This window comes from Pseudomonas sp. ES4, from assembly GCF_050586665.1.
Taxonomy (GTDB): Bacteria; Pseudomonadota; Gammaproteobacteria; order Pseudomonadales; family Pseudomonadaceae; genus Aquipseudomonas; species Aquipseudomonas frederiksbergensis.
In genome coordinates, this window is the sequence record NZ_JBOBDO010000001.1 from 287,222 (window position 1) to 344,892 (window position 57,671).

At 60.0% G+C, this 57,671-nt stretch carries 51 protein-coding genes (2 of these 51 running past the window's edge); 27 read left to right on the top strand and 24 right to left on the bottom strand.

The features are described 5' to 3' along the window. From ACQ4OB_RS01255 to nagE, 5 genes are all read left to right on the top strand, one after another. On the top strand, positions 1-679 hold the 3' portion of the coding sequence (locus ACQ4OB_RS01255; protein ID WP_074879918.1) for a GntR family transcriptional regulator. Its footprint begins 53 nt before the window's first position; 679 of the gene's 732 nt are visible here — the last part of the coding sequence; the start codon falls outside the window, past its left edge; it ends in the stop codon at positions 677-679. A 34-nt stretch (positions 680-713) separates the two neighbouring features. Continuing rightward, a complete protein-coding gene (gene nagA / locus ACQ4OB_RS01260; protein ID WP_430954984.1) occupies positions 714-1,820 on the top strand; it encodes an N-acetylglucosamine-6-phosphate deacetylase in 1,107 nt (368 codons plus the stop codon). After that, complete coding sequence (locus tag ACQ4OB_RS01265; protein ID WP_102616554.1) at positions 1,801-2,823, top strand: SIS domain-containing protein; 1,023 nt, start codon at positions 1,801-1,803, stop codon at positions 2,821-2,823. Before nagA ends, ACQ4OB_RS01265 begins: the two co-directional genes overlap by 20 nt. Before the next feature lie 163 nt (positions 2,824-2,986). Beyond that, positions 2,987-5,503, top strand: coding sequence for a phosphoenolpyruvate--protein phosphotransferase (gene ptsP / locus ACQ4OB_RS01270; RefSeq protein WP_430954985.1), 2,517 nt, complete (start codon positions 2,987-2,989; stop codon positions 5,501-5,503). Positions 5,504-5,544: 41 nt separating this feature from the next. Next, the gene (gene nagE, locus ACQ4OB_RS01275; protein WP_074879929.1) at positions 5,545-7,260 is read left to right on the top strand and encodes an N-acetylglucosamine-specific PTS transporter subunit IIBC; all 1,716 of its coding nucleotides are present in this window, start codon (positions 5,545-5,547) and stop codon (positions 7,258-7,260) included. A 187-nt stretch (positions 7,261-7,447) separates the two neighbouring features. Here nagE and cutA read toward each other — a convergent pair whose 3' ends face one another. Both cutA and purL read right to left on the bottom strand, forming a co-directional pair. Continuing rightward, positions 7,448-7,759, bottom strand: coding sequence for a divalent cation tolerance protein CutA (gene cutA, locus ACQ4OB_RS01280; RefSeq protein ID WP_430954986.1), 312 nt, complete (start codon positions 7,757-7,759; stop codon positions 7,448-7,450). A 20-nt stretch (positions 7,760-7,779) separates the two neighbouring features. Then, positions 7,780-11,676, bottom strand: a complete 3,897-nt coding sequence (gene purL / locus ACQ4OB_RS01285) for a phosphoribosylformylglycinamidine synthase (RefSeq protein WP_074879935.1) — start codon at positions 11,674-11,676, stop codon at positions 7,780-7,782. 274 nt (positions 11,677-11,950) lie between these two features. Here purL and mltF point away from each other — a divergent pair, with 274 nt between their 5' ends. Further along, positions 11,951-13,411 (top strand): membrane-bound lytic murein transglycosylase MltF, encoded by a 1,461-nt coding sequence (gene mltF / locus ACQ4OB_RS01290; protein WP_074879938.1) that lies wholly within the window; start codon positions 11,951-11,953, stop codon positions 13,409-13,411. A gap of 67 nt (positions 13,412-13,478) precedes the next feature. Here the strand turns inward: mltF and pdxJ are convergent, their stop codons facing one another. From pdxJ to lptF, 8 genes are all read right to left on the bottom strand, one after another. Further along, on the bottom strand, positions 13,479-14,222 hold the full coding sequence (pdxJ, locus tag ACQ4OB_RS01295; RefSeq protein ID WP_074879942.1) for a pyridoxine 5'-phosphate synthase: 744 nt from the start codon (positions 14,220-14,222) through the stop codon (positions 13,479-13,481). A 49-nt stretch (positions 14,223-14,271) separates the two neighbouring features. Continuing rightward, positions 14,272-14,958 (bottom strand): DNA repair protein RecO, encoded by a 687-nt coding sequence (recO, locus tag ACQ4OB_RS01300; RefSeq protein WP_430954987.1) that lies wholly within the window; start codon positions 14,956-14,958, stop codon positions 14,272-14,274. Between the two features lie 172 nt (positions 14,959-15,130). Next, a complete protein-coding gene (gene era, locus ACQ4OB_RS01305; protein ID WP_008151577.1) occupies positions 15,131-16,033 on the bottom strand; it encodes a GTPase Era in 903 nt (300 codons plus the stop codon). Then, the gene (gene rnc / locus ACQ4OB_RS01310; RefSeq protein WP_033053426.1) at positions 16,026-16,715 is read right to left on the bottom strand and encodes a ribonuclease III; all 690 of its coding nucleotides are present in this window, start codon (positions 16,713-16,715) and stop codon (positions 16,026-16,028) included. Before rnc ends, era begins: the two co-directional genes overlap by 8 nt. Positions 16,716-16,899: 184 nt before the next feature. Beyond that, positions 16,900-17,754 carry a signal peptidase I gene (gene lepB / locus ACQ4OB_RS01315; RefSeq protein ID WP_074879949.1) on the bottom strand — a complete coding sequence of 285 codons (855 nt, stop codon included), beginning with the start codon at positions 17,752-17,754 and terminating at the stop codon, positions 16,900-16,902. Positions 17,755-17,759: 5 nt separating this feature from the next. Next, the gene (lepA, locus tag ACQ4OB_RS01320; protein ID WP_008151572.1) at positions 17,760-19,559 is read right to left on the bottom strand and encodes a translation elongation factor 4; all 1,800 of its coding nucleotides are present in this window, start codon (positions 19,557-19,559) and stop codon (positions 17,760-17,762) included. Between the two features lie 171 nt (positions 19,560-19,730). Beyond that, on the bottom strand, positions 19,731-20,792 hold the full coding sequence (lptG, locus tag ACQ4OB_RS01325) for an LPS export ABC transporter permease LptG (RefSeq protein ID WP_074879952.1): 1,062 nt from the start codon (positions 20,790-20,792) through the stop codon (positions 19,731-19,733). Then, the gene (gene lptF / locus ACQ4OB_RS01330; RefSeq protein ID WP_074879956.1) at positions 20,785-21,903 is read right to left on the bottom strand and encodes an LPS export ABC transporter permease LptF; all 1,119 of its coding nucleotides are present in this window, start codon (positions 21,901-21,903) and stop codon (positions 20,785-20,787) included. Before lptF ends, lptG begins: the two co-directional genes overlap by 8 nt. 306 nt (positions 21,904-22,209) lie before the next feature. Here lptF and ACQ4OB_RS01335 point away from each other — a divergent pair, with 306 nt between their 5' ends. The 4 genes from ACQ4OB_RS01335 to ACQ4OB_RS01350 all read left to right on the top strand — a co-directional run bounded on the left by ACQ4OB_RS01335 (position 22,210) and on the right by ACQ4OB_RS01350 (position 27,696). Beyond that, positions 22,210-23,700, top strand: a complete 1,491-nt coding sequence (locus ACQ4OB_RS01335) for a leucyl aminopeptidase (protein ID WP_074879959.1) — start codon at positions 22,210-22,212, stop codon at positions 23,698-23,700. Positions 23,701-23,760: 60 nt separating this feature from the next. Beyond that, entirely contained in the window at positions 23,761-24,189 is a 429-nt protein-coding gene (locus tag ACQ4OB_RS01340; RefSeq protein ID WP_074879961.1) for a DNA polymerase III subunit chi, read from the top strand. Positions 24,190-24,197: 8 nt separating this feature from the next. After that, positions 24,198-24,593 (top strand): DNA polymerase III subunit chi, encoded by a 396-nt coding sequence (locus tag ACQ4OB_RS01345; RefSeq protein WP_074879964.1) that lies wholly within the window; start codon positions 24,198-24,200, stop codon positions 24,591-24,593. A gap of 256 nt (positions 24,594-24,849) precedes the next feature. Beyond that, positions 24,850-27,696, top strand: coding sequence for a valine--tRNA ligase (locus ACQ4OB_RS01350; RefSeq protein ID WP_430954988.1), 2,847 nt, complete (start codon positions 24,850-24,852; stop codon positions 27,694-27,696). A 56-nt stretch (positions 27,697-27,752) separates the two neighbouring features. On the opposite strand, the gene ACQ4OB_RS01355 is transcribed toward ACQ4OB_RS01350, so the two are convergent. After that, positions 27,753-28,160 (bottom strand): hypothetical protein, encoded by a 408-nt coding sequence (locus ACQ4OB_RS01355; protein WP_146011580.1) that lies wholly within the window; start codon positions 28,158-28,160, stop codon positions 27,753-27,755. Between the two features lie 220 nt (positions 28,161-28,380). On the opposite strand from ACQ4OB_RS01355, the gene rlmF reads away from it, so the two are divergent. Then, complete coding sequence (rlmF, locus tag ACQ4OB_RS01360) at positions 28,381-29,403, top strand: 23S rRNA (adenine(1618)-N(6))-methyltransferase RlmF (RefSeq protein WP_074879971.1); 1,023 nt, start codon at positions 28,381-28,383, stop codon at positions 29,401-29,403. Positions 29,404-29,611: 208 nt separating this feature from the next. Here rlmF and ACQ4OB_RS01365 read toward each other — a convergent pair whose 3' ends face one another. Next, positions 29,612-29,893, bottom strand: a complete 282-nt coding sequence (locus ACQ4OB_RS01365; RefSeq protein WP_007905514.1) for an HU family DNA-binding protein — start codon at positions 29,891-29,893, stop codon at positions 29,612-29,614. Positions 29,894-30,288: 395 nt separating this feature from the next. Here ACQ4OB_RS01365 and yejK point away from each other — a divergent pair, with 395 nt between their 5' ends. Both yejK and ACQ4OB_RS01375 read left to right on the top strand, forming a co-directional pair. Continuing rightward, positions 30,289-31,293: a nucleoid-associated protein YejK gene (gene yejK / locus ACQ4OB_RS01370; RefSeq protein WP_008147593.1), complete on the top strand. Its 1,005-nt coding sequence runs from the start codon at positions 30,289-30,291 to the stop codon at positions 31,291-31,293. After that, entirely contained in the window at positions 31,293-31,643 is a 351-nt protein-coding gene (locus ACQ4OB_RS01375) for a glutaredoxin family protein (RefSeq protein ID WP_074879974.1), read from the top strand. Before yejK ends, ACQ4OB_RS01375 begins: the two co-directional genes overlap by 1 nt. Before the next feature lie 149 nt (positions 31,644-31,792). Here ACQ4OB_RS01375 and ACQ4OB_RS01380 read toward each other — a convergent pair whose 3' ends face one another. The 5 genes from ACQ4OB_RS01380 to ACQ4OB_RS01400 form a co-directional block, all read right to left on the bottom strand. Further along, positions 31,793-32,728 carry a glutathione S-transferase family protein gene (locus ACQ4OB_RS01380; RefSeq protein ID WP_102616469.1) on the bottom strand — a complete coding sequence of 312 codons (936 nt, stop codon included), beginning with the start codon at positions 32,726-32,728 and terminating at the stop codon, positions 31,793-31,795. A gap of 88 nt (positions 32,729-32,816) precedes the next feature. Continuing rightward, complete coding sequence (locus ACQ4OB_RS01385; protein WP_430954989.1) at positions 32,817-33,137, bottom strand: GIY-YIG nuclease family protein; 321 nt, start codon at positions 33,135-33,137, stop codon at positions 32,817-32,819. A 40-nt stretch (positions 33,138-33,177) separates the two neighbouring features. After that, positions 33,178-33,648, bottom strand: a complete 471-nt coding sequence (locus tag ACQ4OB_RS01390) for a nuclear transport factor 2 family protein (RefSeq protein ID WP_430954990.1) — start codon at positions 33,646-33,648, stop codon at positions 33,178-33,180. Between the two features lie 115 nt (positions 33,649-33,763). After that, positions 33,764-35,080 (bottom strand): CynX/NimT family MFS transporter, encoded by a 1,317-nt coding sequence (locus tag ACQ4OB_RS01395; protein ID WP_430954991.1) that lies wholly within the window; start codon positions 35,078-35,080, stop codon positions 33,764-33,766. Then, positions 35,070-35,729 (bottom strand): FadR/GntR family transcriptional regulator, encoded by a 660-nt coding sequence (locus tag ACQ4OB_RS01400; protein ID WP_430954992.1) that lies wholly within the window; start codon positions 35,727-35,729, stop codon positions 35,070-35,072. Before ACQ4OB_RS01400 ends, ACQ4OB_RS01395 begins: the two co-directional genes overlap by 11 nt. Before the next feature lie 167 nt (positions 35,730-35,896). Between ACQ4OB_RS01400 and ACQ4OB_RS01405 the strand changes: the two genes are divergently transcribed. Together ACQ4OB_RS01405 and ACQ4OB_RS01410 are read left to right on the top strand one after the other, a co-directional pair. Then, complete coding sequence (locus tag ACQ4OB_RS01405) at positions 35,897-36,208, top strand: type II toxin-antitoxin system MqsR family toxin (RefSeq protein WP_074879991.1); 312 nt, start codon at positions 35,897-35,899, stop codon at positions 36,206-36,208. Beyond that, positions 36,205-36,687 carry a type II toxin-antitoxin system MqsA family antitoxin gene (locus ACQ4OB_RS01410; RefSeq protein WP_430954993.1) on the top strand — a complete coding sequence of 161 codons (483 nt, stop codon included), beginning with the start codon at positions 36,205-36,207 and terminating at the stop codon, positions 36,685-36,687. The genes ACQ4OB_RS01405 and ACQ4OB_RS01410 overlap by 4 nt, the downstream gene beginning before the upstream one ends. A gap of 55 nt (positions 36,688-36,742) precedes the next feature. Here the strand turns inward: ACQ4OB_RS01410 and ACQ4OB_RS01415 are convergent, their stop codons facing one another. From ACQ4OB_RS01415 to ACQ4OB_RS01430, 4 genes are all read right to left on the bottom strand, one after another. Beyond that, entirely contained in the window at positions 36,743-37,507 is a 765-nt protein-coding gene (locus tag ACQ4OB_RS01415) for an amino acid ABC transporter ATP-binding protein (RefSeq protein WP_074879996.1), read from the bottom strand. Between the two features lie 10 nt (positions 37,508-37,517). After that, entirely contained in the window at positions 37,518-38,615 is a 1,098-nt protein-coding gene (locus tag ACQ4OB_RS01420) for an amino acid ABC transporter permease (protein ID WP_074879998.1), read from the bottom strand. Between the two features lie 10 nt (positions 38,616-38,625). Further along, on the bottom strand, positions 38,626-39,807 hold the full coding sequence (locus ACQ4OB_RS01425) for an amino acid ABC transporter permease (RefSeq protein WP_430954994.1): 1,182 nt from the start codon (positions 39,805-39,807) through the stop codon (positions 38,626-38,628). Between the two features lie 65 nt (positions 39,808-39,872). Beyond that, positions 39,873-40,901 carry an amino acid ABC transporter substrate-binding protein gene (locus ACQ4OB_RS01430; protein ID WP_074880005.1) on the bottom strand — a complete coding sequence of 343 codons (1,029 nt, stop codon included), beginning with the start codon at positions 40,899-40,901 and terminating at the stop codon, positions 39,873-39,875. Between the two features lie 467 nt (positions 40,902-41,368). Between ACQ4OB_RS01430 and ACQ4OB_RS01435 the strand changes: the two genes are divergently transcribed. From ACQ4OB_RS01435 to ACQ4OB_RS01455, 5 genes are all read left to right on the top strand, one after another. Next, the gene (locus ACQ4OB_RS01435) at positions 41,369-42,025 is read left to right on the top strand and encodes an alpha/beta hydrolase (protein WP_074880008.1); all 657 of its coding nucleotides are present in this window, start codon (positions 41,369-41,371) and stop codon (positions 42,023-42,025) included. Positions 42,026-42,123: 98 nt separating this feature from the next. Then, positions 42,124-43,611, top strand: coding sequence for an ATP-dependent RNA helicase RhlB (rhlB, locus tag ACQ4OB_RS01440; RefSeq protein WP_430954995.1), 1,488 nt, complete (start codon positions 42,124-42,126; stop codon positions 43,609-43,611). A 137-nt stretch (positions 43,612-43,748) separates the two neighbouring features. Further along, complete coding sequence (locus tag ACQ4OB_RS01445; protein WP_430954996.1) at positions 43,749-44,696, top strand: ornithine cyclodeaminase family protein; 948 nt, start codon at positions 43,749-43,751, stop codon at positions 44,694-44,696. Between the two features lie 48 nt (positions 44,697-44,744). After that, the gene (locus ACQ4OB_RS01450) at positions 44,745-45,872 is read left to right on the top strand and encodes an NAD(P)/FAD-dependent oxidoreductase (protein WP_430954997.1); all 1,128 of its coding nucleotides are present in this window, start codon (positions 44,745-44,747) and stop codon (positions 45,870-45,872) included. A 92-nt stretch (positions 45,873-45,964) separates the two neighbouring features. Continuing rightward, positions 45,965-46,621, top strand: a complete 657-nt coding sequence (locus ACQ4OB_RS01455; protein WP_076029848.1) for a helix-turn-helix transcriptional regulator — start codon at positions 45,965-45,967, stop codon at positions 46,619-46,621. 122 nt (positions 46,622-46,743) lie between these two features. On the opposite strand, the gene hmpA is transcribed toward ACQ4OB_RS01455, so the two are convergent. Continuing rightward, positions 46,744-47,925, bottom strand: coding sequence for an NO-inducible flavohemoprotein (hmpA, locus tag ACQ4OB_RS01460; protein WP_111451334.1), 1,182 nt, complete (start codon positions 47,923-47,925; stop codon positions 46,744-46,746). A gap of 156 nt (positions 47,926-48,081) precedes the next feature. On the opposite strand from hmpA, the gene norR reads away from it, so the two are divergent. The 5 genes from norR to ACQ4OB_RS01485 all read left to right on the top strand — a co-directional run bounded on the left by norR (position 48,082) and on the right by ACQ4OB_RS01485 (position 52,539). Continuing rightward, the gene (gene norR, locus ACQ4OB_RS01465) at positions 48,082-49,632 is read left to right on the top strand and encodes a nitric oxide reductase transcriptional regulator NorR (RefSeq protein ID WP_102616477.1); all 1,551 of its coding nucleotides are present in this window, start codon (positions 48,082-48,084) and stop codon (positions 49,630-49,632) included. 271 nt (positions 49,633-49,903) lie between these two features. After that, positions 49,904-50,806 carry a chemotaxis protein CheV gene (locus ACQ4OB_RS01470; protein WP_074880028.1) on the top strand — a complete coding sequence of 301 codons (903 nt, stop codon included), beginning with the start codon at positions 49,904-49,906 and terminating at the stop codon, positions 50,804-50,806. A 28-nt stretch (positions 50,807-50,834) separates the two neighbouring features. Then, entirely contained in the window at positions 50,835-51,293 is a 459-nt protein-coding gene (locus ACQ4OB_RS01475; protein WP_430954998.1) for a GNAT family N-acetyltransferase, read from the top strand. A gap of 85 nt (positions 51,294-51,378) precedes the next feature. Beyond that, a complete protein-coding gene (locus ACQ4OB_RS01480; protein ID WP_074880035.1) occupies positions 51,379-51,705 on the top strand; it encodes a hypothetical protein in 327 nt (108 codons plus the stop codon). Positions 51,706-51,789: 84 nt separating this feature from the next. Then, positions 51,790-52,539: a YkgJ family cysteine cluster protein gene (locus tag ACQ4OB_RS01485; protein WP_074880038.1), complete on the top strand. Its 750-nt coding sequence runs from the start codon at positions 51,790-51,792 to the stop codon at positions 52,537-52,539. A 59-nt stretch (positions 52,540-52,598) separates the two neighbouring features. Here the strand turns inward: ACQ4OB_RS01485 and ACQ4OB_RS01490 are convergent, their stop codons facing one another. Together ACQ4OB_RS01490 and ACQ4OB_RS01495 are read right to left on the bottom strand one after the other, a co-directional pair. Then, positions 52,599-53,738 (bottom strand): transporter substrate-binding domain-containing protein, encoded by a 1,140-nt coding sequence (locus ACQ4OB_RS01490; protein ID WP_102616480.1) that lies wholly within the window; start codon positions 53,736-53,738, stop codon positions 52,599-52,601. A gap of 143 nt (positions 53,739-53,881) precedes the next feature. After that, positions 53,882-54,139 (bottom strand): hypothetical protein, encoded by a 258-nt coding sequence (locus tag ACQ4OB_RS01495; protein ID WP_007943495.1) that lies wholly within the window; start codon positions 54,137-54,139, stop codon positions 53,882-53,884. A gap of 488 nt (positions 54,140-54,627) precedes the next feature. On the opposite strand from ACQ4OB_RS01495, the gene ACQ4OB_RS01500 reads away from it, so the two are divergent. Together ACQ4OB_RS01500 and ACQ4OB_RS01505 are read left to right on the top strand one after the other, a co-directional pair. Continuing rightward, positions 54,628-55,788 (top strand): efflux RND transporter periplasmic adaptor subunit, encoded by a 1,161-nt coding sequence (locus ACQ4OB_RS01500; protein WP_102616481.1) that lies wholly within the window; start codon positions 54,628-54,630, stop codon positions 55,786-55,788. Further along, on the top strand, positions 55,785-57,671 hold the 5' portion of the coding sequence (locus ACQ4OB_RS01505) for a multidrug efflux RND transporter permease subunit (RefSeq protein WP_430954999.1). It continues 1,218 nt past the right edge of the window; the window shows 1,887 of its 3,105 coding nt (coding positions 1-1,887); its start codon is at positions 55,785-55,787; its stop codon lies off the right edge, out of view. Before ACQ4OB_RS01500 ends, ACQ4OB_RS01505 begins: the two co-directional genes overlap by 4 nt.

Sequence of the window (57,671 nt, forward strand, 5' to 3'; positions counted from 1 at the left end):
CCTGCAACTGGCGCGCAATCTGGAAGCGGCGATCCACGCCGGCCAGTGGAAAGCCGAACAGGCCATGCCGTCGGAGCGCAACCTCAGCGAAATGCTGGGCATCTCCCGCGTCACCGCCCGCAAGGCACTGGAAGTTCTGTTCGAACAAGGCCTGATTCGCCGCAACCAGGGTTCCGGTACCTTTATCACCCCGCGCCTGGAACAACCGCTGTCGCGCCTCTCGGGTTTCAGCGAGATGCTGCGGCTGAAAGGCTTCGTCCCCGGCTCGCAATGGCTGGAACGGGAAATCACTCCGCCGACCCACGAAGAACTGATCCGCCTGGGCCTCTCGCCGAACGACAAGGTTGCGCGGCTCAAGCGTCTGCGCAAAGCCGACGACACGGTGATGGCGATCGAGATGAGCACCCTGCCCGCCTCGATCATTCCCAAGCCGCAAGCGGTGGGCGACTCCCTGTACGAATACCTCGACGGCATCGGCAAGCCGATCGTCCGTGCCCTGCAGCACATTCAGGCGATCAACGCCTCGGACGAATTCGCCACCCTCGTGGGCATCGCCCCCGGCACCGCCATGTTGCTGATGACCCGGGTCGGCTACCTGGAAGACAACACGCCGATCGAAGTCACCGACACCTATTGCCGCAACGACTACTACGACTTTGTCGCAGAGCTTCGCCGCTAAAAGATTGCCGCCAATCGAGCAACGAGAACCGATCATGTCCGAAGACAATATCCTCACTGCCCACGGCTGGGTTCGCGGCCAGCTGATTCACGAACACGGCAAGGTCGTCTCGATCGAAGGCCAACCGTGCGATCCGGCCGACAACGACCTGCCTTACCTGCTTCCGGGTTTCATCGACCTGCACGTTCATGGCGGCGGCGGCAAAGACATCATGGAAGGTGCGCCAGCCTTCGAGACCATCACCAAAACCCACGTGCGTTTCGGCACGACCTCGCTGCTGGCGACCACCATGACCGCGCCGCCCGCAGAAATCTCCAGCGTGCTCAAAGCCGTCGGCGAATATTGCGAACAGCGCCCGAAAGGCAGCGCCCGAGTCCTCGGCGTGCACCTCGAAGGCCCGTACATCAACCCCGGCAAACTTGGCGCGCAACCGAATTTCGCCCACACCGCGTTGATGGCCGAAGTCGAAGAATACCTGGCACTGGCGCCAATCCGAGTGATCACCATCGCCCCGGAAATCGCCGGCCACGACGCCTTGATCCGTGACCTCAGCGCTCGCGGCGTGCGCATGCAAATCGGCCATACCCTGGGCAGTTACGAGGAAGGCGTTGCCGCGCTTGAAGCCGGCGCCAGCAGTTTCACTCACCTCTACAACGCCATGAGCCCGCTGCATCACCGCGAGCCGGGCATCGTCGGCGCGGCACTGGCTCACGCCAAATACGCCGAACTGATTCCGGATTTGCTGCACGTACACCCCGGCGCCATCCGTGTGGCCTTGCGTTCGATCCCGTGCCTGTATTGCGTCACCGATTCGACCGCCGCAGCGGGTATGCCCGACGGTGAGTACAAGCTCGGCAGCCACACCGTGACCAAATGCCTGGGCGGCGTGCGCTTGCCCGACGGCACGCTGGCCGGCAGCACACTGACCATGGATCAGGCCCTGCGCAATCTGGTGAAGATCGGTTTGCCCATCGCCGAGGCCTCGCAACGTCTTTCGCAATTCCCCGCCGACTACCTCGGCCTCAACGAACGCGGGCGCCTGCAACCCGGCGCCTGGGCCGACTGCGTGCGGCTCGATCGCTCACTCACACTGACCGCCGTCATGGTCGAAGGAGAAGACATTGACTTCAAAAATGCTTGAAGAGGCGCTGTCCTCGTTCGAGGCCGTGCAAGCCCAATTGCAAGAGCTCGACCCGCAGATGATCGAGATCGCCGGGCGCCTGCGCCGTCAGCCGCCGCAAGTGGTGATGACCGTCGCTCGTGGCAGCTCCGATCATGCCGCCAGTTACTTCGCCTACCTGACCATGCAGCAATTGGGCTTCCCGGTGGCATCGTTGCCGATGTCGGTGGTGACCATGCTGCAAGCGCCATTGAAGGTCAGCGGCCAAGTGGCGTTCGCCTTTTCGCAGTCCGGGCAAAGTCCCGATCTGGTGAACAGCATGCGCCTGCTGCGCAAGCGCGGCGCCCTGAGCATCTCGATGGTCAATGCCGAGAGTTCGCCGCTGGAGGCCGCGTGTGAGTTCAGCCTGCCGCTGTGTGCCGGCACCGAAAGTAGCGTTGCGGCAACCAAGAGTTTTATCGCCACTCTCAGCGCCAGCGCCCGTCTGATCGGCCACTGGAAAGAGGACGTGGAATTGCTGGAGGCCGGCCTCGCCCTGCCGGAAGGTTTGCGCGAAGCGGCGAAACAGGACTGGAGCCTGGCCATCGATGCCTTGCGTGATTGCCAGCGCCTGATGGTGATTGGCCGTGGCGCCGGTTTCGCCATCGCCCAGGAAGCCGCGTTGAAATTCAAGGAAACCTCGGCGATCCAGGCCGAAGCCTTCAGCAGCGCCGAGGTCCGCCACGGCCCGATGGCGTTGATCGACGAACATTATCCACTGCTGATCTTCGCCCCGCGCGGCGCCGAGCAAGCCGGTTTGCTGAGCCTCGCCACCGACATGCGTCAGCGCGGTGCCCGCGTATTGCTGGCCGCACCCGATGACATTGCCGAACGCGACCTCACCCTGACCCGCGCCGAACACCCGGCCCTCGACCCGATTCTGGCCATCCAGAGTTTCTACGTCATGGCCGCCGGTCTGGCCGTCGCCCGAGGCATGGACCCGGACCAGCCACGGCACTTGAGCAAAGTGACCCGCACCCATTGAGCGGGAAACCCTGTAGCAGCTGTCGAGTGAAACGAGGCTGCGATCTTTTCAACGCAGGATCAAAAAAAACGCAGCCTCGTTTCACTCGACAGCTGCTACAGGGCGAGTTGATCCGAAAGGGCAAGTTGATCCGAACCGTAGTTTTTACTGATGAGACCGAGCCATGCACAACAATAATAAAGAGCTGACCCTCAGCGCCCCGCTCAGCGGCCCGGTGCTCACGCTCGCCAAAGTCCCGGACCCGGTGTTCGCCAGCGGCGCCATGGGCGATGGGATCGCCATCGATCCGCTGAACGACACCCTCCACGCCCCGTGCGCCGGTGTCGTGGTACACGTCGCGCGCACCGGCCACGCCGTTACCTTGCGTGCCGACAACGGCGCCGAATTGCTGCTACACCTGGGCCTCGACACGGTCGCGTTGCAGGGCGAAGGCTTCTCGATGCTGGTCAAGGAAGGTGCGCGGGTCAGCAACGGCCAGCCGCTGTTGCGCTACGACCTGGACAAGGTCGCGCAGCAGTGCAAAAGCCTGGTCAGCCTGATGATCCTGACCAACAGCCAGGACTTTCAGGCGCGACCGATCACGCTGAAGTCAGTGAAAGTGGGCGAGCCATTGCTGCACATCATTCGTCGACACGCGTCGGGCGCGCAGACCGAAGCGGAGCTCTGCGGGGAAGCGATTCATGGCCACATTCGCATCGCCCATCGCGGCGGTTTGCATGCCCGTCCGGCAGCGCTGATTCGCCAGACGGCGCAAGGTTTCAAGAGCCAATCGCAGCTGCACTTCGCTGGCAAATCGGCGACCTGCGACAGCTTGATCGGGATGATGGGTTTGGCCGTCGGCGAGCAGGACGAGGTTCAGGTCAGCTGCCAGGGCCCGGACGCCGAAGCCGCGTTGCAAGCATTGCTGATCGCCTTATCCACAGCGCTGGCCGAAGACAACCACGCCGCCGCGCCGACACCGATGGCCCGACGTACTCGAGCGGCCGAAGCGGGCGTGCTGCACGGTGTTTGCGCCGCTCCCGGCCTGGTGGGCGGGCCGTTGTTCCGCTTGAACGCCATCAGCCTGCCGGTGGATGCCGGCAACCATGATCCCGAGCAACAGCGGCTCGTTCTCGACTCCGCGCTGACCGTTGTGCGCAGTGAAATCGAGCACACGCTGACCCAAGCCAGGAAACATAAAAACACCGACGAAGAAGCGATCTTCGCCGCACACCTGGCCCTGCTCGAAGACCCGGCGCTGCTGAACGCAGCCAACACCTCCATCGACCAAGGCATGGCCGCAACCCACGCCTGGAGCCGATCGATCGACGTCCAGTGCGAAGTGCTCCAGCAACTTGGCAGCCCGTTGTTGGCCGAACGCGCCAATGATCTGCGCGACCTCAAACAACGCGTGCTGCGCGCCCTGCTCGGCGAAAGCTGGCACTACGACGTGCCGGCCGGCGCCATCGTCGCTGCGCATGAACTGACGCCGTCCGATCTGCTGCAACTGAGCCAGCAAGGTGTTGCCGGGTTGTGCATGGCCGAGGGCGGCGCGACTTCCCACGTGGCGATTCTCGCTCGCGGCAAAGGTTTACCGTGCCTGGTCGCGCTGGGTTCTACGCTGCTGGATCAGCAGCAAGGCCAGGCGGTTGTGCTGGATGCCAATAACGGTCGTCTCGAACTAATGCCGAATGCCGAACGTTTGGCCGAGGTGCATCAGGCGCAACTCGATCATCAACAGCGCCGCGCCGAACAACAGTCCAAGGCTCACAGCCCGGCGCTGACGCTCGACGGCTTGCAGATTGAAGTCGCCGCCAATGTGGCCTCCAGCGCTGAAGCGGGTGATGCCTTGGCCAATGGCGCCGACGGCGTCGGCTTGCTGCGTACCGAGTTTCTGTTTGTGGATCGCAACACCGCACCGGACGAAGAGGAACAGCGCGCCGCCTATCAAGCCGTGCTCGACGCCATGGGCGACAAGTCGGTGATCATCCGCACCATCGACGTCGGCGGCGACAAACAACTCGACTATTTGCCACTGCCGACGGAGGCCAACCCGGTGCTTGGCCTGCGCGGCATTCGCCTGGCTCAGGTCCGTCCGGAAATCCTCGATCAGCAATTGCGCGCCTTGCTGCACGTCAGCCCGCTGTCGCGCTGCCGGATCCTGCTGCCGATGGTGACCGAAGTCGATGAGTTGCTGCACATCCGCCAGCGTCTCGATGCGTTGTGCACTGAACTCGGTGTGCTTGAACGCCCGGAGCTGGGCGTGATGATCGAAGTCCCCGCCGCCGCGCTGCTGGCCGAGCAACTTGCAGAGCATGCGGACTTCCTGTCGATCGGCACCAACGACTTGTCGCAATACACGCTGGCCATGGACCGCGACCACGCCGGCCTCGCTTCGCGGGTCGACGCCATGCACCCGGCATTGCTGCGATTGATCGCCCAGACCTGTGCCGGTGCTGCGTTGCATAACCGTTGGGTCGGTGTCTGCGGCGCGCTCGCCTCCGATCCGCTGGCCACCCCGGTACTGATTGGCCTGGGCGTCAGCGAGTTGTCGGTCAGCCCGGTGCAGATCGGTGAAATCAAGGATCGCGTCCGCCACCTGGACGCGAGCGAATGCCGACGCATCAGCCAGGGTTTGCTCAAGTTGAGCAGCGCCACTGCGGTGCGTCACGCCTGTCACCAGCAATGGCCTCTGAGCTGAGCTCTCAACAACAAAACAACAAGAACCCAGGGAGATTCGCCATGTATCAATACTTCATCGAAGGCCTGCAACGCCTCGGCCGCGCGCTGATGCTGCCGATCGCGATCCTGCCGATCGCCGGCCTGTTGCTGCGCCTGGGCGACACCGACCTGCTGAACATCGCGATCATCCACGACGCCGGCCAGGTCATCTTCGCCAACCTGGCAATGATCTTCGCCATCGGCATCGCCGTCGGTTTCGCCAAGGACAACAACGGCACTGCAGGCCTGGCCGGCGTCATTGGTTATCTGGTGATGATCTCCACCCTCAAGGTGCTCGACGCGAGCATCAACATGGGCATGCTCGCCGGGATCGTCAGCGGCTTGATGGCGGGCGCGCTGTACAACCGTTTCAAGGACATCAAACTGCCGGAGTACCTGGCGTTCTTTGGCGGCCGGCGCTTCGTGCCGATTGTCACCGGGTTCGCCGCCGTCGGCCTGGGCGTCATTTTCGGCTTGATCTGGCCGCCCATCCAACACGGCATCAACAGCTTCGGCACCTTGATGATGGAGAGCGGCAGCTTCGGCGCGTTCGTCTTTGGCGTATTCAACCGCTTGCTGATCGTCACCGGGCTGCACCACATCCTCAACAACATGGCGTGGTTCGTCTTCGGCAACTTCACTGATCCGACCACGGGCGCCATCGTCACTGGTGACTTGTCGCGCTACTTCGCCGGTGACCCGAAGGGCGGCCAGTTCATGACCGGCATGTTCCCGGTGATGATCTTCGGTCTGCCGGCCGCGTGCCTTGCGATGTACCGCAATGCTCTGCCGGAGCGCCGCAAGGTCATGGGCGGGATCTTTCTGTCGATGGCGCTGACGTCGTTTTTGACCGGTGTGACTGAGCCGATCGAATTCGCCTTCATGTTCCTCGCGCCGCTGCTTTTTCTAGTGCATGCGTTGCTGACCGGGCTGTCGATGGCCATCACCAACCTGCTGAACATTCACCTCGGGTTTACGTTTTCCGGTGGTTTGATCGACATGATTCTCGGCTGGGGAAAATCTACCAACGGCTGGCGGATGGTACCGGTCGGCCTGGCGTATGCGGTGATCTACTACGGGGTGTTTGATTTCTGCATTCGTCGGTTCAACTTGAAGACGCCGGGGCGTGAAGATGTTCTCAATGGCGACAAAGTCGTCATCGCCGACAACGAACGGGCCGGCGCTTACATCAAGGCACTGGGCGGTGCGCAGAATTTGATCACCGTGGGTGCATGTACTACTCGGTTGCGGCTGGACATGGTGGATCGCAACAAGGCGAACGATGCGCAATTGAAAGCGCTGGGGGCGATGGCGGTGGTGCGTCCGGGCAAGGGTGGGAGTTTGCAGGTCGTGGTCGGGCCGATGGCAGACAGCATTGCCGATGAGATTCGCTTGGCGATGCCTGCGTTGGGGCGCGCGATCATTTCCTCCCCCGCTGCGGTGATCGATGCGCCGAAACCTGCTGCGGTGGCAAGTACAGAAGCACAGCAATGGCTGAATGCGTTGGGCGGCGGCGAGAACGTGTTGCAGATGGACTGCATCGCCATGACCCGGATTCGATTGCAACTGGCGGACGGCAAAGCATTGTCGGAATGTGGTCTGAAGGCGCTGGGTTGCCAGGGCGTCAGTCAGTTGGAGGGAGGGATTTGGCATCTGCTGATTGGCGACAAGGCATCGAGTTTGAATGATGCACTGGAGGTATTGGTGAATCGCAGTGAGGTGAGTGCCAAGGTTTAGATCCTGGCCCGATCGTTCCCACGCTCTGCGTGGGAATGCCGCCAGGGACGCTCCGCGTTCCGCTTCAGAATGTGACGCAGAGCGTCACGGGATGCATTCCCACGCAGAGCGTGGGAACGATCATTTTCAGGCAAAAAAAAACCCGCTGATCTTCATCAGCGGGTTTTTCATTTCAGCGGCAGGCAGATCAAAAATCCTCCAACCGCCACACCTCATAAGCTGGCGTCTCGTAGGGATGACTCTGCTTCAGAGCCTCCACCACCGCCCGGATCAACTCGTCGCTGACCACAAGTTCAACCTTCCATTCCTCAACCTGCTCGACCTGCCCCGCTTTCCCAATGAACGGCTGACTGCCATCCAGCGGGCGAAACTGACCGAGGCCGAGCACTTGCCAGGCGCAATGGTCGTACGCGCCGATCCGTCCGCCACCGGCGGCGAATACGGCACTTTTCACGTCTTCGACGTGACTGGTTGGAACAAAAAAACTGAGCTTGTACACAGCGCTTAGTTCACCCGCTCTTAGTTCACCCAGACGCGCGCATTACGGAACATACGCATCCAAGGTGCGTCTTCGTTCCAGTCTTCCGAACGCCACGAGTTCTGCACGGCGCGGAACACACGCTCCGGGTGCGGCATCATGATCGTCACGCGACCGTCGCGGCTGGTCAAACCGGTGATCCCGCGCGGCGAGCCGTTCGGGTTGGCCGGGTAGTTTTCGGTGACCTTGCCGTGGTTGTCGACGAAACGCATCGCCACGCAACCGGACAGATCGGCTTCCAGCAACGCTTCTTCGCTGGCGAACTCGGCATGACCTTCACCGTGAGCAATAGCGATCGGCATACGCGAACCGGCCATGCCTTGCAGGAAGATCGAGTTCGATTCCTGGACCTGAACCATCGCCACACGGGCTTCGAACTGCTCGGAACGGTTACGCACGAAGTGCGGCCAGAACTCGCTGCCCGGGATCAGTTCATGCAGGTTGGACATCATCTGGCAACCGTTGCACACGCCGAGGGTGAAGCTGTCGGTACGTTCGAAGAAACCCTGGAACGCATCGCGAGCGCGGCTGTTGAACAGTGCGGACTTGGCCCAGCCTTCGCCGGCGCCCAATACGTCGCCGTAGGAGAAACCGCCGCAAGCCACCAGACCTTTGAACTCGTTCAGGTCGACACGGCCGGCCAGAATGTCGCTCATGTGCACGTCGATCGCATTGAAACCGGCGCGGTCGAACGCGGCCGCCATTTCCACCTGACCATTGACGCCCTGCTCACGCAGCACGGCAACCTGTGGGCGGATGCCTTTCTTGATGTAAGGCGCGGCGACGTCCTGGTTGACGTCGTAGCTCAGCTTGACGCTCAGGCCCGGGTTGTCTTCTTCCAGCAGCACGTCGAACTCTTGTTCGGCGCAATCGGCGTTATCACGCAGGCGCTGGATCTGGTAGCTGGTCTCCGCCCACTGACGTTGTAGCAGACGACGCTGACCTTCGAACACGGTTTCGCCGTTGAAGGTGATGCTGATCTCGCCGTTGTTCATCGGCTGACCGATCACCGACACGCACTCGCCCAGACCGGCAGCGCTGAACTGCGCAAGGATGTCCGGAGTGGCGTCCTGGCGAACCTGGATCACGGCGCCCAGTTCTTCGTTGAACAGGATCGCGGCGATGTCGGCGGAAGTTTCGGCCAGACCGTCGAGGTTCAGGCTCAGGCCGCAATGACCGGCGAAGGCCATTTCCACGACGCTGGTCAGCAGACCACCGTCGGAACGGTCGTGGTAAGCCAGCAGATGACCGTCGGCGTTGAGGCCCTGGATCACGGCGAAGAAGGCTTTGAGGTCTTCGGCGTCGTCGACGTCCGGCGCTTGCGAACCGAGCTTGCCGTGAACCTGGGCCAGGATCGAGGCGCCCATGCGGTTCTGGCCACGGCCCAGATCGATCAGGATCAGGTCGGTGGTGCCCTTGTCCATGCGCAGTTCCGGCGTCAGGGTCTGACGGATGTCAGCCACAGGCGCAAAACCGGTCACGATCAGGGACATCGGCGAGGTCACGGTCTTGTCGACACCTTCGTCGTTCCAGCGCGTGGCCATGGACATGGAGTCCTTGCCCACCGGAATGGTAATGCCCAGGTCCGGGCACAGCTCCATGCCGACTGCTTTCACGGTGTCGTACAGACGCGCATCTTCGCCCGGGTGACCGGCAGCGGACATCCAGTTGGCCGACAGTTTGATGTCGGAGATCTTGTTGATGCGCGAAGCCGCGATGTTGGTCAGGGTTTCGCCGATGGCCATGCGGCCCGACGCCGGAGCGTCCAGCAGTGCCAGCGGAGTACGCTCGCCCATGGCCATGGCTTCACCGGTGTACACGTCGAAGCTGGTAGCGGTGACGGCAACGTCGGCCACCGGAACCTGCCACGGGCCGACCATCTGATCACGGGCCACGAGGCCGGTGATGGTGCGGTCGCCGATGGTGATCAGGAAACTTTTGCTGGCCACGGCCGGGTGATGCAGAACGCGTTCGACGCAGTCTGCGATCTCCAGCGTCGACGGATCGAAATCATCGCCCAGCTCGTTTTCGCGAACGGCCGAACGGTGCATGCGCGGGGCTTTGCCCAGCAGCACTTCCAGCGGCATGTCCACCGGGCTGTTGCCGAAGTGGCTGTCGGTGACCGTCAGTTGCGGCTCGGCAGTGGCTTCGCCGACGACGGCAAACGGGCAACGCTCGCGTTCGCAGATCGCCTGGAAGCGTTCGAAGTCAGCCGGGCCGACCGCCAGAACGTAGCGTTCCTGGGATTCGTTGCTCCAGATTTCGTGCGGGGCCATGCCCGGCTCGTCGTTTGGAATGTTGCGCAGTTCGAAGCGACCGCCACGGTTGCCATCGTTGACCAGTTCCGGGAAGGCGTTGGACAGACCGCCCGCGCCGACGTCGTGGATGAAGCTGATCGGGTTGTGTTCACCCAACTGCCAGCAACGGTCGATGACTTCCTGGCAGCGACGTTCCATTTCCGGGTTTTCGCGCTGTACGGAAGCGAAGTCCAGGTCTGCCGAGCTGGTGCCGGTGGCCATGGAGGAAGCCGCGCCGCCGCCCAGGCCGATCAGCATTGCCGGGCCGCCGAGGACGATCAGCTTGGAGCCAACGGTGATCTCGCCTTTCTGCACGTGTTCGGCACGGATGTTACCCATACCGCCGGCCAGCATGATCGGCTTGTGGTAACCGCGAACTTCGTCGCCACGCGGGGTGGTGATCGACTGTTCGAAGGTACGGAAGTAACCGGTCAGGGCCGGACGACCGAATTCGTTGTTGAACGCGGCACCACCCAGTGGGCCTTCGATCATGATGTCCAGCGCGGTCACGATGCGTTCAGGCTTGCCATACGGCACTTCCCACGGCTGTTCGAAGCCCGGGATTTGCAGGTTGGACACGGTGAAACCGGTCAGGCCAGCCTTTGGCTTGGCGCCGCGACCGGTAGCGCCTTCGTCGCGAATTTCGCCACCGGAACCGGTGGATGCGCCCGGGAACGGGGCAATCGCGGTCGGGTGGTTGTGAGTCTCGACTTTCATCAGGATGTGCACCGGTTCCTGCACCGCGCCGTACTGGCGGGTTTCAGGGTCCGGGAAGAAACGGCCGGCGACGTTGCCGACAATCACCGAAGCGTTGTCCTTATAAGCCGACAGAACGCCTTCGCTGTGCATCACGTAGGTGTTCTTGATCATGCCGAACAGGCTTTTTTCCTGGCTCTGGCCGTCGATGTCCCAACTGGCGTTGAAGATCTTGTGACGGCAGTGCTCGGAGTTCGCCTGGGCGAACATCATCAGTTCGATGTCGTGGGGGTTGCGCTTCAAGCCGACGAAAGCGTTGACCAGGTAGTCGATCTCGTCTTCGGCCAGGGCCAGGCCCAGCTCGGTGTTGGCTTTTTCCAGCGCGGCGCGGCCGCCACCCAGTACGTCGATGGCAGTCAGCGGTTTCGGTTCGGCGTGGCTGAACAGGCCGGCGGCTTGTTCAAGATTGCCGAGGACGATCTGGGTCATGCGGTCGTGCAGACCATCGGCAATAAGCTGCGCTTCAGCGTCGCTGAACTGGCCGGCGACGTAGAACGCGATGCCGCGCTCCAGGCGCTGGATTTTCGTCAGGCCGCAGTTGCGAGCGATGTCGCTGGCTTTACTGGACCATGGCGAGATGGTGCCGAAACGCGGCAACACCAGGAACAGACGACCGGTCGGCTCTTGTACCGGAACACTTGGGCCGTACTTCAGAAGGCGCGCGAGCACCTGCTGTTCGTCGCCGGTCAGGACGCCGGTGACTTCGGCGAAGTGAGCGAATTCAGCATACAAGCCACTGACAGCCGGAACTTTCTGGCTCAGTTGCTCAAGGAGTTTGCTGTGGCGAAAGGCAGAAAGGGCAGGAGCGCCGCGCAGGATCAACATCTTCGGGACAGCCTCGGGAAGGGGTGTGCTTTGAGGCCGTGCATTCTAGCCTAAACAGGCCGCGACATCACCCGAAACGGTACGGGCGGCTGCACCCGGGCGTCGGGCCGGGGGTTCGGACATAAAACAGGCACATGCCGAGCGTTATTTTTTCTGTCACAAAATGCTGTCCGGGCCCATTCCTGCGGGCTCATGAGCGGTTTTCAGTTGCCTAGCAGACAAGCCCATCGCTGTCGAGATATGGCGCTCGTGGTCCTTTGCGTATACTGCGCAGATGTTTTCCCCAACGGCTTTGCGTCCGCGGTTCGCCAAATGGCTGATCGCAACCGGACTCTTCCTGGTGCTCAGTGGCTGTGTTGATAAACCCAACACGCTGGAGCGCGTAAAGGAGGATGGCGTGCTGCGGGTGGTTACCCGAAACAGCCCCGCCACCTACTTTCAGGATCGCAACGGTGAAACCGGCTTCGAATACGAGCTGGTGAAGCGCTTCGCCGACGATCTGGGGGTGGAACTCAAAATCGAAACCGCCGACAACCTCGACGACCTGTTCAATCAGGTAGGCAAGCCCAACGGCCCGGTGATCGCTGCTGCCGGCCTGGTCAGCAGCGAAGCACGTAAAAAGCAGGTGCGGTTTTCCCACTCCTATCTCGAAGTTACCCCACAGGTCATCTATCGCAACGGCCAATCGCGGCCGACTGACGCGAAGGACCTGGTGGGCAAGAAGATCATGGTGCTCAAGGGCAGCACCCACGCCGAGCAATTGGCGGAGCTGAAAAAGAAATATCCCGGCATCGAATACGAAGAGTCCGACGCTGTTGAAGTCGTCGACTTACTGCGCATGGTCGATGAAGATCAGATTGACCTGACCCTGGTGGACTCAAACGAAGTCGCGATGAACCAGGTCTACTTCCCTAAGGTGCGGGTAGCCTTCGACCTCGGTGACGCCAGCAACCAGAGCTGGGCGGTGGCCGCTGGCGACGACAACAGCCTGCTCAACGAGATCAACGACTACCTCGACAAGGTGAAGAAAAACGGCACCCTGCAACGGCTGAAAGACCGCTATTACGGGCACGTCGATGTGCTGGGTTACATGGGCGCCACCACCTTCGCCCAACACTTGCAGCAACGCCTGCCCAAATACGAACAGCACTTCAAGACGTACGCCAAGAAAGAGAAAGTCGATTGGCGCTTGCTGGCCGCGGTCGGCTATCAGGAATCGCTGTGGCAAGCAGCCGTCACGTCGAAGACCGGCGTGCGCGGGCTGATGATGCTGACCCAGAACACTGCGCAGGCCATGGGCGTGTCCAATCGCCTGGACCCCAAACAAAGCATCATGGGTGGCGCCAAGTACCTGGCCTACATGAAGGAACAGCTGGACGAGTCGATCCAGGAGCCGGATCGTACCTGGTTTGCACTGGCGGCCTACAACGTTGGCAGCGGTCATCTGGATGACGCGCGCAAACTGGCGGCCAAGGAAGGTCTGAATCCGGACAAGTGGCTGGACGTGAAAAAGATCCTGCCGCGTTTGTCCGAGAAGAAGTGGTACAGCAAAACCCGTTACGGCTATGCCCGTGGCGGCGAACCCGTTCACTTCGTGGCGAACATCCGCCGCTACTACGACATCCTGACGTGGGTGACGCAGCCGCAGCTGGAAGGCAATCAGGTCGCCGAGGGCAACCTGCATGTGCCGGGGGTCGACAAGACCAAGCCGACTCAGGAAACCCCACAGCTTTAAAGCCTGACCCCAATCAAAATGTGGGAGTGAGCCTGCTCCCACAGTGTTTTGTGTTTGGCTTTTGGCTTTAGGCTTTTGCGGCGGCCAGGATCAGTGCTTTCATTTCAGACACCGCCGACTTGAACCCGACGAACAACGCATGAGCCACCAGCGCGTGGCCGATGTTCAGCTCGTTGATGCCCTTGATCGCCGCTACAGCTTCAACGTTGTGGTAGTGCAGACCGTGACCCGCGTTGACGATCAAACCTTGGGCCAGGCCAAACGCCACGCCATCCGCCACACGCTTGAGCTCTTCAGCCACCTCGGTCGGCGTCTCGGCATCGGCGTAACGACCGGTATGCAGCTCGATAGCCGGCGCACCCACACGACGGGACGCTGCGATCTGCTGCTCGTCAGCGTCGATGAACAGCGACACTTCACAGCCGATCTTTGACAGGCGATCCACCGCCGCCTTGATCCGCGCTTCCTGCCCCGCCACGTCCAGACCACCCTCGGTCGTCAGCTCCTGACGGGTTTCCGGCACCAGGCAAATGTGCGCCGGACGAATGCGCTCGGCGAACGCCATCATCTCTTCGGTGACGCCCATTTCGAAGTTCATGCGGGTTTGCAGCACATCCTTGAGCAGCAACACGTCGCGCTCTTGAATGTGTCGACGATCCTCGCGCAGGTGCACGGTGATGCCGTCAGCGCCCGCCTCTTCCGCGTCCAGCGCAGCCTTGACCGGGTCTGGATAGCGCGTGCCCCGGGCCTGACGCAGAGTGGCAACGTGGTCGATGTTCACGCCAAGAAGAATGCGATTGCTGGTGGTCACGGAAGCGCTCCTGAAGAAGGGAAAGTTCGGTGCACAGCATACGGGGTGATCAGGGCTTGCGAAACAACTCGCGACTCACCAAGGGACGACCGCCCAGATGAACGGCCAGTGCCTGGCGCATCAATCGCTTGGCTGCCGATAGCGCGCCAGGGGCTGACCAATCTGCATCGGCCATCGCCAGCAGTTCGGTACCATTGAACAGACCGGGTTGCAGCAGGTAGACCCGTTCAAGCCCCGCATCCACTTGCAGACGGTAGAGACCGTCCGGCGCGATGGGCTCGCCATGGATGTCGGTGGTCAAGGCGAAGCCGTAACCCAAGTCATCCAGCAGACGCCATTCGAAGGATCGCAACAGCGGTTCCAGCGGACGACCTTCGGCAAGCGCAAGCAGGGTCGCGGCGTAGTGATCGAAGACGGCGGGATGCGGGTCTTCGGACGGCAGCAGCCGAATCAACAGCTCATTGAGGTAGAGACCGCTGAACAGCGCTTCACCGTTGAGCCAAGTGGAGACGCCAGCGCTTTCCATGCGACCGACGTTCTTCAGTTCACCACGGCCACGGAACTCGACTTCCAGCGGCACGAACGGCCGCGCCAACGTCCCGGCCTTGCCTCGGGCACTGCGCAACACCGCCCGCAGCCGACCTTGCGGCGTGAGGAAATCCACCAACGCGCTGTTCTCGCGGTAAGCGCGGGAGTGGAGGACGTAGGCGGGTTGGCCGATGGGGGTTTGAGACATGGAAGTCAGGGTTCTCAATGAGTCAGCACAGATTTATAAACCACCCAAAACCAATGTGGGAGCGAGCCTGCTCGCGATGAGGACCTGACATTCAACATTGATGTTGACTGGCAGACCGCTATCGCGAGCAGGCTCGCTCCCACAGGGTACTTCGGTGTCTCAGGAACCGGTGTTACAGGTCGCCGTAACCCAGCGAACGCAAGGCGCGCTCATCGTCGGACCAGCCACCTTTCACCTTGACCCAGAGGTTGAGCATGATCTTGGAGTCGAACAGCAACTCCATGTCCTTGCGTGCCTCGGTGCCGATGCGCTTGATCCGCTCGCCCTTGTCGCCAATGATGATTTTCTTCTGGCCGTCGCGCTCGACGAGGATCAAGGCATGGATGTGCAGGGTTTTGCCCTGCTGCTTGAACTCTTCGATTTCGACGGTGATCTGGTACGGCAGTTCGGCGCCCATCTGGCGCATGATTTTCTCGCGTACCAGTTCAGCGGCGAGGAACCGGCTGCTGCGGTCGGTGATCTGGTCTTCCGGGAAGAAGTGATCGTTTTCCGGCAGGTAACCGGCAATCACGCGCTCCAGCGTTTCGAGGTTATGCCCGTGCTGGGCCGAGATCGGCATGATCTGCGCGTTCGGCAACTGTTCCTGCAACCAGGTCAGGTGCGGCATCAGCTCGGCTTTGTCTTCGATACGGTCAGTCTTGTTCAGCGCCACGATCAGCGGGCCGGTCACGTATTGAACGCGCTCGAGGACCATCTGGTCTTCGTCGGTCCACTTGGTGCGGTCAACCACGAAGATCACCACATCGACGTCTTTCAACGCCGCCGAAGCGGTCTTGTTCATGTAGCGGTTCAGGGCTTTCTCGCCACCTTTGTGCATGCCGGGGGTGTCGACGTAGATCGCCTGCACGGCGCCTTCGGTCTTGATGCCGAGCATGTTGTGGCGAGTGGTCTGAGGCTTGCGCGAGGTGATCGCCAGCTTCTGACCGAGGATGTGGTTCAGCAGCGTGGACTTGCCCACGTTGGGACGGCCAACGATGGCGACATAGCCACAGCGAGTTGCAGTTGAATCAGTCATGGCCATTCTCCACGCCCAGGGCAATCAGTGCTGCAGCGGCCGCTACCTGTTCGGCAATACGACGGCTCACACCCTGACCTCGGCTTTTTTCATTCAGTAAGGTGATTTCACATTCGACGAAGAACGTCCGGCAATGCGGCTCACCCTGGATATCCACCACTTCGTAACGCGGCAGTTCGCAACCACGGGACTGCAAGAATTCTTGCAGGCGGGTTTTTGGATCTTTGTTGGTGTCGACCAGCGTCAAGCCTTCGAACTCCCCGGCCAGCCAGGCAAGCACGCGTTCGCGTGCCATGTCCATGCCGGCATCCAGGTAGATCGCACCGATCAGCGCTTCAAGGGCATCGGCCAGAATCGACTCGCGACGAAAACCGCCGCTTTTCAATTCACCGGAACCCAGGCGCAGGTATTCGCCCAGATCGAAACCACGAGCCAGTACGGCCAGGGTCTCGCCTTTCACCAGGCGTGCGCGCAAGCGCGACAACTGACCTTCGCGGGCCAGCGGGAAGCGATCGAACAGCGCCTCGCCAGCGACAAAGTTAAGGATGGCATCACCGAGGAATTCCAGGCGTTCGTTGTTACGCCCGGCAAAGCTGCGGTGAGTCAGGGCCAGGACCATCAGTTCCTGATCCTTGAAGGTGTAACCGAGCTGACGCTCGAGACGGCTTAAGGAGACGCTCACGGTTTACCCACGCTGAGTTCGTGGCTGGATTCCACCGCCATCGCCGAGAGTCTGCGCAGGCTTGGGACAATTAACGCTGTGTTCAAAAATTACGTCCTGAATATCATTGTTTTCATGCTTCTGGCGCCGATTGTGCCGGTTCCAGAAATGCATTCGGCGCTGTGTTCAACAGCGCCGTGTGTGATTACTTGATCAGGCCAACCCGCGAGAAATTCGGCAGGTGACTGAGTTTAGGTTCTGGCCAGCTCATCCAGACTGCGAAGGCCTTGCCGACGATATTCTTGTCGGGAACCATGCCCAGCAGATCCTTGGGAATGCTCGGGTCATCCCAGTAGCGACTGTCGTTCGAGTTGTCGCGGTTGTCGCCCATCATGAAGTAGTGCCCGGCAGGCACGGTCCATGTACGGTCCGGCGATGCACGATAGCGGCTCATTTCCTTGCGGATCTGGTGCTCGGCGACGCCGAGTTTTTCCTTGTAGAGCTCAGCGCTGCCCAACGTGCCCGGCTCGGAGCCGACCAGTTGTTCGGCAACCGACTCACCGTTGACGAACAGACGCTTGTCGGCGGTGTAACGAATCTGGTCACCCGGCAGGCCCACCACACGTTTAATGTAGTTGACGTTCGGATCGCTCGGGTAGCGGAACACCATCACATCGCCACGCTGTGGATCACCGACTTCGATGACTTTCTTGTCGATCACCGGCAAGCGGATCCCGTAAGAAAACTTGTTCACCAGAATGAAGTCGCCGACGTCCAGGGTCGGTTTCATCGAGCCGGAAGGAATCTGGAACGGTTCCACCAGGAACGAACGCAGCACCAGCACGATGAACAACACCGGGAAGAACGACTTGCCGTATTCGACCAGCAGCGGCTCTTTGTTCAGTTTCTCGACCACCACCATGTCAGCCTGGCTGACGCTACCCTGGTAAGAGTTAATGGCAGCCCGGCGCCGTGGCGCCAGGAACAGCAGATCGAGCAACGCCAACAGGCCGCAGACGAACACGGCGATGACCAGCAACAGCGGGAAATTTAGTGACATAGGACCTAACTATCCAACCTGAGCACTGCAAGGAAGGCTTCTTGTGGAATTTCCACGTTACCGACTTGCTTCATGCGTTTCTTACCGGCCTTTTGCTTTTCCAGCAGTTTTTTCTTACGGCTAACGTCACCGCCGTAGCATTTGGCCAATACGTTCTTTCTGAGTGCCTTGACGGAGGTCCGCGCAATGATCTGCCCGCCAATGGCGGCCTGGATCGCGACGTCGAACATCTGGCGTGGAATCAGTTCTTTCATCTTCTCGGTCAGCTGGCGACCTTTGTAGTGCGCGTTATCCTTGTGCACGATCAGCGCCAGGGCGTCGACCTTGTCACCGTTGATCAGCACATCCAGTTTCACCAGATTAGCCGATTGATAACGATCGAAATGGTAATCCAGCGAAGCATAGCCACGGCTGGTGGATTTCAGACGGTCGAAGAAGTCCAGGACCACTTCGTTCATCGGCAAATCGTAGGTCACTTGAACCTGGGTACCGAGGAACAGCATGTCGTGCTGGACGCCACGCTTCTCGATGCACAGGGTAATGACGTTGCCCAGGTGCTCTTGCGGCACAAGAATATTGGCCCGCACGATCGGCTCGCGCATGTCTTCGATCGAGGACAGGTCAGGCAGCTTCGACGGGTTGTCGACGTAAATCGTTTCACCGGTTTTCAGCAGCAGCTCGAAAATTACCGTCGGCGCCGTGGTGATCAGGTCCAGGTCATACTCGCGCTCCAGGCGCTCCTGGATGATTTCCATGTGCAGCATGCCGAGGAACCCGCAACGGAAGCCGAAGCCCAGTGCGTCGGAGCTTTCCGGGGTGTATTGCAGGGACGAGTCGTTGAGCGTGAGCTTTTGCAGCGCTTCACGGAAGTCTTCGAAGTCGTCGGAGCTGACCGGAAACAGACCGGCGTACACCTGCGGCTGAATGCGTTTGAAGCCTGGCAGCACGTCGACGTCCGGCGTGGAGCTCAAGGTCAGGGTGTCACCGACCGGTGCCCCGTGAATGTCCTTGATGCCGGCGATGATGAAGCCTACTTCGCCGGCCTTCAGGTCAACGGTGGCGGTGTGTTTCGGGTTGAAGACACCGACGCTGTCCACGAGGTGGATCTTGCCGGTGGACTTGACCAGGATCTTGTCGCCCTTCTTCACACGACCGTGGCGCACGCGAACCAGGGAAACAACGCCCAGGTAGTTGTCGAACCAGGAGTCGATGATCAACGCTTGCAGCGGATCTTCGTAGTTGCCGGTCGGCGCAGGAATGGTCTTGACCAGACGCTCCAGTACTTCGTCGACGCCCAGACCGGTCTTGGCACTGCACTCGACTGCGTCGGTGGCATCGATGCCGATGATTTTTTCGATTTCTTCTTTCACGCGGTCCGGATCGGCCTGAGGCAGGTCGATCTTGTTCAGGACCGGCATCACTTCCAGGCCTTGCTCGATCGCGGTGTAGCAGTTGGCTACCGATTGCGCTTCAACGCCCTGACCGGCATCGACCACCAGCAACGCACCTTCACAGGCCGCCAGCGACCGGCTGACTTCATAGGTGAAGTCGACGTGGCCCGGGGTGTCAATGAAGTTCAACTGGTACTTGATGCCATCGCGAGCGGTGTAATACAGGGTGACGCTGTGGGCCTTGATGGTGATCCCGCGTTCACGTTCCAGGTCCATGGAGTCCAGAACCTGGGCTTCCATTTCGCGCTCGGCAAGGCCGCCACACATCTGGATGAAGCGATCGGCCAGCGTCGACTTGCCATGGTCAATGTGGGCGATGATGGAGAAATTGCGGATATGACTCAAATCACTCACGGATCAACACTCAAAAAGGCTGCAGGCATAGCCCGCCGAAAAATAGCCGGGAATTGTACCTGATCCACGGCGCAAGCGTCACGTTCGCAGGTCAGACGGCGGATACAAAAACGCCCCGGTCTTGTGACAGGGGCGTTTCGAGTGACCATCAAGGACAAGGGAAACCCTTGATCAACCGGCCCGGCGCAACAACCAGAGCCCGGCCAAGGCACAAACACCTGCCGGAACAAGCACCGCAAACAGTGGCGAGAAACCGAAGACCAGGCTCGAAGGACCGAGCAAATCCTGAACGATGCGGAAGGTGAAGCCCACCAGCACGCCAGTGAACACTCGCTGACCGAGGGTCACCGAGCGCAACGGACCGAAGATGAAGGAAATCGCCATCAGCACCAGCGCGGCGGTGACCAGCGGTTGCAACACCTTGACCCAAAATGCCAGCCAGTAACGACCATTGCTCAAGCCCTGGTCCGCCAGGTAGTGGATGTACCCCCACAGACCACTGATCGACAGCGTGTCAGGCGACATGACCACGGTGCTCAGCAGCTGCGGACTCAAGGCGACATTCCAGCGCTCGACCGGGGTAGTAACCACTTCAGTGCTCTTTTCATGGAACAGCGTGGTGGTGACGTCGCTCAACTGCCAATGATCCTGATCGAACTCCGCCCGCTTGGCGAAGCTGGAAGAGACCATATGCCGCTCATCGTCGAAACGATAACGGGTGACGCCGTACAGCAGGCCGTTGGGTTGCACAGAGTTGACGTGAATGAACTCATCTCCCTGGCGATGCCACAAACCGTGCTTGGCGCTCTGCGCATCGCCGCCGCCCTGAGCCAGGGAGCGATTGGCCTGAGCGGTGACTTCGGTGGCCGGCGCTACGTATTCGCCGATCAGTACACCCACCACCATCAGGACCAGCATGGGCTTCATGACCGCCCAGACGATGCGACCGATCGACACGCCCGCAGCGCGCATGATGGTCAGTTCGCTGTGACTGGCCAGGCTGCCGAGGCCGATCAGGCAACCGATCAGTGCAGCCATCGGCAACATGTCGTAAAGACGACGCGGCGCGGTCAGCAGGACATAGCTCAACACATCGACCAAGGTGTAGGTATCGCTGACATCCCCCATCTCATCGATAAACGCGAACAGTGTCGCCAGACCGAGAATGATCCCCAGCACCGCCAGAATTGCCACGAACACGCTGCTGCCAATGTAGCGATCGAGCTTATCCACGAGCCACCTCCAGCGCGCTGCGGCGACTCGCCCGCTTCAACTGCAGGGGTTCCCAATAGAGCAAGCCCAGGCCGATGGCCAGGAAGATTGCATGCACCCACCACAACCCCAGAGCTGGCGGGATCTTGCCCTTTTCAAGGGCGCCGCGAGCGGCAATCAGGATGGACAGGTAAGCCATATATAGAAGAATCGCCGGCAACAGCTTGAGGAAACGGCCCTGACGCGGATTGACCCGCGACAGCGGCACCGCCATGAGGGTCACGATGAAGACCAGCAATGGCAGGGATAGACGCCACTGAAGCTCGGTGCGGGAGCGAATGTCATCACTGCCGATCAGGGAACCGGTGGTCATTGCATCACGGTCGGTCACTTCGTCGCTGACGTCCGGTTTGGGCAGCAGTACGCCGTACTCCTCGTACTTGATCGCCCGGTAGTCGGCCTGCCCCGGATTGCCGTCATAGCGATAACCGTTGTCGAGAATCAGGTAACGGTTACCGTCGGGGCGAATTTCCTGACGGCCACTCTCGGCCACCAGCACGGAAATCCCGCGATCCTTCTTCTCCGAATTGACGTTTTTCTGCGAAATGAACACGCCGCCGAGGTTGATGCGATCATCCGACAGCGTTTCGGTGTAGGTCACCCGCGTCCCGTCACGCAGCGCCTGGAAGCGACCCGGCTCGAGAGTGTCGAACTCAGTCAGGGCATCCTGCTTGTTCAGCAGCAACTGGAATTGATTGGCACCTTGTGGCGCCAGGCTCAGGCTCAGCCATGCCACCACCAGTGCGACCAGGGTGGCTGGGAAAAGGGTCATGGCAAACAGACGCTGCTGGCTCATGCCGGTGGCAGACAGCACCGTCATTTCGCTTTCAAGGTACAGGCGACCGTAGGCCAGCAGGATTCCGAGAAACAGGCCCAAAGGCAAAATCAACTGCAGGAAACCCGGCAGGCGAAAGCCCATGATCAGAAATAGCGAGCCCGGATCCAGGAGGCCAGAGGCCGCCTGGGCGAGGTACTTGATGAAGCGACCGCTCATGATGATGACCAGCAGCACAGCGCTGACGGCGCTCAAGGTCAACAGGACTTCGCGGGACAGGTAACGGAAGACAATCAAACCAGACACTCCAGGGTTGTCAGGCTAAGGCGGCCAAACAAGCAAACGTATCAGACGGCCCGCAGGGCAGAGCCGCCGAAAAAGTTGGCGCATTATCCTGTGATTGGGTGCGCCTGTCACTGCGCATGCTCAAGCAGGCGGGTAAAGCGCTGAAGATCGTACGACCGAGGGTTGTCAGGCTCGGGGCACGAGGTTCAAACTGCGGCCTTTGTCGCGGGCCGTGACCTGCGTCTTTCTATTTATAAGCAAGCTCGAATGCATGCTGTCGAGCTCTTGCGTGTTGACCATTAATTCAGGGACCCGGACATGGAACTGGTTGTAAAAAGCGTTAGCCCAGAAACGTTGAAAACCGCCACTCTGGTAGTCGCCGTCGGCGAAGGCCGCAAGCTCGGCGCTGTTGCCAAACAACTCGACGAACTGAGCGGCGGCGCCATCAGTGCTGTGCTCAAGCGCGGCGACCTGGCGGGCAAAGTCGGTCAAAGCCTGTTGTTGCACAGCCTGCCGAACCTCAAGGCTGAACGCGTGCTGCTGGTAGGCGTGGGCAAAGACGAAGAGCTGGGCGACCGCCCGTTCCGCAAAATCATCGCCGGCATCCTCAACACCCTTAAAGGCCTGGGCGGCAGCGACGCCGTGCTGGCCCTGGACGAAGTCGTGGTCAAAGGCCGTGACAGCTACGGCAAGACCCGCCTGCTGGCCGAAACCCTGGTGGACGGCGAATACACGTTCGATCAGTTCAAGAGCCAGAAAGCCGAGCCTCGCAGCCTGAAAAAGATCACCCTGGTGACCATCAAGGCTGCACAAGCTGAAGTCGAGCGCGCCGTGGCCCACGCCACCGCCATCGCCAACGGCATGGCGTTCACCCGTAACCTGGGCAACCTGCCGCCAAACATCTGCCACCCGACGTTCCTCGGTGAGCAAGCGAAGAACCTGGGCAAAGAATTCAAGAGCCTGAAAGTCGAAGTCCTTGATGAGAAGAAGATCAAGGACCTGGGCATGGGTTCGTTCTACGCCGTCGGCCAGGGCAGCGCCCAGCCACCACGCCTGATCGTCATGCAATACAACGGCGGCAAGAAATCCGAGAAGCCGTATGCACTGGTCGGCAAAGGCATCACTTTTGACACTGGCGGCATCAGCCTGAAACCGGGCGCCGGCATGGATGAAATGAAGTACGACATGGGCGGCGCTGCCAGCGTATTCGGTACGCTGCGTGCGGTGCTCGAGCTGAAACTGCCGATCAACCTGGTGTGCATCCTGGCTTGCGCCGAGAACATGCCGAGCGGCAACGCTTCGCGTCCAGGCGACATCGTCACCACCATGAGCGGCCAGACCGTGGAAATCCTCAACACCGACGCCGAAGGCCGTCTGGTGCTGTGCGACGCCCTGACCTACTCCGAGCGCTTCAAGCCGCAAGCGGTGATCGACATCGCGACCCTGACCGGCGCTTGCGTCGTTGCGCTGGGTTCCCACACGTCGGGCCTGCTGGGCAACAACGACGAACTGATCGGCCAACTGCTGAGCGCTGGCCAATCGGCTGACGATCGCGCCTGGCAACTGCCGTTGTTCGATGAGTACCAGGAACAGCTGGACAGCCCGTTCGCCGACATCGCCAACATCGGCGGTCCGAAAGCCGGCACCATCACCGCGGCCTGCTTCCTGTCGCGCTTCACCAAGAACCTCAACTGGGCGCACCTGGACATCGCCGGCACGGCCTGGACCAGCGGCGGCAAGGACAAGGGCGCCACTGGCCGTCCGGTTCCATTGCTGACCCAATACCTGCTGGACCGCGCCAAAGCCTGAAACCGATGACTTCCGATGGCATCACTCTCGGGTGATGCCACTTGAAGCTCAGGAACCGCAATGACCAAAGTCGACTTCTATATCCTGCCTAGCGCCGATCCTTCGGCGCGGCTGGATTTTGCCTGCAAACTCACCGAAAAAGCCTGGCGCATGGGCCACCGCATCTACCTGCATTGCAGCGATGCCGCCCAGCGTGACGATCTTGATGCGCGTTTGTGGACCTTCAAGGGCGAAAGCTTCGTGCCCCACGGCCCCGCTGAAAATGAGCCGGACAGCTTGATTGTGCTGGGCTTTGGCGATGACTGCGGTCCGCATCAGGACCTGTTGGTCAATCTCGCCCTGAAAGTCCCGGCATTCGCCAACAAGTTCGCCCGAGTGGCGGAAGTGGTGGTGGAAGATCCGACGATTCGTACAGCTGCGCGGGAGAGTTTCCGTTTCTACCGCGAACAGGGCTATCCTTTGCAAGATCACCGTTTACAGCGACTCTGAGCATTCCGATGGACACTCCAAAACCGCTGCAAAAGTCCGCGCACCTGCTGGACGACCTTGAGTCGATCCGTCAATTGCTCGGCGACGACAACCTGCAACCGCCCTTGCTCACCGAAACGGTCGAGGACGGTGACCAGGAGCAGATTCCGATGCTGTTCGATACCGTTGGCGCCAACCCGCCCATACTCGAACCCGCGCCACCCGCCCCTGCAGCCCCTGCCGCCCAACCGGCACCCGCCGCCAGCAAGAGCGCCGACGAGCTGCTGCACCTGGAAGACGAACTGCGCGCCGCCGCGCAATTGATCATGCAAGACGTGATCGACGACTTCGCCCCGCACATCGAAACCGAAATCAAACGCCGCCTCAGCGCGCGGATGGAACGGTTGTTGAGCCAATACGAATAACCCCAAGCCCGGCGGGTTTCTGTGGCGAGGGAGCTTGCTCCCGCTCGGTTGCGCAGCAGCCGCAAAGCCGTGTACCTGGCATACCTAACTTGCTGATGTCGGGGCCGCTTCGCGCCCCAGCGGGAGCAAGCTCCCTCGCCACAGGTTCATTCCACAGTTTGATCTGCGCCCGGTCTACCCCGGCTCGCCCTCCGCCCCATGCCCCGCTATACTTGCCGGCTTTTCCTGAATAAATGCCAATAGGGTCCCGCCGCGCATGGATAAGACCTACCAGCCGCACGCCATTGAAACTTCCTGGTACAACACCTGGGAGTCAGAGAATTACTTCGCCCCGCAAGGCGCGGGCGAGTCCTACACCATCATGATCCCGCCGCCGAACGTCACCGGCAGCCTGCACATGGGTCACGGCTTCAACAACGCGATCATGGACGCCCTGATCCGTTTCCGCCGCATGCAGGGTCGTAACACCCTGTGGCAGCCGGGTACCGACCATGCCGGTATCGCCACGCAAATGCTGGTGGAGCGCCAACTCGAAGCCCAGGGCCAGAGTCGTCATGATCTGGGCCGTGAGAAATTCCTCGAGAAAGTCTGGGAGTGGAAGGATCAGTCCGGCGGCAACATCAGCCGTCAGATCCGCCGTCTCGGCTCTTCCGTGGACTGGGGCCGCGAGCGCTTCACCATGGACGACGGCCTCTCGGAAGCCGTGAAAGAAGCCTTTGTGCGCCTGCACGAAGACGGTCTGATCTACCGCGGCAAGCGCCTGGTCAACTGGGACACCAAGTTGCACACGGCGATTTCCGACCTCGAAGTGGAAAACCACGACGAGAAAGGTTTCCTGTGGAACCTGAAATACCCGCTCGCCGACGGCGTGAAGACCGCTGAAGGCAACGATTACCTGATCGTCGCGACCACTCGCCCGGAAACCATGCTCGGCGACGCCGCCGTCGCGGTTAACCCGAACGACGAACGCTACAAAGCCTTGATCGGCAAGTTTGTCGAGCTGCCGCTGGTCGGCCGCCGCATCCCGATCATCGCCGACGATTACTGCGACCCTGAGTTCGGCACCGGCTGCGTGAAAATCACCCCGGCGCACGATTTCAACGACTACGAAGTCGGCAAGCGCCACAACCTGCCGCTGCTGAACATCTTCGACAAGAACGCCGCTGTATTGCCGGCCTGTCAGGTGTTCAACCTCGACGGCACCCTGAACGAAAGCATCGACGGCAAGATCCCGGCCGAATACGCCGGCCTGGATCGCTTCGAAGCGCGCAAGCAGATCGTTGCAGCGTTTGATGCCGCCGGCCTCTTGGTCAGTGTCAACGATCACGCGTTGAAAGTACCGAAAGGCGACCGCTCCGGCACCATCATCGAGCCGTGGCTGACCGACCAGTGGTACGTCTCCACCAAGCCATTGGCCGAGCCGGCCATCGCTGCGGTTGAAGACGGCCGCATTCAGTTCGTGCCGAAACAATACGAAAACATGTACTTCTCGTGGATGCGCGACATCCAGGACTGGTGCATCAGCCGTCAGCTGTGGTGGGGCCACCGAATTCCGGCCTGGTACGACGAGTCGGGCAAGGTCTATGTCGGTCGCGACGAAGCCGAAGTGCGTGCCAAGCACAACCTCGGCCCGGACGTTGCACTGCAACAGGACAACGACGTACTCGACACCTGGTTCAGTTCGGGCCTGTGGACGTTCTCCACGCTCGGCTGGCCTGAGCAAACCGAATTCCTGAAGAAATTCCACTCCACCGACGTGCTGGTCACCGGTTTTGACATCATTTTCTTCTGGGTTGCCCGGATGATCATGCTCACCATGCACTTGGTGAAAAACGAAGACGGCACGCCGCAGGTTCCGTTCAAGACCGTTTATGTGCACGGTCTGGTGCGTGATGGCCAGGGACAGAAAATGTCCAAGTCCAAGGGCAACGTCCTGGACCCGCTGGACATCATCGACGGCATCGAGCTCGAAGACCTGGTGCAGAAACGCACCTCCGGCATGATGCAGCCAAAACTGGCGAAGAAGATCGAGAAGCAGACCCGCGACGAGTTCGCCGACGGCATCGCCAGCTATGGCACCGACGCCCTGCGCTTCACGTTCTGTTCGCTGGCATCGACCGGTCGCGACATCAAGTTCGACATGGGCCGCGTCGAGGGCTATCGCAACTTCTGCAACAAGATCTGGAACGCCGCGCGCTACGTGCTGGACAAGGGCGAAGACTGCGGGCAGAACGGCGAAGCTTATGAGCTGTCGCTGGCGGATCGCTGGATCATTTCGCAGCTGCAACGCACCGAAGCCGAAGTGACCCGCCAACTCGATCAGTTCCGCTTCGACCTGGCTGCACAAGCCTTGTACGAGTTCATCTGGAACCAGTATTGCGACTGGTACCTGGAACTCTCCAAGCCTGTGCTGTGGGACGAAAACGCACCGGTCGAACGCCAGCGTGGCACCCGCCGCACACTGGTTCGAGTGCTGGAAGTCGCGCTGCGTCTGGCGCACCCGTTCATGCCGTTCATCACCGAAGAAATCTGGCAGCGCATCGCGCCGCTGGCCGGTATCGAAGGCAAGACGATCATGCTGCAACCGTGGCCTGTGGCCAATGAAGCACGCATCGATCAGGGCGCCGAAAACGACATCGAATGGCTCAAGGAACTGATGCTCGGCACGCGCAACATCCGCGGCGAAATGAACATCGGTCCAGGCAAGCCGTTGAACCTGTTCCTGAAAAACGTCAGCGCCGAAGATCAGCGTCGCCTCACCGAGAACGAAGCCCTGCTGAAGAAGCTGGCTCGCCTCGAATCGATCACCGTGTTGGCAGCTGGCGAAGAAGCACCGCTGTCCGCCACCGCACTGGTCGGCGAGATGGAAGTGCTGGTGCCGATGGCCGGCCTGATCGACAAAGACGCCGAACTGGCACGACTGGACAAGGAAATCCTGCGATTGCAGGGCGAAGTTAAGCGCGTGGGCGGCAAGCTGTCCAACGCCGGTTTCGTCGACAAGGCCCCGGCCGAAGTCATCGAGAAGGAACGCGCCAAACTGGCTGAAGCCGAACAGGCTTTGGGCAAGCTGGCCGAGCAGCATGCGCGGATTGCCAGTTTGTAACGGCAAATCGCAATGAAAAAGGGAGGCCCGAAACGGCCTCCCTTTTTTGTGCCTTTTTACTCAGGGCAAGTGCCACCACCGGGTAACTCGACACTGATTTTCACCCATGACTTCGGCGAACTAACAGTATTCCCCCCACGGGTTACCGAATAACAAACACCCAACGACCCCGAACGAATAGGTTTGATCGCGGTGGCGTACGGCCCGATGATGAAATCAACAGGCTGCCCCACATCCGCAGGGCCTATCACTCGCTCAAATTGAGTCGCTGTTCCTGGAATAGGGGTTTTATCATCGAAACTGGTGTATCCCTGGGAAAACAACGTCAGCACATCGCCTGGCTCAACACCCTTTATCGACGGAACCTTAGCAATAATCCCTTGCACGGGGCTGGGCTTGCTTGAGCAGTTAATAAATCCGAAATTATTGGTGCTTGGAAATGTTGCGGCAAACAAATCATCCATTACGATCACTCCCGAAATAAGTGGCCTGCTTTAGGCAGCGCTCACCATTGAGTAAATCGAAAAAAATATCTCTCGCCCACTGTCATAAATAACAGTTCCTCAAGATCTTTTCGGCATAAAAAGTGCTCCCTGGTGCACCAACCGCACTACTTTGGCCGGGCGCAGTTTAGATGTGGGACAATACCCGCCACTTTCAGCCATACCCGAATCGACCACACCCATGAACGCCCCCCGCACACCCCGCCCTGCGCGCAAAAAGCCTGATTCCGCCACCCCGGCCAAAACCGTGGAACCGCGTGAAAAGGCCAGCCTGCATCCGCGCAATCGCCATCAGGGTCGTTACGACTTCCCGGCGCTGATCAAAACCACGCCGGAACTGGCGAAGTTCGTGATCATCAACCCGTACGGCAAGGAAAGCATCGACTTTGCCAGCCCGGACGCAGTGCGGGTGTTCAACCGGGCGTTGCTCAAGTCGTTCTACGGTGTCGCCCACTGGGACATCCCGGCCGACTACCTCTGCCCGCCGGTTCCGGGCCGTGCCGATTACGTGCACTTCCTGGCCGACCTGTTGGCCAGCGTCAACGACGGTGAGATCCCGCGCGGCGCGCCGGTCAAGGTGCTCGATATCGGCATGGGCGCCAACTGCGTCTATCCGTTGATCGGCTACAGCGACTATCGCTGGCACTTCCTCGGCTCGGAAATCGACCCGACAGCCGTGGCCGCCGCCAAAGCCATCGTCCAGTCCAACGGGCTGAACAAGGCCATCCAGTTGCGTCAGCAAAGCAACCCCAAGCACATTCTGCTGGGCCTGCTTGAACCCGGCGAACGTTTTGACCTGACCATGTGCAACCCGCCGTTCCATGCCTCGATGGACGAAGCGACCAAGGGCAGCGAGCGTAAATGGCGCGCCCTGGGCCGTGCCGATCCAAAACGCAAACTGCCGGTGCTGAACTTTGGCGGTCAGTCGGCGGAATTGTGGTGTGAAGGGGGCGAAGCACGTTTTGTGACGCAACTGATCGCCGAGAGCGCGCACTTCCAACACAAAGTGCTGTGGTTCAGCACTTTGGTCTCGAAAGCCTCCAACCTGCCGGCGATCCAGACGGCCCTGAAAAAGGCCGGTGTATTGGAAAGCCAGGTCGTGGAAATGTCTCAGGGCCAGAAGCAAAGCCGCTTCGTCGCCTGGACCTTCCAGACCAAATCCGAGCAACAAGTGTGGCGTGAACGCTGGGCTCGCAAGAGCTGAGTCACTGACCAACGCAGATCAACTGTGGGAGTGAGCCTGCTCGCGATGGCTGCGTGTCAGTTAACGATGATGTCGACTGATGCACCGCCATCGCGAGCAGGCTCGCTCCCACATGGGTTTAGCGGTGTTCGCGGGGCAATCGCCAAATCGCAGACACAAAAAAGCCGTGCCCGGATCACTCCGGTGCACGGCTTTTTTTTACTGCGTCTTACTTGTTAACAGCGTCGGTCAGGCCTTTGGCCACAACCAGCTTGATAACTTTCTTGGCAGCGATTTCGATGGCAGCGCCAGTCGAAGGGTTACGGCCGGTACGGGCAGGACGCTCAGTCACTTTCAGTTTGCCGATACCTGGCAGAGTGATTTCGCCGCCGTTTTCCAGCTGATCGGCAACGATTTGGCCCAGTTGGTCCAGAGCGTTACGCGCGGTGGTTTTTGGCGCGTCGATAGCTTCAGCGATGTCGGCGATCAGTTGGTCTTTAGTAAGAGCCATGTAGTGTTCCTTCCCTATCAAATTCATATGGATTGCAGAGTGCAGTGTCAGCCATCGAGCCCGATCTTCTGGATCTGGCACCCTCGGCCACAACCGCGACGAGTCGGGGTTATAGATACCGAAATCAGGGTTTGGTTCGACCTGACAAATGCTGAATGCACGCTTAACGCAGTGACTTCGCGTAAGACCGGGCAAAACTAGCACAGAGACGGGGAAATATCCGCCTCTAGCTACCCATTTGGTCAGCTTTATTGCTCTAAATCGGCAAAAAACTGCATAAGGGCCATCGGACACCTGCGAATTGCCCTTCGTGCCGCGCCAAAACCAGTGGTTGCGGTACACTTGGCACTTTTTGGGGGAGCACGCCCTCCTCTCTTCCATCAGCCGAGAAGCCCATGCCGATCCGCCATTGCATCGTCCACCTGATCGACAAAAAACCCGACGGCACGCCCGCAGTTCTCCACGCTCGCGATTCCGAACTGGCCGAGTCGAGCGCCATCGAGTACATGCTTGCCGACCTCAACGAGAGCTACAACGCCAAACAAGGCAAGGCCTGGGGTTTCTTCCACGCCGAGTCCGGGGCGCATCCGTTCAGCGGCTGGCTGAAGGAATACCTCGATGGCGGCAAGGATTTCACAGCGTTCAGCCGGGTGGCGGTGGAACATCTGCAAAAGCTGATGGAGGAATCGAACCTCTCAGTGGGCGGCCACGTGCTGTTTGCGCATTATCAGCAAGGCATGACCGACTACCTGGCGATCGCCCTGCTACACCACAGTGAAGGCGTTGCAGTGACCGATCAGCTGGACGTGACCCCGTCCCGGCACCTGGACCTGGGCCAACTGCACCTGGCGGCGCGGATCAACGTCTCCGAGTGGCAGAACAACAAGCAGTCCAAGCAGTACATTTCGTTCATCAAAGGCAAGAACGGCAAAAAGGTGTCGGAGTATTTCCGCGACTTCATTGGCTGTCAGGAAGGCGTCGACGGTCCCGGCGAAACCCGCACCCTGCTCAAGGCTTTCAGTGACTTCGTCGAAAGCGAAGACCTGCCAGAAGAATCCGCCCGCGAGAAGACCAAGACCCTGGTGGATTACGCCAGCAGCCAGGCAAAACTGGGTGAACCCATGGGCCTGGAAGAACTCTCGGAGCTGATCGACGAAGAGCGCCCGAAAGCCTTTTACGATCACATCCGCAACAAGGACTACGGTTTGTCGCCGGAGATCCCGGCCGATAAACGTACCCTCAACCAGTTCCGCCGCTTCACCGGTCGCGCCGAAGGCTTGTCCATCAGCTTCGAAGCGCACCTGCTGGGCTCGAAGATCGAATACGACGAAGAAGCCGGCACTCTGATCATCAAAGGTCTGCCGACCCAGCTCACCGATCAGCTCAAGCGACGTAACTGATGCTCGGCAGCGTACTGAAGAAATTCCTGCTGATCCTGCTGGTGGTCGTGGTCTACCAGAACTGGGGCAAGATCGAGCGGGTGTTGCATCCGGCGCAAGGGGTGTCCGAGCAGACTCAGGCCAAGGCCAACGTCGTGCTCTATGCCACCGAATGGTGCGGTTACTGCAAACTGACCCGGCGCTTTCTCGATCAGAAGGGAATCCCCTACAAGGAGTTCGATATCGAAAAGGATGCCGAGGCGCGCAAAGCCTACGAAGCGCTGGGTGGCGGCGGAATTCCGATCATCGCGGTGAACGGGACGTTGCTTCGCGGGTATGACCCGGACGCCATTCTCGCCGCCCTGAAGTAACCTATTGGCTCACTCAATCTCTGTGGCGAGGGAGCTTGCTCCCGCTTGAGTGCGCAGCGCTCACAAAACAGTTAGGCCTGCTACGCAGTCCAGCGGGAGCAAGCTCCCTCGCCACAGGTTAGAGCCAGCACAATCATCGTGATGCCAGGTTATTGCGCTTCGATACGAAACCCGAACCGCGGAAAGTGCACATGCACCACACCCGCCCGCTCGTCTTCGCGACGCAGAATCAATTCTTCGCTACCCGCAAACAGCAACTCTCCCGCCACCGGATCAACGCCGTAATCGGTCGCAGCGATCACCACTTGCTGGCCTACTTCGAACCCGTTCGGCTCATCGAACTGCTCATCCGGCAATGCAGCCGGCGTGGTGTTGCGCGCGACTTCAAGCGCCTCCTCGGAAGTCATCTCGCTGAACGCGCCATGACCGAAGCCCAACACGCGCCCCAGCCATGCCGAAACCGCTGGATAAGCATCGACCAACGGTGACGTGACGGGCGTGGCCTTAAGGAACCACAACGGATGGGCCAGGGCGAAGTCGGCAATCGACGGCTCGCCGAACAGGAAGTCGCCCTGTTCGCGCTGAAGCTGTTGCTCCAGACGCGCCATGATGGTCGGCCACTGATGCCGGGCCTGTTCAGCCGACAACCGTGTGGCGCTGCCACCGCTGAACAGGCATGCGCGATCGGCCAGGAAGGCCTTGATCGCTTCAGGTGACAATTTACCGAAGCGCACCGCCACCGACGCCGGCTGGAACACCAGGCTGACCGCATGCTGGAACACCACCGAATCGGCCCACGCGGCGAAGGTCGCGGTGATCATTTCCTGACCTTCCGGAAAGAACGCCGGCAAGGCTTTTTCCTGCTCCAGACAACGTGCCATTAGCGCCGTGTCGCAATAAACATCAGCGCCAATCTGCAACACCGGCGTCTTGCGGTAGCCGCCGGTCAGCGCCGTCAGATCGGGTTTCGGCATCACTGGCGAGATGTTCACCGAACGCCATGACAGTCCCTTGAAGCCCAGCAACAAGCGAGCCTTTTCGGCGAAAGGGGACGTCGGGTAATGATGCAGAATCAACTCGGACATGCTCGGTTCCGTCGCTCGGATAAGGAAACCGCAGCTTAGCGCGCAATCCGCACGCGGCCTACCCATCTGCCTGATGGGCGCTTATCAGTCAGATTGATAAGCCCGCAGCAGCACTCGCGACCAAACATTCCTTGGCGCTTTTCTTGAGTTTTTTGATCAGTCGTTCCTGACGCAGCGCTTCGCTTTTGTCGCGGCAGGCTTCGGTGTAAACCAATGCCACGGCAGGGCTGGAGAGAAAGAAGCGCGCGCCCTTGCCACTCTGGTGAGTGGCGAAGCGGCGCGCGGGATCGTCGCTGATCCCGCAGTAGAGCGAACCATTGGCCGCGCGAACGAGGTAGACGAACCAGGGCTTGCTGACAGGCAGCGAGGGTTCGGCGGCGGGGACGGAAGATTCGCTGAGGGTGTTCACGTGACGATCAAGGCTTGAAAGGAAACAAGCCGCGATCTTATCAGCGACTGGCCTGGAATGCCTTCAGCCCCTTCAAGGCTTGAGCGCGCACGGCGTTTCTCACCACTGGCGTCCAGCCCAACAATAGCCCTTTGAAACCCAGCGCCTGTCGGGACCAGGCCCACAGATCGAAGCTGTCGTGATGTTCGCAAATCTTGCCGTCGCGAAAAACGAAGCGTGCCTGAATGTCATTGACCACGGTGTTGCCGGTCTGGCTGAACAGGTACGTTGCCACCCAATGGGCGCCGCCCGTGCGCTCATCGCTGCGTACGTGATCGAACGTCAGGGAAAAGTCCTTGGCCCGAGTGGTGAGCATCCGCCACATGTCGCCTGCATCGCGGCCGTGCAATTCGCCGAACGCCGGATCACTGAACACCACGTCGTCGGTGTAACAGGCGCTCATGGCTTCGGCATCGAGTCGCTGGAAGGCTTGGTAGAACCGGGCGATCAAGGCGTTGTGGGTATCACTCATGGACAGGCTCTCTGGAATTGCAAAGTAGCTTCGAAAGATAGCCTGCAACGATAGTCAACAAATGCGCGGAACACTATCGGCATTCGCGGGCCGAATACCGACAGTGCGCAGAACGTCAGACTTTCTCGCTTTGAACCTGAACGTACAACGAACGCCCGGCACCGAGGCCGGCGATGATCGCGCCGAGGCCGATGACGCCGAAGATCCATCCCACAGCACTCCAGCCGCCGGTCCAGTCATGCACGATGCCGACCGCGAACGGGCCCATGGACGCCAGGGTGTAGCCGAAGCCCTGGGCCATGCTCGACAGGTTCGCCGCGACATGGGAGTCCCGCGAACGCAGCACGATCAGGGTCAACGCCAGACTGAACGCACCGCCCTGCCCCAGACCCAGCAGGATCGCCCAGCCCCACAAGCCTTCGATCGGTGCGTAAAGACAACCGAACAAGCCGCCAAGGGTCAGCAGCATGACGATGATGATCGCCAAACGCTGGTCCTTGCCACGCGTCGCCAGCCATGGCGCCGCCAGTGAACTCGCCAACTGAACGATGACCGAACCTGACAGCACCAGACCCGCCTGGGTCGGCGTCAGGCCGCGGCCGATCAGGATCGACGGCAACCAGCCGAACACGATGTAGGCCAAAGAGGATTGCAGGCCCATGTAGAACGTCACTTGCCAGGCCAGAGGATCACGCAACAGACCGCGAACCCGATACGCGACGTTGTGCGCGCCGTGTTTCTGCCCGACTTGTGGCAACCAGAAAATCGCCGCGACCAATGCCGGAACCACCCAGAAGCCGAGGCCCAAGGCCCAACTCTTGTCGAAATGCTCGCTCAACGGCACGGTCGCGCCCGCGGCCATCGCCGCCCCCAGGCACAAGGCCATGGTGTAGACGCCGGTCATGGTGCCCGCGTGTTTCGCGAAGTCACGTTTGACGATGCCGGGCAGCAATACGCCGATCACGCCGATGCTCGCGCCGGCCAGCACGCTGCCGACAAACAGGCCGATCTCGCCGAAAGAACTGCGCAGGATGATCCCGCCGGCCAGCATCAAGAGAATGCCCAGCACCACTCGCTCAGCGCCGAAACGTCGAGCCAGCACGGGCGCCAGCGGTGCAAACAAGCCGAGGCACAACACCGGCAACGTCGTCAGCAAACCGGCGTGGGCGGCCGACAAACCGAGGGTCTTCGACACCTCGCTGAGCATCGGCGCCATGCTCGACAGCGCCGGACGCAGGTTCAGCGCCACCAGAATCAGCCCCAGCAACAGCAGCCACGGCCGCCGCAGGATCGGCGGGTTTTGCTGGACCTGTTCATCATCCGCCTCGGCGTCGATCAGCAGCGCTTCAAGCTCCGCCGTCCGCTTGGCTTGGGGGAGGCTGCTTTGGTTGACCTGCTGGCTGGACATGGGGTTCTCGGTTTCAAGGTTCATTGATCAACTGCCTCGACAGGGCTTTGGCCCGTTCCGGGTCGCGTTGCTCGACGGCATCAAGCAGTTCGATATGGAGGTCGAACACTTCTTGGCGTCGGGGGAAAATGTTCAGGGTCTCGCGCAATTGCGCACCGATGACACTGGAAAAATAGCGATACAGCTCGCTGAGGGTCGGGTTGTGTGCGGCGTCAACCAAGCGGCGGTGGAACACCAGATCGCAAGCGATATACGTGTCGAGATCGCCGTGGTAATGGCTGCCACTGACGCCCAACGCCTCGCGCAATGCCACCAGATCTTCGTCGGTACGACGCAACGCGGCCAGGCCGATGGCCTCGACTTCCAGAATGTGCCGAGTCTCCCGGGCTTGCTCGTGGGAGCAACGGGACAACGCCTTCATGGTGTCGAGCGGATCGACCACTGCCCGCAGATAGCTGCCGTCGCCCTGACGGATTTCGATCAATCCGGAAAACGCCAGTACGCGCATGGCTTCCCGCACGGTGTTGCGGCTGATCCCCAGCTCGGCGGACAGCTCGGGTTCTGTGGGTAATCGCTGGCCGACCCTCCACACGCCTTCGGTGATGCGCAGACGTAACTGATCCAGAGCCTGATCGACCAGGGATCGCTTAATTAATGGAGAAATTTCTGACATAGGATTCGCCCTTTCATCCAATCATAGGATGAATTTTCTGACATGTTAGTCAGCTTTATGTAGGACGGCAACCGCCTACGTTCAAAGGGCAGGAGAAAGAGCGGGATTTTCGATTAGTCAAAATTACCCTTTAAGGGTAATTTTAGGGACAGGGTTAGCGGCTTCTTATGGAAAAGAACACACCCCATTACGACTTGGCGGTGATCAAAGCGGATGTCAGGCGACTTGGAGGCAAAGCATTCACCAGCAGTGCTAAAAACGGCGGCAGGGTTCTTGGCTTAAACCTCGTGGAGATGCAGGAGGTCATTTTCGAGCTCCAGGGAAAGATGCTGTACAAGTCGATGACCACCTATGACGATCATCGCGTCTGGCAAGACGTTTATCACATCAACTCATACGGTCTGGAGATTTATATCAAGGTGACGTATCGCCCCGGCGGTGGTCCACCCGTAATCTCCTTCAAGGAGAAATCCCAATGAAAACCCGGCAGTGTTTTAGCTGTGGAGCCCAGGAAGGAATGCGACATTTCGAGGGTCGCGGCGAAACCATGAGCGTCAAAGGTATGGAGCGCCGCGTAAATGATTTATCTGGCTGGGAATGCCAGATATGTGGCGAGGTCGAGTTAGACGACAGTTGTTCAGAGCGTCATTCAGATGCGGGCGACGAACTGGTTATCGCAGCAAGGCAGATGATCGGCGACGAGATGAAGCGAATCCGTCGCAAACTGCATCTGACGCAAAAAGAAACTGTGCAACTACTGTCCGGTGGCGGACACAACGCGTTTTCCCGTTACGAGCGCGGCGAAATACTTCCTCCGAAAACATTGGTGCTGCTGATGCGCCTGCTTGACCGCTATCCGCATTTGCTCGCCGATGTGAAATCACTGGGTGAAGGGGCGGATTTGAGGGGTTTCAAGCATACAGCGCACAAAGAGCACGAAACCCTCACTGTTTCCTGAGCGCAAAAAACAAACCCGGCGCGAGGCCGGGTTTGTTTCTACGAGTCAGCTGGCATCAATGCAAAATCTGGCTCAAGAACAGCTTGGTCCGATCATTCTGCGGGTTATCGAAGAAGTCGTTCGGCGCAGCCTGCTCGACGATTTCACCCTTGTCCATGAAGATCACGCGGTTGGCCACGGTGCGGGCGAAGCCCATTTCGTGGGTCACGCAGAGCATGGTCATGCCGTCTTCGGCCAGGCCGATCATGGTGTCCAGAACCTCTTTCACCATCTCTGGATCGAGTGCCGAAGTCGGTTCGTCGAACAGCATGATTTTCGGCTTCATGCACAAGGCACGGGCAATCGCCACACGCTGTTGCTGACCGCCGGACAGTTGCCCCGGGAATTTATGCGCCTGCTCCGGAATGCGTACGCGTTCCAGATAATGCATGGCGATTTCCTCGGCCTTGCGCTTGGGCATCTTGCGTACCCACATCGGCGCCAGCGTGCAGTTCTGCAGGATGGTCAGGTGCGGGAACAGGTTGAAGTGCTGGAACACCATGCCGACTTCACGGCGCACCGATTCGATCTGCTTGAGGTCGTTGGTCAGCTCCACGCCGTCGACCACGATGCGGCCCTGCTGGTGTTCTTCCAGACGGTTGAGGCAACGAATGGTGGTGGACTTGCCGGAACCCGACGGGCCACACAGGACGATACGCTCGCCCTGTTTAACGTTCAGGTTGATGTCTTTCAACACGTGGAACTGGCCGTACCATTTGTTCACGCCCTGCATCTGAATAATGCCTTCAGGGCTCACAGGCTTTTTGATTGCTTCGCTCATTTCAGAACTCCTAACGCTTGTGGCCAGTGTCGAGCTTGCGTTCCAGATGCATGGAATAGCGCGACATACCAAAACAGAAAATCCAGAACACCAGGGCCGCGAACACATAGCCTTCGGTGGCCATGCCCAACCATTTCGGGTCGGCGGCGGCTTGTTTGACGCTGTTGAGCAAGTCGAACAGGCCGATGATGATCACCAGGCTCGTGTCCTTGAACAGCGCAATGAAGGTGTTGACGATGCCGGGGATCACCAGCTTCAGGGCTTGCGGCAGAATCACCAGGCCCATGCTGCGCCAGTAGCCGAGGCCCATCGCTGCAGCCGCTTCGTACTGACCTTTGGGAATCGCTTGCAGACCGCCACGCACCACTTCGGCAACGTAGGCCGACTGGAACAGGATCACACCGATCAGTGCCCGCAACAGTTTGTCGAAGTTCATGCCTTCAGGCAGGAACAACGGCAACATCACCGAGGACATGAACAGCACCGTGATCAACGGCACGCCGCGCCAGAATTCGATGAAGGTCACGCAGACCACACGAATCGCTGGCATGTTCGAACGACGGCCCAGCGCCAGGACGATACCCAGCGGCAATGCACCGGCAATACCGACAGTGGCGATCACCAGGGTCAGCATCAAGCCGCCCCACTGGCTGGTCGCCACCTGGGTCAGGCCGAAGACGCCGCCGTGCAGCAGGCACCAGGCAACAATCGGATACACCACCAGGAAGCTCAGCCCGTACACCGCTTTATGGTGAAAACGCGAGATGAACAACGGTGCCACGCCGATGACCGCCAACCATACGGTCAGGTCAACGCGCCAGCGCAAGTCCACCGGGTAGTAGCCGTACATGAACTGGCCGAAGCGCTGTTGGATGAACACCCAGCAGGCGCCCTCCTTGGTGCAGTCGGCCTGGCTGGTGCCGACCCAGTTGGCATCGAGGATCGCCCAGCTCAGGATCGGCGGCACCACCAGGTAGATCAGGTAGAACGCGAACAGGGTCAGCAGGGTGTTGAGCCAGCTGGAGAACATGTTGGCGCGCATCCACGCCACGACACCGATGCTGCGGTTCGGGGGCGGCATGTCAGGTTTGAAAGTATGAGTCGTCATGCGCTTTTCCTTACCGCTCGATCAGCGCAATGCGCTTGTTGTACCAGTTCATCAGCAGGGAAATGCTGATACTGATCGCCAGGTATACGCTCATGGTGATGGCAATCACCTCGATCGCCTGCCCGGTCTGGTTCAGCACCGTACCGGCAAACAACGAGACCATTTCCGGGTAACCGATACCGGCCGCCAGCGAGGAGTTCTTCGCCAGGTTCAGGTATTGGCTGGTCAGCGGTGGGATGATCACGCGCAGGGCTTGCGGGATGATCACCTTGCGCAGGGTCGGACCGTTGCGCAACCCCAACGAGTGCGCCGCTTCCGTCTGGCCGTGGCTGACCGACTTGATGCCCGAACGCACGATCTCGGCGATAAACGCCGCGGTGTATACGGTCAGGGCCAGGGTCAGCGCCAGCAGTTCCGGGATCAGCACCCAGCCACCGACGAAGTTGAAGCCTTGCAGCTTCGGCATTTCCCAGTGCACTGGCGCGCCGAAGATCAATGCGCACAGCGCAGGGATCACCAGGAACAGTGCCAGCCCAACCCAGAACTTGTGGAACGGTACGCCGGTCGCTTCGAAGCGTTTGGTCGCCCAGCGGCTCATCACCACGATGGCGACAATGGCCACGACGATGCTGACCACAAACGGCCAGAAACCATCCGCAGCCAACGCGGCCGGCATGTTCAGGCCACGACTGCTGACAAAGAAGGTGTCGCCGAAGTTATGGCTGTTGCGTGGCCCCGGCATGGTCAGGAACACCGCGAAGTACCAGAACAGGATTTGCAGCAGCGGCGGAATGTTACGGAAAACCTCTACATACACCGTCGCCAGCTTGGCAATGATCCAGTTCTTCGACAGCCGTGACACACCAACGATGAACCCGAGGATCGTCGCCAGGATCACGCCGATGAAGGTCACCAGCAGCGTGTTGAGCAGGCCGATGACAAACACCCGGGCATAGCTGTCCGATTCGGTGTAGTCGATCAGGTGTTGAGCGATGCCGAAACCGGCACTGCGCTCCAGAAAGCTGAAACCGGAGGTAATGCCCCGGTGCTCAAGGTTGGTCTGTGTGTTGTCGAACAGATACCAGCCCATCGAGACCACCGCCACGATGGTGATGATCTGAAATAGCCACGCACGCACTTTTGGATCGCTGAGGCTGAGCCTCTGCTTTGGTGCGCCGATTGAATTTTGCATGAAGTGCCCCGCAAAGAATGGAACAGAACATCACCCGGTGGTTGGCCCACCGGGTGATAGAACCATCAGCGCACTGGTGGTGCGTATTGAATGCCGCCGTTGTTCCACAGAGCGTTCAGCCCGCGGTCGATGGCCAGTGGAGTGCTCTTGCCGAGGTTTTTCTCGAACACTTCACCGTAGTTACCCACTTGCTTGACGATCTGCACGACCCAGTCTTTCTTCACTTTCAGGTCTTTGCCGTATTCACCGTCAGCGCCCAGCAGACGAGCAACGTCCGGGTTCTTGGTGGCTTTGGCTTCAGCTTCAACGTTTTTCTGGGTGATGCCCATTTCTTCAGCGTTGAGCATCGCGAACAGGGTCCACTTGACGATGCTGAACCATTCTTCGTCGCCTTTACGCACGACCGGGCCCAGAGGCTCCTTGGAGATGGTTTCCGGCAGAACGACGTAGTCGGTCGGGGTCGCCAGCTTGCTGCGTTGTGCGTAGAGCTGGGATTTGTCGGAGGTCAGCACGTCGCAACGACCGGATTCCAGCGACTTGGCGCTTTCATCGGAGGTGTCGAAGGTGATCGGGGTGTATTTCAGACCGTTACCGCGGAAGTAGTCGGAAACGTTCAGCTCGGTCGTGGTACCGGCTTGAATGCAGATGGTGGCGCCGTCGAGCTCTTTAGCGCTCTTCACGCCCAGCTTGTTGTTCACCAGGAAGCCGATGCCGTCGTAGTACGTCACGCCGGCAAACACCAGGCCCATGCCCGAATCGCGGGAGCTGGTCCAGGTGGTGTTACGCGACAGCACGTCGATTTCGCCGGACTGCAGCGCGGTGAAGCGCTCTTTGGCGTTCAACTGGCTGAATTTGACCTTGGTCGCGTCGCCGAATACGGCAGCGGCCACAGCGCGGCAGACGTCGGCATCGATGCCGATGATCTTGCCAGTCGAGTCTGGAACCGAGAAGCCCGGCAGACCATCACTTACGCCGCACTGTACGAAACCTTTCTTCTGCACTGCATCCAGGGTTGCACCCGCCTGAGCGAACCCACTGACACCGAGTACTGCGGCTGCAGTCACGATAGCCAGGGTGGATTTCAACATCTTCATTCAAACCTCCAGTTTTGCTCTTGTTGTGTCGGAGCTTGAGTCCAGTCGCACCCTTATGAGGCGTTGTTGACCCGTGTTGGCTTTTTTTGGGGTCAACCGACGTAAGACCTGCGCTATGAGTCTAGTAGGAGAAAATCCACATCATGGACAACTCACTTCTCACCAATCGGCCGAACGGGCTGTAGCCCTTTCACGTTCGCGAAGCCCGTAGCGGCCACTGGCGAACATCCATCACCGGATTCTTTGCTATCCCACCGCCAGCAGTACACTGATAGTGTTACCGCAAGGCGCGAGATGGGTTGCACCGTTTCCCCATAGCAAAGCCCGTACCAGACCGCTCGCTGAAGCGATTACGCGACAGGTCAATAGCAAAACTTGTAGCCTTGCGACATCTTCTTAACTGATCAACCAGGCACGCCCTCAGACCTCGCACTCAATGAGCGCGCCTGCACAATATTGGAGCAACCATGACCGAGCCCTTGATTCTTCAGCCCGTCAAGCCCGCAGACGCCTGCGTTATCTGGCTGCACGGCCTGGGCGCCGATCGCTACGACTTCCTGCCGGTGGCCGAGGCGTTACAGGAAACCCTGCTGACCACCCGCTTCGTTCTCCCCCAGGCACCGACCCGCGCCGTGACCATCAATGGTGGCTACGAGATGCCGAGCTGGTACGACATATTGGCCATGAGCCCGGCGCGCGCGATCAACCGCGAGCAGCTGGAAGCGTCCGCGCAAAGAGTCTTTGATTTGATCGAGGAGCAGCGCGCCAGCGGAATAGACGCCTCGCGAATCTTTCTGGCAGGTTTTTCCCAGGGTGGCGCGGTGGTGCTGCACACCGCTTTCCTGAAATGGCAGGGACCGCTGGGTGGCGTACTTGCCCTCTCGACTTATGCGCCGACCTTCAGCGATGAACTGGAGCTTTCCGCCAGCCAGCAGCGCATTCCCGTGCTGTCTTTGCACGGCCAGTACGATGACGTCGTTCAAAACTCCATGGGCCGCACCGCTTATGAGTATCTAAAGCAGCATGGTGTCACCGTGACATGGCAGGAATACCCAATGGGTCATGAAGTGTTACCCGAGGAAATTCGCGACATTAGTGTCTGGCTCGCCGAGCGCTTGCGTTAACTGTTTATGTGAAAAGCAACCCATTGATCCATCCCCCTACGCCGCGCCCGATTCTTGCATTACACTGGCCGGCGTATGTTCCTTAACCAATCGATGAGATGACCGTGCTCAAAGCACTCAAGAAAATGTTCGGTAAAAGCGAGACTGAGCAGCTCGCGCCAGTCTCCAGCGCTCCGTCTCACCACCCCAGCCACCGCACCGACGGTAGTCAGTCTGGCCGGACCGCCACCGTAGCGGTACCGAAGCACGAGCCGATCACCACACCGGCCGTCCAACCCGTTGAGGCCCAGGCCTCTGAAGAACCGGGCAGCGAAGCTGCGAAACCTGCCCGACCGCGTCGCGAACCCAAGCCCAAAGCACCGGTTATCCCCTGGAAACTCGAAGACTTCGCCGTCGAACCCCAGGAAGGCAAAACCCGTTTCCACGATTTCAAACTTGCCCCCGAATTGATGCACGCCATCCAGGACCTGGGCTTCCCGTATTGCACGCCGATCCAGGCACAAGTCCTCGGCTTCACCCTGGCCGGCAAAGATGCCATCGGGCGCGCCCAGACCGGCACCGGCAAAACCGCGGCCTTCCTGATTTCGATCATCACCCAGTTGTTGCAAACCCCACCGCCGAAAGAGCGTTACATGGGCGAACCGCGGGCGCTGATCATCGCGCCGACCCGGGAACTGGTGGTGCAGATCGCCAAGGACGCGGCCGACCTGACCAAGTACACCGGCCTCAACGTCATGACGTTCGTCGGCGGCATGGACTTCGACAAGCAGCTCAAGCACCTCGAAGCCCGTCACTGCGACATCCTCGTCGCCACACCGGGCCGTCTGCTGGACTTCAACCAGCGCGGCGACGTGCACCTGGACATGGTCGAAGTCATGGTCCTGGACGAAGCCGACCGGATGCTCGATATGGGTTTCATCCCACAAGTGCGTCAGATCATTCGCCAGACTCCGCCGAAGAACGAGCGTCAGACGCTGCTGTTCTCCGCGACCTTCACCGAAGACGTGATGAACCTGGCCAAGCAATGGACCACCGAGCCGTCGATCGTCGAGATCGAGTCGCAGAACGTGGCCAGCGAAAACGTCGAGCAGCACATCTACGCGGTCGCCGGTGCCGACAAATACAAACTGCTCTACAACCTGGTCAACGACAACGGTTGGGAGCGGGTGATGGTGTTCGCCAACCGCAAGGATGAAGTGCGGCGCATCGAAGAACGCCTGGTGCGCGATGGCGTCAACGCCGCGCAACTGTCCGGCGACGTGCCGCAGCACAAGCGCATCAAGACCCTGGAAGGTTTCCGCGAAGGCAAGATCCGCGTCCTGGTCGCCACCGATGTGGCCGGTCGCGGCATTCACATCGACGGTATCAGCCACGTGATCAACTTCACCCTGCCGGAAGTCCCGGACGACTACGTGCACCGCATCGGCCGTACCGGTCGTGCCGGCGCCGATGGCGTGTCCATCAGTTTTGCCGGTGAAGATGACTCCTACCAGCTACCGTCCATCGAGGCGCTGCTGGGTCGCAAGATCAGCTGCGAAACGCCACCGACGCATCTGCTGCGAGCGGTTGAGCGCAAGCGCCCGTAACGCGGGTCGCACTAAAAGAGGCGCAGCCGGAAACGGACTGCGCTTTTTTTTCGTCCAGTTTTTTCAACAGGCTTGCTCGAGACAACTAAATGTCCATAATAGACAAATTAGTTTACTTTCAGCTCCCGGAGCCGACCATGCCCAGTACGCCTTACGTGATCACCCAACCTCAAGCTCGTGAGCTGCTGGCGCAGGTCGACGTGCCGCAGATCCTGCGCAAGCTGTTCCGCGACCTGGCCGCCGGCCAAGCCGTACAACCGGCGCAGCAGCTGGTGGAGTTTCCACAGGGCGCTGGCGACTTCATCAACTACCTGGGCGTGCTGGCCGAAGACGGCGTTTACGGGGTCAAGACCTCGCCGTACATCGTGCGTGAACAAGGCCCGCTGGTGACCGCCTGGACGCTGTTGATGTCGATGCAGACCGGCCAGCCGCTGTTGCTCTGCGATGCCGGTGAACTGACCACGGCACGCACCGCCGCAACCACCGCCGTGGCGGTCGACGCCCTCGCCCCGCTGAAGGCGCAGCGCCTGGCGATTATCGGCAGCGGCAAGGTCGCCCAGGCGCACGTGCACTACGTCAAAGGCCTGCGCGACTGGCAGAGCATCAGCCTCTACTCGCCGAGCCTGAGCGACAAAAATCCCGAGGTATTGGCGCAGCTCAAAAGCCTCGATCCGCGCCTGAGCATCCTCGACAGTCTTGAAGCAGCAGTTCAAGACGCCGACGTGATCATGCTCTGCACCTCGTCCGCAGGCCCGGTGATCGACCCGTCGAGCTTGAGCAAACCGGCGCTGATCACTTCCATCAGCACCAACGCACCGCGTGCCCACGAGGTGCCGCCGCAGAGCCTCAATGACATGCAAGTGTTCTGCGACTATCGCCTGACCACCCCGGGCTCGGCCGGCGAGATGCTGATTGCCGGTGAACAATATGGCTGGGACAAAAACGCGATCATCGGCGACTTGCCCGACCTGCTCAGCGAAAAAATCCAGCGCCCTGGCTACGACCGCCATGTGTTCTTCCGCTCCATTGGCCTGGGCCTGGAAGACATCGCACTGGCCAATGCCATCTACCGCCTACAGCACTAACACCACAAATCGACACATTCGGCATTTACGCCCCATCAGGAGACGTTCATGAGCCAGGCAGATTTCATCATCATCGGCGGCGGGATTGCCGGTGCTTCCACCGGTTTCTGGTTGTCGCAGCACGCCCGGGTGATTGTGCTCGAACGCGAATCCCATCCGGCTTACCACTCCACCGGACGTTCCGCCGCACTGTTCACCGCCGCCTACGGTACCCCGCAGGTTCGGGCGCTGACTCAGGCCAGTCGCGATTTCTTCGACGCGCCGCCGGCCGGTTTCTGCGAGCACCCGCTGCTGACCCCGCGTGGCGAGATGACCGTGGACTTCACCGGTGACCCGGCCGAACTGAATAATCAATACCTGAGCGCCAAAGCCACGGTGCCGCAGATGCAGTTGCTCAGCGCCGACGAGGCCTGCGTACGCCTGCCGATCCTGCGCCGGGAAAAAGTCCATGGTGCGATTTACGACCCGACCGCCAGCGACATCGACACCGATGCCTTGCACCAGGGTTACCTGCGCGGTATCCGACGCAACAAGGGCGAAATTCATACCGACAGCGAAGTCATGAGTCTCACCCGCGACGCCGAAGGTGTGTGGCACGTGCAAACCAACGGTCAGACCTACAGTGCCCCGATCATCATCAACGCGGCAGGCGCCTGGGCCGACAAAATCGCTGAGCTCGCTGGTGCCAGTCCACTGGGCCTGCAACCCAAGCGCCGTGCCGCGTTCATCTTCGCCGGCCCCGAGGGCGTGGACATCCACGATTGGCCAATGCTGGTCAGCCTCGACGAATCCTTCTACATGAAGCCCGACGCCGGAATGTTCCTCGGCTCGCCCGCCAACGCCGACCCGGTGGAACCGCACGATGTGCAGCCCGAAGAGCTGGACATCGCGTTGGGCATCTACCAGATCGAAGAAGCCACCACCCTGACCATCCGGCGTCCGACCCGCACCTGGGCCGGCTTGCGCAGTTTCGTCAGTGACGGTGATTTGCTGTGCGGTTTCGATCCGCAGGTGCCGGGGTTATTCTGGGTAGCGGCACAAGGCGGTTATGGCATCCAGACCTCGCCGGCCATGGGCCAGGCCAGCGCTGCACTGGTCCGCGGTGAAGCCTTGCCCGAACAACTGACTCGTTTCGGTCTGAACACCCAAATGCTCGCCCCCGCTCGACTGGGCTGACGTTCGGACGCAGGTGACGTGCTGACACGATTGCGGCAAACTTCCAGCGCCCTTTTTTGACGGGGCGCCGATGCTGTCCGGAGCTCCACTTTATGAACGCCCAAGAACAAGAACCAGTCGGTAACGACTCTGCATTGAAGAGTTCGCCGCTGGACAATTTCCGCGCGATCGCCGATGCCATCGCCACGTTGTTCTTTCCTCACGCCGAGGTGGTACTGCACGACCTGCGTACCCAAAAGGTCGATTACATCGCCAACAACCTGTCCAAACGGGAAATCGGTGATGACTCGTCGCTAGAGGACATGCTCAGCGAGGAGATCAGCGAACGAAACATCGGGCCGTACGAAAAGCTCAATTGGGATGGTCAGAAGATTCGCAGCCTGAGCAGTGTCCTGCGCGACAGCGAAGGTCGTCCGCTGGCGGTGCTGTGCATAAACCTGAATATTTCGTTGTTCGAGAATGCCAAGGCAGCGCTGGATCTGTTCCTGTCGCCAAGCAAGTTGATTCCGCAGCCCGATTCGCTGTTTCGCGATGACTGGCAGGAGCGGATCAATACGTTCCTGCACGCCTGGCTGCGCGAGCGTCAGCTGAGCCTGAACCTGTTGACCCGTGACCATAAGCGCGAACTGGTGCTGGCACTGCACGCCGAAGGCGCCTTCAAAGGCAAAAGCGCCTCCAACTATGTGGCGAATGTGCTGAACATGGGGCGGGCAACGGTGTACAAACATTTGAAAGAACTGAAGGGCTAATTGTGGCGAGGGAGCTTGCTCCCGCTGGACTGCGCAGCAGTCCCTTCTTTTCAGGTAGAGCGGGGCCGGTTCCCGGCCCAGCGGGAGCAAGCTCCCTCGCCACAGGTTTCTCGCTTTAGTGGTTACTCCAGAACCGACGCCGGCCCGAAGAACTCGTAACGGCTTTGCTTCTCCGGCACACCCAGCGCTTTGAGGTGGCGCTTGACCGCCGCCATGAAGCCTTTAGGACCGAGGAAGTACGCGTCCAGATCGCGCTGCTGCGGCAACCACTCGCCCAGTTGCTCCTGACTCAACAACCCAACCTTGTCCGCCGCCGGGCTCACGCCGTCATCTTCGTCGTAGCAATAAAAGCGTTTGAGTTGCGGATGACGCTCGGCCAAGCCATCGATCCAGTCGCGGAAGGCGTGAACGCTACCGTTACGTGCGCAGTGGATAAAATGCACCGGCCGTTCAGTCGCCAGCGCCGCTTCCAGCATTGCCAGGGTCGGAGTGATGCCGACGCCGCCGCTGATCAGCACCAGCGGTTTGTCGCTGTCGGTCAGCGTGAATTCGCCCGCTGGCGGGAACAGCTGGATGCTGGAGCCTACCTGCAAATGATCGTGCAGGTGGTTGGAGGCGCGGCCACCGGTTTCACGTTTGACGCTGATCCGGTACTGGCCCTTGTTGGTCAAGGCCGACAGCGAGTAGTTACGACGAATTTCTTCGCCATCGAGGATCAGTTTCATGCCGATGTACTGGCCTGGCTCTGCCGCCAGAATCGGGCCTTTGTCGGCTGGTTCAAAGTAGAACGAGGTGATTTCCTCGCTTTCGTCGACCTTGGCCACCACGATGAATTCCCGTGCCCCGCGCCAGCCGCCCGGTGCCTGTTCCTTCTGGTCATAGATGCTGGTTTCGGCGCCGATCAGGATGTCGGCCAGTTGACCGTAAGCAGCCCCCCAGGCAGCCATCACTTCAGGTGTGGCAATCTCTTCACCCAGCACTTCAGAAATGGCTCGCAGCAGGCATGAACCGACAATCGGGTAATGTTCCGGAAGGATTTGCAGCGCCACGTGCTTGTTGATGATCTTGGCCACCAGGTCGCCCAACTGGTCGAGCTGGTCGATGTGCCGCGCATACATCAAGACACCGTTGGCCAGGGCACGCGGCTGATCACCGCTGGCCTGATGAGCCTGGTTGAACAACGGGCGAACTTCCGGGTACTCGGACAGCATCATGCGGTAGAAATGCGTGATCAATGCTTCGCCACCGCTTTCCAGCAAGGGCACAGTGGATTTGACGATTGCACGGTCTTGAACGCTAAGCATAAGGCGACTCCTGAACTACTTGGATTGCTAACTGTTTGTCTTGTAGTTATCAGTTTTCGTGCCAGAAATTAAAACCTTATAAATCAATAAGTTAAATTCTTGATAGTCATATCGACACACCCTGACTTATAGTCATACCGACTACACGGAGTCACTATGACTGCAAAAGCCTTGCTCACCACCCTGCTGCCACTGGTCGCTGACCTGTCCCGCGAACTCCCTGAAGGCGAGCGCTATCGACGCTTGCTCGAAGCCATGCGCGCCTTGCTACCGTGCGACGCTGCTGCCCTGCTGCGCCTTGATGGCGAATGGCTGGTGCCACTGGCCGTCGACGGGTTGAGCACCGACACCCTCGGCCGACGCTTCAAAGTCAGCGAACACCCGCGTTTCGAAGCGCTGCTCAGCAGCCACGGCCCGACCCGTTTTGCCGCCGACAGCGACCTGCCCGACCCTTACGACGGATTGGTCGATGGCCTCGATGAACATCTGGAAGTCCACGATTGCATGGGTTGCCCGCTGTTTATCGATGAGCGTCCCTGGGGTTTGCTGACCCTCGACGCCCTCGATCCGGAGCGCTTCGAACCGATCGAACTGGACGCCCTGGAAGCTTTCGCCAGCCTCGCCGCCGCCACCGTCAACGCCGCCGAGCGCATCGAACGCCTGGCCAATCGTGTCGAAGACGAACATCAGCGTGCCGAGGTTTACCGACAGGCCAGCGGCCAGCAGAACCGCGAGATGATTGGCCAGAGCAAGGCGCACAAACGGTTGGTGGAAGAAATCAACCTGGTGGGCGGCAGCGACCTTACCGTGCTGATCACCGGCGAAACCGGAGTCGGCAAGGAACTGGTCGCCCAAGCCATCCACGCCGCATCGCCCCGGGCTGACAAGCCGATCATCAGCCTCAACTGCGCCGCGCTGCCGGACACACTGGTGGAGAGCGAATTGTTCGGCCACGTCCGCGGCGCCTTTACCGGCGCGATGAACGATCGGCGCGGCAAGTTCGAACTGGCCAATGGCGGCACACTGTTTCTCGATGAAGTCGGTGAGCTGTCCCTGACCGTCCAGGCCAAATTGCTGCGCGTCCTGCAAAGCGGTCAGCTGCAGCGATTGGGGTCGGATAAAGAGCATCTGGTCGACGTACGACTGATCGCCGCGACCAACCGCGACCTGGCCGAGGAAGTGCGTAGCGGCCGCTACCGCGCCGACTTCTATCACCGCCTGAGCGTTTATCCGCTGCTGGTGCCAGCGTTGCGTGACCGTGGGCGGGATGTGCTGCTGCTCAGCGGCTACTTCCTGGAGCAAAACCGCTCGCGCATGGGCCTCAACAGCCTGCGCCTGACCAGCGATGCGCAGGCGGCATTGCTGGCCTATACATGGCCGGGCAATGTGCGGGAGCTGGAACACTTGATTGGCCGCAGTGCCTTGAAGGCGTTGGGTAACTGCAAGGAGCGGCCGAAGATTCTGAGTTTGAGCGCGGCGGATCTGGATTTGCCCAATGGCAGCGTTGAGCTTGCAACCGAGCCGGCCCCAGACAGCCCTGCGGCTTTGGTCTCGGGAGACTTGCGGGCGGCGACCGAGGATTATCAGCGTCGACTGATCAACGCCTGCCTGGAACGGCACCATAACAATTGGGCGAGCGCAGCGCGCGAGCTAGGCTTGGATCGGGCAAATCTTGGAAGGATGGCTAAACGCCTGGGTATGAAGTAACCCGATCCCGTGTAGCAGCTGCCGAAGGCTGCGTTCGAGGACGAAGTCCTCGCCAAACCATTCACCGTGTTGTATCTGATGCACCGGGGGGACTGGATTTACGACTGCTTCGCAGCCGGACGCAGCCTTCGGCAGCTGCTACAGGAATCGCACTGACCGGGCTGGCGACGGAATAACCCTAAAGCCTGCCCGTAACAAGTCGATAACCCGGCATCGATAGCTGTTGGCGATCCTCGCGACTGCCCATCACCTTTTTCCAAAGAAGGTTTTTATGTCTTCAAACAAAGCCCGCGCAGATTCACTTTCGCTTCTGCTGTTTACCTTGCGCAGCGGCAAGCTGATGGCGATCAACCTGCTGAAAGTCAGCGAAATCATTCCCTGCCCGCCGCTGACCAAGCTGCCGGAGGCGCATCCCCACGTCAAAGGCATCGCCACCTTGCGCGGCGCGTCGTTATCAGTGATCGACCTCAGCCGTGCCATCGGCGAACGACCGCTGGAAGATCCGAACGGTGGCTGCCTGATCGTCACCGATGTCAGCCGCTCCAAGCAGGGTTTGCACGTTCAAGCCGTGAGCAAGATCGTCCACTGCCTGACCACCGACATCCGCCCGCCGCCGTTTGGCTCTGGCGGCGTGCGTTCATACATCACTGGCGTGACCTCGGTCGACGGCACATTGGTACAGGTACTGGACATCGAAAAAGTGATCCATGGCATCGCCCCGGCGCAGATCGAAACGGCGCCGACCGAACTGAGCATGGAAGATGCCGAAGTACTCGGCAACGCGCGGATTCTGGTGGTCGACGACAGCCAGGTGGCGTTGCAACAATCTGTGCACACCCTGCGCAACCTCGGCCTGCAATGCCACACCGCCCGCAGTGCCAAGGAAGCCATCGACTGCCTGCTGGACCTGCAAGGCACGGCCCAGCAAATCAACCTGATCGTCTCGGACATCGAAATGTCGGAGATGGACGGTTACGCATTTACCCGAACCCTGCGCGAAACCCCCGACTTCTCGCACCTCTATGTGCTGCTGCACACCTCTTTGGACAGCGCGATGAACAGCGAAAAGGCCCGTCTTGCCGGCGCGAACGCAGTGCTGACCAAGTTCTCCTCGCCAGAACTGACCAAGTGCCTGATCGAAGCGGCCAAGGCGGTCGCTGAACAAGGTCATTGAGGCTTTGAGCAAGGACTTCTGTTTTCTGATGCGGCGTAACCTCGCTGAGGTTGTGCCCGCAATCACTTGGCCTGAGGGAATCGTCCTCAGCGAATACCGCCCCGATCTGGCTGAAGCCATTCATCGTTTGATGGAATTGGGCTATCAGGAAGGTGGCGGTCGCGTGCCGGCGCTGGACGTGTGGCAACAGCGTTTTGAAACCGATCCTGAATATGATCCGAGCCTGTGTTTCATCGCTCTGGATGCCGAAGGCATCGTTGGGGTGTGCCAGTGCTGGACCAGCGCCTACATCAAGAACCTGGTCGTCCATCCACGAGCTCAGGACCAAGGTTTGGGACGCGCGTTGCTGCTACATGCTTTCAACATTTTTCAGCAACGGCGCGAGGGTTTCGTCGACTTGAAGGTGCTGGAAGACAACCTTCGGGCGCAGCGGCTGTATGAAAGTGCCGGGATGCGCGTGGTCCGCCGGGAACCGGTTCCGGCCTGACTGTGGCGAGGGGGCCGACACATTCAACCTGAAACCATCAGGCATACTCCAACCTTGGCCAAAACACCCCAAGGATGCCCGCCCCATGAAAGCCGCAAGCCTGACCTTCCTCTGCCTCACCGCTCTCGCCTTTCAGGCTCACGCATCCAGCCCCGACGCCTGGGCCGCCTACGACAAAACCGTACTCGCCAGTTGCATTAAGGCCAGCGGCTTGAAAAATGCCAAACCCGTGGGCAATGCCGCGCAGTTCGATGACCGGGTTGGCTACACCGCACTGCTGTTGCAAGGCCAATACCCGCAAAAACACATGAAAGGCCAGCAAGGCACCGAACTGTGTCTCTATAACAAGAAAAGCAAAACCGCCTACGTCACCGAATGGGACTCCATCCGCCCAACCGCCAAGGCGCAGTGACTGGCGCATAACTTGCTTCGATAGCGGCCTTTGCGGCGACATTCTGTCGCCGTTTTCATGTTCTTCAATGCAACTGGCCGTTCAATGAATACGACGTTTTCCTGCGTAGGCTGTGGCAAATGCTGCAACGACCATCACGTGCCCCTGACCCTGCCCGAAGCGCGGATGTGGGCGGCCGATGGCGGTCAAGTGATCGTGCTGGTGGAAGGTTTCCTGGGCAATGGCCTGGGCTTGCCAGAGCAGCAGCGTGAACATGCCGAACGCCGCTCAGTGAAGGTTCGAAGCGGCGTTTCCGAGGCGTACATAGCCATCACTTTTGCCGCTTACAACGTCGGTCCTTGCCGGAATCTTGACGAAGACAACCTCTGCCGCATCTATGAACGCCGGCCGCTGGTGTGCCGCATCTACCCGATGGAAATCAATCCGCATATTCCCCTGAACACTGCGGCGAAAGAATGTCCGCCCGAGTCGTGGGAAAAGGGACCGAAACTGATTGTGGGAAGTGAATTGGTCGATCAGGAACTGGCTGGATTAATCCAGCGCTCCCGTCAGGCCGATCGCGATGACATTCGGACCAAGGAAGCGATTTGCGCGTTGCTGGGGATTCGGACTACAGCGTTGAAGGGTGATGGGTTTACCGCTTACCTGCCGGACATGACGGCGTTCGCGAGGGGCATCGATCAGGTTGCGGCGCAGCCATTGGTCGGGTCAGGCGCTGACTGGTTGTTTCATGTATCGGGCGAAGACATCGCCGGGCAAGTGCAGGCGACGGGTGCGCAAGTGGCAACAGATACGCCAGCGAACTATGCGTTTATTTCGTTGCGGGTGGCCTGAGGCGCCAGTCTCGGAATCACTGCGCAATACCGTTGCGCAGTGATTCGTCGCCAAGAAGATTAGCTGGCCGTCACTGCCAGACATTCCACTTCTACCCGCGCGTTCTCGACCAACTTGCCGGCAAACGTCGTACGTGCGGGCAAACGATCTGCCGCAAAGAAACTGCGATACACAGCATTCATGGCGGAAAAGTCCCTTATGTCGGCAAGGATGACCGTGCATTTGGCCACTTGAGCCAGGGACGAACCGTTGCGTTGCAGCGCGGTTCGCAAGTTCTCCATGACCTGGGTCGTCTGCGGGCCGATGCCGCCCTTCACCAATTCGCCATCAGCCCCGAGGCCGAGCAGCCCGGAAAGGTAAAGGGTCTCGCCGACCTGCACCGCATCGGAAAATGCCAGACCTTCCTCATTCGCAAAGTAGCGTGGTGAGTCTGGCACTGCGGGCGGCAAATAACGCTGGGTAATTGCCTGATACTGGCCATTTTGCTTAAGACGCTCCAACGCCGCATTCAAGTTATCGCGCAGCAGAGTGTCGGTTTTTCGCACGGCCACGGCCACGCCACTGCCCAGCATCGGGTCCCTGACAGGGGCTCCGGCAAACTGGAAAGCCTGCCCTTGGGGCAGGCTTAATAACGCGTGGGTAATTTCAACGGAGTCTTGCAGGGTGGCATCGATATCACCCGCGAGCAGGCTGTCGACCAATTGGTTGTTGAAATTGAAACTGCGCACCGTCACCCCGGCCGCTGCCCAGCGAGCCTTGGCGAAAGCCTCGCGGCTTGTGCCCGCAAGCACGCCGATACGCTTGCCCTTGAGTGATTGCGCATCCGGCTGCAGATTCGAGCCCACGCGAGCCACCAGACGGTTACTCAAGGGATACAGGTTTTCGGTGAAATCAACCTGCTCACGACGCGCAGGGGTGGCGGTCATCGGCATGATCACGTCGAAACGGTTGGCTTCAAGGGCATGAAGGTTGGTCGCGTAATCCTGATCAACCCAGACACAGCGGGATTTGAGTTCGGCACACAGCGCGTTGCCCAACTCGATATTCAATCCGACCAGCTCACCCTTGTCGTTACGGCTCTCGAACGGCGGAACCAGCGCTTCGACACCGAAACGGATTTGTGGATCGGGCACAGTCGACATGCAGCCAGTGGTCAGGGCCACCAGCGACAGGAAAGAGAGGGTTTTTACCAGAGACATTTTTGGTGGCCTGCATCGAAAATTCACGGGCATGAATCTTCGACGAGAGGCCACCGACTTTCCCAGAGGACGAATCGCTCATCCTTGTGGGAACTATCTCAATGACAGACAGAACAATTACCGCGCAACAAAATGCCTGACCGTCAGCGCTTGCCCATCGAGCGACGAGTGCCAGGAGGCGCTGCGCCCGGGGTCTTGGTATGGCCGTTCTTGGCGCCGTTCTTGTACCAGGGCTGGCTGGCATTCTTCGCGGCGGCCAGGTCGCCCGGCTTGAACGGGAACTTGAACGCCGGGATCGCGGCTTTGGTTTCGCTGTCTGCGCTGGAGTCGACGCTGTCTGGCAGGTCTGCCTGGTCGTCGCTCAAAGCGTCGGCAACCGGCGGTTGTGTCGGGGAAGTCATGAAAGCTCCGGGTGATGCAATAGAGTCGGGCCCGATCAGCGAGCCGCGAAAGGCGGCAGTATACCTGTCTCGGGAGTTGCAAGCTTCAAGCAGCAAGCGAGTCCGTCGGGTTTTGCGTTGACTGACCTGACGCCTTCGTCGGAACCCCGCCCGGACCCAATTGAACAGTATCCATCTGCGCGACATTGGTCGGCTGTCAGGCCGCCATCGCGAGCAGGCTCACTCCCACAAGGGATCGGTGTTCGCCTTTCGCTCCTCACCACTCATCAGGCCGAGCGTTAGCTCGCCTGCAGCTCTTAATCTTGATCCACCCGCCCCTTCGGAAGGCTGAGTGTAGGTGTTCATCAGGAAGGATCGGCATCGCCCCGCAGAGGTCAAAACTGACAGCGCCGTCAGTTAGCATTTACCTCCCTGACCGGAGAACAGGTTTATAAAGGAAGATACAAACCTGAAAAAAAACCGACCCACAGCCCCGGCGCCCCACTCGCATGCGAATTCAGAAAAACCCCGCCTTGCTCACAGCCCTTCTGATCGTCCTGGCAGCGCTGGGCCTGTGGTACGCCAACAAACCCGCGGCCACCAAACTGACCGCACCCTCTGCGATCCCCGTCCGGGTAGTGAACGTCATCGAAAAAGACGTCCCACGCTACGTCAGCGGCATCGGCTCGGTGCTGTCCCTGCATAGCGTTGTGGTGCGTCCGCAAATCGACGGCATCCTCACCAGAATCCTGGTCAAGGAAGGCCAACGGGTGAACAAAGGCGACCTGCTCGCCACCATCGACGACCGCTCGATCCGCGCCAGCCTCGAGCAGGCCCGAGCGCAACTTGGCGAAAGCCTGGCGCAACTGCAAGTGGCTCAGGTCAACCTCAAGCGCTACAAACTGTTGAGCGTGGACGACGGGGTTTCCAAGCAGACCTACGACCAGCAACAAGCCCTGGTCAACCAACTCAAAGCCACCGCCCAAGGCAACCAGGCCTCGATCGACGCCGCTCAAGTGCAGCTTTCCTACACACAGATTCGCTCCCCGGTAACAGGTCGCGTCGGTATTCGCACGGTGGATGAAGGCAACTTCCTGCGCATGACCGACGCTCAAGGCCTCTTCACGGTGACCCAGATCGACCCGATCGCCGTGGAGTTTTCCCTGCCGCAACACATGTTGCCGACCCTGCAAGGCCTGATCAACGATCCACAGCACACGCCGGTCAAGGCTTACATCGGTGCCGACACCGATGGGGAAACCGGCAACCTGCTGGGCGAAGGTCGCCTGACCCTGATCGACAACCAGATCAACGCCAACACCGGGACCATCCGCGCCAAAGCCGAATTCGCCAACCCCGCACAGAAACTCTGGCCGGGCCTGCTGGTAACGGTAAAGATTCAGACAGCACTGGATAAAAATGCGCTGGTAGTGCCGCCCACCGTCGTACAACGTGGCCTCGATCAACATTTCGTCTACCGGGTCAAGGGTGACAAGGTCGAAGCCGTTCAGGTGCAGATCATTCATCAAGGCAGCGGCCAGGACCTCATCAAAGGCGTGAATCCGGGCGACGTACTGGTCAGCGACGGCCAGTCGCGGCTCAAACCGGGTTCGACCGTGCAGGTCGTGACCGATCCACCGCAAGTGGTGCAATCGGAGCCAAAACCATGAAGGGCCATGGTTCGATCTCCGCGTGGTGCATCGATCATCCGGTGGCGACGGTCCTGCTGACCTTTGCCTTGGTGCTGCTCGGTGTCATCGCCTTCCCGCGACTGCCGATTGCACCACTGCCGGAAGCGGAATTCCCGACCATCCAGGTGGCCGCGCAATTACCCGGCGCCAACCCCGAAACCATGGCCTCGTCGGTGGCCACGCCGCTTGAAGTGCAATTCAGCGCCATCCCCGGCGTGACCCAGATGACCTCGAGCAGCGCCCTGGGCTCGACCATCCTGACCCTGCAATTCACCCTCGACAAAAGCATCGACACCGCCGCGCAGGAAGTCCAGGCCGCGATCAACACCGCCGCCGGCAAACTGCCCAAGGACATGCCGAACCTGCCGAACTGGAGGAAGGTCAACCCGGCCGATAGCCCGGTGCTGATCCTCAGCATCCACTCGCCGCAAATGCCCGGCACCGAAGTCAGTGACCTGGTGGAAACCCTGCTCGCCCGTCAGATTAGCCAGATCGACGGTGTAGGCAATATCAACATCACCGGTCAGCAACGTCCGGCGATCCGGGTGCAGGCGTCAGCAGACAAACTCGCTGCCATCGGCCTGACCCTGGCGGACATTCGCCTGGCAATCCAGCAGACCAGCCTCAATCTGGCCAAAGGGGCGTTGTACGGCGAGTCGAGCATTTCGACCTTGTCCACCAACGACCAGTTGTTCCATCCCGAGGAATACGGTCAGCTGATTGTTTCCTACAAGGACGGCGCACCGGTTCATCTCAAGGATGTGGCCAAAGTCGTCAACGGTTCGGAAGACGCCTACATCCAGGCGTGGGCTGATGGTAAGCCGGGGGTGAACCTGGTGATTTTCCGGCAACCGGGAGCCAACATCGTCGCGACCGTCGACCGAATTCAAGCAGCCCTGCCGGCGCTGGAGGCCATGCTGCCGGCCTCGGTGCAGGTCAACGTGCTGGTCGACCGCACCCAGACCATCCGCGCGTCGTTGCATGAAGTGGAAATCACCCTGCTGATCGCGATCCTGCTGGTGGTGGCGGTGATGGCGCTGTTCCTGCGGCAGTTGTCGGCAACCCTGATCGTGGCGTCGGTGCTCGGTGTGTCGCTGATCGCCAGTTTTGCCCTGATGTACCTCATGGGTTTCAGCCTGAATAACCTGACGCTGGTGGCGATCGTGGTGTCCGTCGGGTTTGTGGTGGACGATGCGATTGTGGTGGTGGAAAACATTCACCGTCACCTGGAAGCCGGCGACGGCAGGCGCGAGGCGGCGATCAAGGGTGCCGGCGAGATCGGTTTTACCGTGGTATCGATCAGTTTCTCGCTGGTGGCGGCGTTCATTCCGCTGTTGTTCATGAGCGGCGTGGTCGGGCGACTGTTCAAGGAGTTCGCCCTGACCGCTACCTCGACCATCATGATTTCGGTGGTGGTGTCCCTGACGCTGGCACCGACGTTGGCCGCGCTATTCATGCGTGCGCCGCAACACCGCCAATCGGGCTTCGGCGAGCGGTTACTGGCGTTGTATGAAAAAGGCCTGCGCCGGGCCCTCGCCCATCAGAAGTTGATGATCGGTGTGTTCGGCCTGTCCCTCGGCTTGGCGGTCGCCGGGTACATTTTCATTCCGAAGGGTTTCTTCCCCGTGCAGGACACCGGTTTCGTCCTTGGCACCACCGAAGCAGCCGCTGATATTTCCTACGGCGACATGGTGAAAAAACACCTGGCAATGGCAGAAATCGTTGCCGCCGACCCCGCTGTCGAGACGTTCTCACACTCGGTCGGCGTTGCGGGCAGCAACCAGACCATCGCTAACGGCCGCTTCTGGATTTCGCTGAAAAAGCGCGGCGATCGAGACGTGTCCGCCAGCCAATTCATCGAC

Coding starts and splice junctions, on each gene's coding strand:
- nagA (WP_430954984.1), top strand. CDS start 714: ATGTCCGAAGACAATATCCTCACTGCCCACGGCTGGGTTCGCGGCCAG.
- ptsP (WP_430954985.1), top strand. CDS start 2,987: ATGCACAACAATAATAAAGAGCTGACCCTCAGCGCCCCGCTCAGCGGC.
- nagE (WP_074879929.1), top strand. CDS start 5,545: ATGTATCAATACTTCATCGAAGGCCTGCAACGCCTCGGCCGCGCGCTG.
- purL (WP_074879935.1), bottom strand. CDS start 11,676: ATGTTGATCCTGCGCGGCGCTCCTGCCCTTTCTGCCTTTCGCCACAGC.
- mltF (WP_074879938.1), top strand. CDS start 11,951: ATGTTTTCCCCAACGGCTTTGCGTCCGCGGTTCGCCAAATGGCTGATC.
- recO (WP_430954987.1), bottom strand. CDS start 14,958: ATGTCTCAAACCCCCATCGGCCAACCCGCCTACGTCCTCCACTCCCGC.
- era (WP_008151577.1), bottom strand. CDS start 16,033: ATGACTGATTCAACTGCAACTCGCTGTGGCTATGTCGCCATCGTTGGC.
- lepB (WP_074879949.1), bottom strand. CDS start 17,754: ATGTCACTAAATTTCCCGCTGTTGCTGGTCATCGCCGTGTTCGTCTGC.
- ACQ4OB_RS01335 (WP_074879959.1), top strand. CDS start 22,210: ATGGAACTGGTTGTAAAAAGCGTTAGCCCAGAAACGTTGAAAACCGCC.
- ACQ4OB_RS01340 (WP_074879961.1), top strand. CDS start 23,761: ATGACCAAAGTCGACTTCTATATCCTGCCTAGCGCCGATCCTTCGGCG.
- ACQ4OB_RS01345 (WP_074879964.1), top strand. CDS start 24,198: ATGGACACTCCAAAACCGCTGCAAAAGTCCGCGCACCTGCTGGACGAC.
- ACQ4OB_RS01350 (WP_430954988.1), top strand. CDS start 24,850: ATGGATAAGACCTACCAGCCGCACGCCATTGAAACTTCCTGGTACAAC.
- ACQ4OB_RS01355 (WP_146011580.1), bottom strand. CDS start 28,160: ATGGATGATTTGTTTGCCGCAACATTTCCAAGCACCAATAATTTCGGA.
- rlmF (WP_074879971.1), top strand. CDS start 28,381: ATGAACGCCCCCCGCACACCCCGCCCTGCGCGCAAAAAGCCTGATTCC.
- ACQ4OB_RS01365 (WP_007905514.1), bottom strand. CDS start 29,893: ATGGCTCTTACTAAAGACCAACTGATCGCCGACATCGCTGAAGCTATC.
- yejK (WP_008147593.1), top strand. CDS start 30,289: ATGCCGATCCGCCATTGCATCGTCCACCTGATCGACAAAAAACCCGAC.
- ACQ4OB_RS01375 (WP_074879974.1), top strand. CDS start 31,293: ATGCTCGGCAGCGTACTGAAGAAATTCCTGCTGATCCTGCTGGTGGTC.
- ACQ4OB_RS01380 (WP_102616469.1), bottom strand. CDS start 32,728: ATGTCCGAGTTGATTCTGCATCATTACCCGACGTCCCCTTTCGCCGAA.
- ACQ4OB_RS01390 (WP_430954990.1), bottom strand. CDS start 33,648: ATGAGTGATACCCACAACGCCTTGATCGCCCGGTTCTACCAAGCCTTC.
- ACQ4OB_RS01395 (WP_430954991.1), bottom strand. CDS start 35,080: ATGAACCTTGAAACCGAGAACCCCATGTCCAGCCAGCAGGTCAACCAA.
- ACQ4OB_RS01400 (WP_430954992.1), bottom strand. CDS start 35,729: ATGTCAGAAATTTCTCCATTAATTAAGCGATCCCTGGTCGATCAGGCT.
- ACQ4OB_RS01405 (WP_074879991.1), top strand. CDS start 35,897: ATGGAAAAGAACACACCCCATTACGACTTGGCGGTGATCAAAGCGGAT.
- ACQ4OB_RS01410 (WP_430954993.1), top strand. CDS start 36,205: ATGAAAACCCGGCAGTGTTTTAGCTGTGGAGCCCAGGAAGGAATGCGA.
- ACQ4OB_RS01415 (WP_074879996.1), bottom strand. CDS start 37,507: ATGAGCGAAGCAATCAAAAAGCCTGTGAGCCCTGAAGGCATTATTCAG.
- ACQ4OB_RS01420 (WP_074879998.1), bottom strand. CDS start 38,615: ATGACGACTCATACTTTCAAACCTGACATGCCGCCCCCGAACCGCAGC.
- ACQ4OB_RS01425 (WP_430954994.1), bottom strand. CDS start 39,807: ATGCAAAATTCAATCGGCGCACCAAAGCAGAGGCTCAGCCTCAGCGAT.
- ACQ4OB_RS01430 (WP_074880005.1), bottom strand. CDS start 40,901: ATGAAGATGTTGAAATCCACCCTGGCTATCGTGACTGCAGCCGCAGTA.
- ACQ4OB_RS01435 (WP_074880008.1), top strand. CDS start 41,369: ATGACCGAGCCCTTGATTCTTCAGCCCGTCAAGCCCGCAGACGCCTGC.
- rhlB (WP_430954995.1), top strand. CDS start 42,124: ATGACCGTGCTCAAAGCACTCAAGAAAATGTTCGGTAAAAGCGAGACT.
- ACQ4OB_RS01445 (WP_430954996.1), top strand. CDS start 43,749: ATGCCCAGTACGCCTTACGTGATCACCCAACCTCAAGCTCGTGAGCTG.
- ACQ4OB_RS01450 (WP_430954997.1), top strand. CDS start 44,745: ATGAGCCAGGCAGATTTCATCATCATCGGCGGCGGGATTGCCGGTGCT.
- ACQ4OB_RS01455 (WP_076029848.1), top strand. CDS start 45,965: ATGAACGCCCAAGAACAAGAACCAGTCGGTAACGACTCTGCATTGAAG.
- hmpA (WP_111451334.1), bottom strand. CDS start 47,925: ATGCTTAGCGTTCAAGACCGTGCAATCGTCAAATCCACTGTGCCCTTG.
- norR (WP_102616477.1), top strand. CDS start 48,082: ATGACTGCAAAAGCCTTGCTCACCACCCTGCTGCCACTGGTCGCTGAC.
- ACQ4OB_RS01470 (WP_074880028.1), top strand. CDS start 49,904: ATGTCTTCAAACAAAGCCCGCGCAGATTCACTTTCGCTTCTGCTGTTT.
- ACQ4OB_RS01475 (WP_430954998.1), top strand. CDS start 50,835: ATGCGGCGTAACCTCGCTGAGGTTGTGCCCGCAATCACTTGGCCTGAG.
- ACQ4OB_RS01480 (WP_074880035.1), top strand. CDS start 51,379: ATGAAAGCCGCAAGCCTGACCTTCCTCTGCCTCACCGCTCTCGCCTTT.
- ACQ4OB_RS01485 (WP_074880038.1), top strand. CDS start 51,790: ATGAATACGACGTTTTCCTGCGTAGGCTGTGGCAAATGCTGCAACGAC.
- ACQ4OB_RS01490 (WP_102616480.1), bottom strand. CDS start 53,738: ATGTCTCTGGTAAAAACCCTCTCTTTCCTGTCGCTGGTGGCCCTGACC.
- ACQ4OB_RS01495 (WP_007943495.1), bottom strand. CDS start 54,139: ATGACTTCCCCGACACAACCGCCGGTTGCCGACGCTTTGAGCGACGAC.
- ACQ4OB_RS01500 (WP_102616481.1), top strand. CDS start 54,628: ATGCGAATTCAGAAAAACCCCGCCTTGCTCACAGCCCTTCTGATCGTC.